We start from the raw sequence: 54,962 nt of genomic DNA, 5'->3' as shown, positions 1-54,962 counted from the left end.
GATAAACGAGCAGCCGCCTGTTCTCGGCGCAAAATCGTGTCAGCCAATCCAGCGCTTTCTTCTTCGGTTGCTCACCAACAGGTACGACGACGTCAACCGGCAGGCCTTGCCAAAAGAAATTGGCGGCCAGCATGATCATGCTGGATTGATCCGGTCGCATCCAATCCGGCAGCGGGCTCGAAGTGACCAGCCAGCCGCAGATGAATTCGCGGCACGGGTGTTGCGGACGTTCGGCATAGATCGAGCATCTTTGCGCGACGCTGAACGGGCACGGTTGCCCTTTGCGCACCTTGTGTCCGCGCACTTCGATTTGCAGCCAGCCATCACAGCAGGCCGTGCAGCTTCCGCAGGTTCTGGTGACGTCGCGGCTCACGGGCAAAACCGGTGCTCCAGGCGCATCTCGATCGCCCATGAACTAGCAGCACCATTCGCGGACGAGCAAGACCCGCAGCTGCGTTCCCGCTCGCGCCTACGCGTACAGATATCCGACCGGCTTGCCTTCGGTGCGCAAGGGACGGATGTCCCTCTGCGTGATGATCTGGCCGGCGAGACCGTCGATCTCGTCGCGCTGCGTCGGTGTCCAGCTGCGAAGGTTCTCGATCCCCTTGAGAAGGCCGAGGCGGAGCACCTGCGTGTTCTCGTCGACCGCGATCAGGCTGATCGCATTCTTGCCTGCGGTCACGACGTCGCCGGCGGCGAGCTCGAAGATCTCGCCCGCCTTGTTCTTGAACTCCGCCGTGCCGCGAATGACGCGATAGATCACGACCTCGCCCTTGGCGAAGGAGGCAGCGTCTGCTGCGGCCGATGTGCTCTTCGGCAGCAGCGAATGGCCGCGCGGATCAGTCGCGATGATGTGGCCGGTCACGAGCTGGCCGCTCGGCGCTTCGATCCCGATATCGCGCACGTAAACCGGCTGCGCTGATTTGACCGAACCGTCACTGAGCGGCTTGAACAGCGCATCCAGCGCCAGGGGATCCTGAAGCCAGAAGCCGGCATTGGCCGGGCGATCATGCAGCTCGTGGCTCCAGGCCACGCGGGGCGTCTCGGCTTCGTCGATCTTATCAGGTCCGACGATGGTCGGATTCGGAAAGGTGGTGGGATCGGTGATAAAGGCCTCGAGGAATTTGCCGGAGTAACCCATCGAGATCGGGTCGGGAACGACCGTCTGCGGCGTCTTCAGGTTTTCTTCGGTCGAAAGACCTGACCACGTGTAGAACAGCTGGCGATGCACGATCGCGCTTTGAAGCATCACTGCGCCGGGGCCGACATTGTAGAAGCGCCCGTCATAGTCGAACGTGAACGCTCCCGACGTGACCAGCACCAGCTGAAAGCCGCCCGGCGGCAGATGCAGATGGAAGTCGGTGGGCCCCGTGTCCGGGCGATAGATCGGCAGGTTGGTCGCGACCTCGTGCAGCAGGAAGCTCTCGTTATTGGCGTGAAAGCCTTCGTTTGCTCGGTTGTAGAGCGCTTGCGGGCGATAGGTCGCTTCGAACTTCGCATTCCTGTCACGGTCGATCGCGACGAAGTCCTTGATGTTGAGGCGGAGCGGCGCGCCGTTCGGGTGGGTGAGACCGGTCGTCCTGAGATCGCCCGCAGCATGCACGTTCATGACGTTTCTCCGCTCTGCGCCGTTGCTTCGCTTGGCGAACGTCGTTGCGAATTTTGGGCCAGTTCGTTCGCGACGGGGCAAGCGAGCCTGGCGCGAGGCGGGCGAGGTCCGTTCAGGAAAAAATCCAGTGGTTGTACGGGACGTTAGATCGTGCGCCGGTTTGGATCGTCCGGGGTTGCGCCCGGGAGCGGGGCTTCTGGGACAACGAGGCGACTTGTCCAATTTGTCAGCAAGCATCGCCAGTGCGCGTGCAAGGACGCCGGCCGCCAGCTGGCTGTTCTTTGGCGATTGCGTCGCGAACGGCGCAGCGACGATTGACAATGTGTTCACGTTTTGTTCTTATACTGCGACAGAGATGGAGGCAGCCATGGACAACCGCATCAACGAAATTCGCAGAACCATCAGAGCGCTACGTGTGAGCATGCGCGAGGCCGAGGCGATCATGCATGAGCAGATCAATCGCGATGAGGATTGCAGCTTCGTGGCGCAGGAGGTCATCAAGATGCGCTCGGTCATGAGTCTGCTTGTGAAGGAGCGCACCGCACTCGGCGATTTCGAGCCGATCGTCGTGAGCAGCTTCTTCATCCCGCGGCGTCGGTCGGCGCGTAAGCTCGCTGCTGCGCCGGCTCCGACCGTCGAGTCGGTGTTCCGTCCACGCCTGGTGGCACGGGCTTGAGGCGGAGGCGCCTCAGTCGAAGGCGCGAGGCACCGCCGGATACGGCTTGCCGGCCGGGCTGTCCGCCCACTTCGCCATCTCCATGGTTCGCGCGTCGACGCCCTCGCACCAGAAGCAGTTCGGTCGCGCGCGGCCATTCTCGGACAGGATCGGGACCAGGCTGTGGCCGCAACCGGCGCACCAGTTAACATCAGTCATGCATTCCTCGACGGCCTACCAATTTTAGAGATGACGTTGTCGTTCGTGAAGCTTGCGCGAGCGCTATGACGACACTTGAGCACCACGCCCGATGGGCGCGCTCGTTCCTGACATCGTCGATGTCGCGATCCAGCGGCACATGCGGCTTCTGTCGCGCGGTGAGTGCATCGTGAGCTGCACCAACGGTCCGTTCGCTCTGGAGTTCCCCAAGTTCGAAACGGGTTGCGTTAATCTCCTCGCGGTGTAGAAGACGCCTCGGGTGCTCGCTGCACGTGGCAGCGACAGGTCGAGCGATGGTCGGGCCGCCACGCAGGATGCGTGTGCCCATGAACGATCAGCTGCCCGGCAGGCAATTGCCGAAATCCCTTCCTCTCGTCGAACGCGCGCTCGTCGCGCTTCAGCAGTTCCTGCACATCGAGGCTGTCAGCGGTGGCGTGCTGCTTGTTGCTGCAGCCGCGGCATTGCTGTGGGCCAACTCACCCCTTTCCCATTCCTATCACGATGTCTGGAACCTGCCGATCCCGCTTCGATTCGGGGAGTTCGCCTTTACGCGATCGCTGCACTTCTGGATCAACGATGGATTGATGACGATCTTCTTTCTGGTCGTCGGCATGGAAGTCCGCCGCGAAATCCACGAGGGCGCACTGAGCCGGTTCGATCAGGCGATCCTGCCGGTGCTGGCAGCGGTCGGCGGCGTGATCGTGCCCGCACTGATCTATCTGAGCTTCAACAACGTCGCAGGACGCAGCCAGGGCTGGGCAATACCGACGGCGACCGATATCGCTTTTGCCGTCGGCGTGCTTGCTCTGCTGGGACGATCGATCCCGGCCAATATCCGCGTCTTCCTGCTGGCCCTTGCGATCATCGACGACATCATCGCCGTTCTCATCATCGCGCTCTTCTACAGCAGCGGGCTCGATCTCAATGGATTCCTCGTCGGATCGCTCGGCGTGCTGCTGGCGCTCGGGCTGCAGCGGCTCGGCCTGAACTCCGCGTTCGCCTATATCCTGCCGGCTCTCATTGTCTGGGCGGGATTCCTCATGGCCGGCATCCATCCGACGCTCGCGGGCGTCGTGCTCGGCTTGATCACGCCGGTGCGCTCGGCACGTGAGGAGATCGTGCCGCCGGTCATTCGCGTCGAGGCGGCGCTGCATCCCTGGGTCGCTTACACCATCATGCCGCTGTTCGCGCTGGCCAATGCCGGGGTCGATCTCCGGAGTGCCGAACTCAGCGGCGGTGCTGAATTCGTGACGCTCGGCGTCGGGCTCGCGCTTTGCGCGGGAAAGCCGATCGGCGTGATCGCTGCGACCTGGCTTGCCGTGCGTGTAGGCCGATGCCGATTGGCGCCGGATGTGACGTGGGCCGGCGTCTGCCTGATCGGACTGTTGGCCGGCATCGGCTTCACCATGTCGATCTTCATCGCCATGCTTGCATTCAACGACGAGAGATTGCTGGACGCCGCGAAGTTCGGCGTGCTGCTCGGCTCGCTCATCTCGGTGACGCTTGGCCTTGGATGGGGCGCAGAATACGCCCACCGGCAGCGCGCGCAGGCCGACCATTGATGCGGCCGCTGGTCGCAGTCATGTCGCCTTGAATCCGACTGAGCCGGCTTTACCTGTGAGCGGAACAAGAATCCGGGCCCCTCTGGCGAGGACGTCGACGAAGTCGGCCAACCTCGTGATGTCGGATGAACCTGTCCCGCGCGAATGCGACGGCCGATTGTCGGGCCTTCTCAAGTTCCCTCCGACCAATCGTCTCGATCGCAGCTCCGCGCGGCCATTTCGCAAGCTAAGGGAGCATCGATGTCTGACGTGAACACTTCCACTCCGATTGAACTCGAGATCACCGAGCCGCGCAGCTTCAACGAGCAGGCTGCCGTGGCGCTGGTGATATCAGGCGCGCTGGTCGCCGTGGCTGACCGGCGCGTGTCGCCGGTCGAGCGCGACGAGGTGATCCGCTTCATCCGGGAGCGCGACCTGGCGCCGCATATCGGCGATGACCGCCTGTTCGCGATGTTCGACGAACTGGCCGAACGGCTCGAGGAGCCTGATTTCGCCAATGTGGTGATCAATACGCTGCGGCCGGTCTCGGACCTGCCGCTCTCGTCCCATCTCATCGAACTGTCAGAGCGCGTTGCGGCCGCCGATGAGGACGTGCATCCGCATGAGGTGCAGGCGATCAAGCTGTTGCGCCTGCTGACGCTGGTGCTGCCGCGCGCGAAACCGGTTGGCCCCGCCGCGGTTAACGTGGTGAGCGAGGAGTGAGCATGAGCGTGACTTCGGACGAGCAAGCAACGAGATCCGATCACAGCCAACCGGCTGGCGGCGACGCGCGGCTTGACGCGCTCGTCCACCGGCTGCCGCCGCGTCTTGCCGGTACCGTCGACTATCTCATGCAACCGTCCAGCCGCTGGGTCCGGATTCCCACAGGTATGCTGCTCGTCGTCGGTGGCGTACTGTCCTTCCTGCCGGTGCTCGGCATCTGGATGCTGCCGCTCGGCCTTGCGCTGCTCGCCGAGGACGTACCGGCGTTGCGGACCTCGCGTTCAAAAGTGTTCGACTGGATCCAGCGCCGCAAGCCGCACTGGCTGGATCCGTCCGTTTCAAAAAAATGATGAGACATGACTGACATCATCACGGCCGAGGCGCTGAGCGCGCTGCTCCAGGTCGTCCTGATCGATCTTGTGCTCGCCGGCGACAATGCCGTCGTCATTGGCCTTGCCGCGGCCGGACTTCCGGCCGGGCAGCGCCGCCGCGCCATCGTCGTCGGCATCATTGCGGCCACCGGCTTGCGGATCGTCTTTGCCGGCGTCGCGACCCAGCTTCTCCAGGTGATCGGACTACTGCTTGCGGGCGGCGTACTGCTGCTGTGGGTGTGCTGGAAGATGTGGCGCGAGCTGCGGGAGCAGTCGGCCCATTCCAGCGCGCTCGCGTTCAGCCATAGCGGCATTGGAAGCGCACCACCGGCGTCGCGCAAGACGTTCAGGCAGGCGGCATTGCAGATCGTCGCCGCCGATATCTCGATGTCGCTCGACAACGTCCTCGCCGTCGCGGGTGCGGCGCGCGAGCATCCCTACATCCTGGCCTTCGGCCTCCTGCTGTCGGTCGGACTGATGGGCGTTGCCGCCGATCTGCTCGGCCGCGTGCTGCAGAAGCAGCGCTGGATTGCCTATGTCGGCCTCGCCATCATCGTCTACGTCGCCTTCGAGATGATCTATCGCGGCTCGCTCGAGCTGGCGCCGGTCATCGCAAGTCTCTAAGCCCCGCCTTCGTCTTCCTGGAGTAATCGATGTCGTCTGAATCCAAAGCAGCTTTGGCAAATCCGCCGGTCGGCCTGTTTCCGCGGCTGATCTTCGGCTCGCGCTGGCTGCAATTGCCGCTCTATGTCGGCCTCATCGTCGCGCAATCGGTCTACGTGCTGCTGTTCCTGAAGGAGCTGTGGCACCTGGTCGCGCACTCGTTCGACGCCAGCGAGCAGCAGATCATGCTGGTCGTGCTCGGCCTGATCGACGTCGTCATGATCTCGAACCTGCTCGTGATGGTGATCGTCGGCGGCTACGAGACCTTCGTTTCGCGCCTGAACCTGCGCGGCCATCCCGACGAGCCGGAATGGCTCAGTCACGTCAATGCCAGCGTGCTCAAGATCAAGCTTGCGATGGCCATCGTCGGTATCTCCTCGATCTCGCTGCTCAGGACCTTCATCGAGGCCGGCAATCTCGGCACGACGCGCAGCAATTTCACCGAGACTGGCGTGATGTGGCAGGTGCTGATCCATCTGACGTTCATCATCTCGGCGATCGGCATCGCCTGGGTCGACCGCCTCGGCGACAACGCGCACCGCAAGGAGAACGGCCACGCCTGAGCGCGCGATCCGCTCCTCAGCTGCGATAAAGCGGACCCCGTCCGCGCGCCAATGTCTCGGACGGCATTTCGCCGAAGGCGCGCTTGTAGCCCATCGAGAAGTCGCCGAGATGCCAAAAGCCGTTGGCGAGTGCTGCGGTCTTTACGGTCAAGCCGGCACCGCCGGTCATGAGGAGAACGCGAACGGCCCAGAGGCGCTTGAGACGGAGATAGTGGTGCAGGCTGACGCCATGCACCGCTTGCGTCGCAGTCTGGAGCGTACGCACGGATACGCCGAGCGCCATGGCGAGGTCGTCACTGTAGAGCGGCTGGCTGCCGAACAGCTCGACGACCTCGTCGAGCCGGACAGTCAGCTTGCGGTGCCTGTCGAACGACCCGGGGCGGGCAGTGAGAGCCTCCGCCGGCACCAGCGCAGCATCGAGGCAAGCGAGCAGCGTTTCCTGGACCGGGCGGTGGAGCGCCTCGAACTGCCTGGGATCATCGCATGCCGAAGCGAGCGAGAACATCTCGAGAAAAGCGGCGCGTAGACGTGCCATCGGATCGTGCTGCGGACGGACATTGGCGAGCCCGGTATTGAAATCCGCCCATCCGCGATGCCGCATGTCCGAGTTGAAGCGCAACATGAAATAGGTGTTGGGCTGGTGCTCGATCGACACGACGGGCGCCTTGCCGCGCACGACGCCGATTGTCGAGCTATCGATTTCGTGCCCATTGGTGATGGAATGAAAGTTGAGCGGGACGACGAGGCCGATGCCAGTATCCGTCCCCATCTCGGCTTCAAAGCGCCGGGCGAAGGCGCGCTGGAGCACGAACAGCCCGCTCTGGAGCGGCAGGATGGCGCGTGACAGCGAGAATTCGCGCGGCCGAAGCGGCGTGCTGCGGCCGAGCCCGAGCACCTCGTTCGCGCGAAACTCGCTGAAATCCGAGAAGCGCTCGATGTTGAGGACACGCGATGGCTTCAGCCGATCGACCGGCATGTTTGGATCCTACAGGGCGAAAGGCAGCTGGCGGAACCGCAAGGGATATCAACGCCTGACCATCAGCCATATTCCGGGAAACTACTGCCAGATCAGCAGGTCAGGCGATGTGCGGATATGCCGCATTCTCTCGCCGCTCGCGCTCGCCCAGTTCGCGGACCAGCTCCTGCAGAAATGATTCCGTGAAGGCAGGCAGGGTACGCTCGGCGCGGACATAGATGCCGAGATCCGACCACACCGGGCTGCCGGCATTATCGAGCGGCAGGAAGACGAGCTGTGCGTCACGCGTCAGCCTGACAATGCCGAGCTGGGTCTGGAAGGCGACGCCGACTCCGCGCGCGGCGAGCTCACGCATCAGGTCGATCGAGTTGGCCTGAATCGCTGGCTCCGGCGTCTCGGAGAGCTGCGCGATCAGCGGCTGCAGCAAATGATAGATCGACAGCTCCGGCAGCGCGTGAATGACCGGGAAGGCGAGGCATTGCTCCAGCGTCACCGTCTTGCGGCGCGCCAGCGGATGCTCGCGCGCCACCAGCGCGCCGAGACGAAATCGCTTCAATGCAACCTGCCGCAGATCAGGTGGATGCCTGAGCGCCATGGCGATGCCGATGTCGGCTTCGCCCCGCCGCAACGCTTCGAGCACGTCGGACGATCCCATCACCATGGTGGTGAAGCTGACGCGCCGGGCCCGGCTGCGGTGCGCGGCGATCAAATCCGGCAACACCGATTCCGCGAGGGATTCGATGCAGGCGATGCTGATCGTGCCGTGCCAGGCGCCGGAGAGGGACGCGACGTCCGAGCGGAAACGGTCGAGATCCTGGAGCACGTTCATGACGTGGCGCGCCAGCATCTCGCCCACCGTCGTCAATGTCAGGCCGCGAGCGGTTCGCTCGAATAAGGGCGATCCAACCTCTTGTTCGAGCTTGAGAATTTGGCGACTGACGGCGGACGAGGCGACGTTGAGGAGGCGCGCGGCGGCCCGGATCGAGCCGGTGCGGCGGACGGCGTGGAAGTACTGGATGCTAGGTGAGTGAAAGCGCATGGGACCCCCCGGCGGCACTATAGCCGTTGCCGAAACGGCAGCAACATGTGCGAATTTCTCTGGCTTTTGAGAGCGCTCGTTTCACCCTAGTGTCGCTTGCCGACGGGCCCCTCGGGCCCGCGCGGCGCGTCCGCGACGATGCGGCAGGGGATTTTGGGGTGAACGAGACTAATGCTTGCGAGCACGGGCGGGACACCCGTTTCGTCGACCGCCGCCGGGCGGCCGCCTATGTCGGTGTGACCGCCGGCCGTTTCGAGCAGCTGGTGCGCGACAATGTCGTGCCGCCGCCGGTCATGGTCGATAACAGGCGGCGCTGGCCGATCGCGTTGCTCGACGACGCCAGGGATGCGGTCGGCATCAGCATGCAGTTGCCCTCGGCGGCGAGAGCCGAAGGCGAGATGCGCATGCGTGATCGGGATGCCGTGCCGTCTTCGCGCGAACTGCCCGACGCGGCCTGGTTCGAGCAGCGCGCGAGCTTCGTGCAACGCGTCCGTCGCTCGCTGCTCTCGGGCAACGAGATCCGCCTGTTGCGCGAGTTCAAAGTGCTCAGGCAGAACCAGATCAGCATGTACGGTTACTATGGCAGCTTCGAAGCGCTGATGGTGCGCGGCTATATCGTCGAGATCGATCGCAAGCCGCCGTCGAGCCGTCCGCTGGTGACCTATCGTCTTACCGCGCCCGGCGAGCAGGTGATCGCCGCGTTGAAGGATGAGCCGGTGGTCTGACCGGACGTGTAAGATCGGAGACGATCACGACTTGCGGATCCTCGCCATCGAGGTCGATGCGGAGCGCTCGACAATTTCACCGAGCCTGAGGCTGTCTGGATGAATCTCGCCGTCTGATACCTCCCGAGCGGCCAATCCTGGGGCCCGCCTGACCCGGTCAGGCGGGCTCTTTTTTGCGATCGATAAAATTGTCTGCAATTCGCTTAAGCCCGGCAAACCCTGCACACAAGAAGCACGGCGCCTTAAACCAGGGCTTTGGAACCGACCTGCATCCTGCGCGCAAAAGGGCAGGGCATCATCATGTCGGTTCTCAAGGAGGTTATCGCAGCGGTCGCGGGAGTCTACGCGCTGCTGTTCGTTTGCGACGCATTGTTCGGGGTCGGCGAGGCGCGCTTCGACGATTCCTATTACAGCGCCAGCTTCTACGCGCCGCGGCCGCAAGAATTCCGCTTCGCTGGCGATACGCCGCCCGCGAAGCGCGTCAGTGACGCCTTCGCGCAGTTCTCGGCGGCTGAGGCCAAGCCGAACAAGCGCTACTCGTCGCTGACGACGATCATTCGCTAGGCGCGCTCGGCCGCGTGTTCGCCCGGATGCTGTCCGGCGCGCTGCGGGATCAGCAGCAGACAGACCACCATGAACGCGGCAATCACGGCGGAAGCCAGCGGCCGGCTCAAGGCCAGCCCGCCATGGTCGAGCGGCTTGTCGAGGAAATCGCCAACGGTAGCGCCCAGCGGACGCGTCAGGATGAACGCGGCCCAGAACAGCGTCACGCGCGAGACGCGGGTCCAGAAGTAGAGCACTGCGACGACGGCGAGCCCCGCCGCGAAGATCAGCGCGCCACCACGATAGCCGAGGTCGCCGGTGTCAGCGATCCAGTCGCCGAGCGCGGTGCCGAGCGTCTGTGAAAAGGTGATCGCGCCCCAATAGAAGGCCTCGACCCGCGGGCTGCTGACGCTGTTGACCGAGATCGTTCCTTCCGTGCGATACCAGAGGCCGAGCACCAGCACGAGGCAAGTGAGGAGCAGCGTCGATCCGCCGGTGTAGCCGATGCCGAGCGAGCGGTCGGCGAAATCGGCCATCGTGGTGCCGAAGGTGGTCGAGGCCACGATGGTCGCCCAGTACAGCGCCGGGTGGAACTTGCTCGCGCGGATTTGCGCGGCGATCAGCACGATCATGGCCGCAAGGAACAGGCATGTGCCCGCGAGGTAGCCCCAGTTCAGCGTCATCGTGACAGTGTCGCCGCCGGTCTCGCCCAGCGTCGTGGCCGCGATTTTGATGATCCAGAAGCCGAGGGTGACTTCCGGGACCTTGCTTTCGCTGCTGGGGCTGGCGTGATGCTGCATGATGTCCTCGTCGTGTCCGACGCACGGAACGCGATAACTCGCGTCGCCGGCGATTGGCAAACCACGACGATGGACATCAGTTTCGCGGTGATCGATGACAATAAAGTGGCGAGCAGCCTTCAACACGGCGTGACGCTCACTCCCCCTGGATCCATTCCGCCACGCCGCGCCACAGCGTGTCGCGGTGGTCGGGGCGGAAGAAGCCGAAATGGCCGATTGCCTTGGCGCCGACGTCTGACGGTTTGACGTCGAGCACCTCCGGCTTGATTGACGTGAAGCCTGACGTTAGCAACTCGACAGCCGGCCGCGTCGCCCAGGGATCGTCGGAGAAGCAGAGCGCGCGCAGCTCGCCCCTGAACTTTGCAAAATTCTCCAGCGCCGGCAGTTTTGAATCGAACAGATAGCGCGGGCTCGAGACCCAATCAGCCCATTGCAGGAACACGCCCTTGGGCAGGTCCTCGCCGATGCCGGCCCACCCCGGTGCGTAACCGAGCGCGGCCAGCGCGTACCCGTCGATCGCCGGGAAGCTGATCTCGTCGATGGAGACGTCGTCCAGTGGCGCATCCATGGATGGTCTTGCCGGTTTCCTCAACCACCCCTAGCAAATTCGAATTCAGCTTTTCCTGCAAGGGTTTGCAATGCGAAATGGATTTACAACTGGCGGTGTCGCGCCAGCCTGTGTATAAGGCGGCCCTCGCAACCCACAGATCAGGTTGCATTTTTTTGCTTCACGGAGAGATTGTGATGTCCGAGCGGTGGACGCCCGAGTCCTGGCGCAGCAAGCCGGTGCTACAGGTGCCCGACTATCCCGACGCCAAGGCTTTGGCCGACGTCGAGGCGCAGCTGGCAACCTTTCCGCCGCTGGTATTTGCCGGCGAGGCGCGCAATCTGAAGAAAGCGCTGGCCCGCGTTGCGGCCGGCGAGGCCTTCCTGCTCCAGGGTGGCGATTGCGCCGAGAGCTTTGCCGAGCACGGCGCCAACAACATCCGCGACTTCTTCCGCGTGCTGCTGCAGATGGCGGTGGTGCTCACCTATGCCGGCGCGGTGCCGGTGGTGAAGGTCGGCCGCATCGCCGGCCAGTTTGCCAAGCCGCGGTCCTCGCCGACGGAGAAGGTGGGTGGCGTCGAACTGCCGAGCTATCGCGGCGACATCGTCAACGACATCGCGTTCACCAAGGAAGCGCGCGTGCCGGATCCGCAGCGCCAGCTGATGGCCTATCGCCAGTCGGCCGCGACGCTGAACCTTCTGCGCGCCTTCGCGACCGGCGGCTTCGCCAATCTCGGCAGCGTGCATCAGTGGATGCTCGGCTTCCTGAAGGATAGTCCGCAGTCCCGCCGCTACAAGGAATTGGCCGACCGCATCTCCGACGCGCTCAATTTCATGCGCGCCTGCGGCCTCGATCTCGAGAGCCATCCCGAGCTGCGCGCCACCGATTTCTACACCAGCCACGAGGCGCTGCTGCTCGGCTACGAGCAGGCCCTGACCCGCGTCGATTCCACTACCGGCGACTGGTATGCGACTTCGGGCCACATGATCTGGATCGGCGACCGCACCCGCCAGCTCGATCACGGCCATGTCGAATATTTCCGCGGCATCAAGAACCCGATCGGCCTGAAGTGCGGGCCGTCGCTCAAACCCGACGAGCTGCTGAAGCTGATCGACGTGCTCAATCCCGACAACGAGCCGGGGCGGCTGACGCTGATCAACCGCTTCGGCTCCGACAAGGTCGCCGATCATCTGCCGGGCCTGATCCGCGCGGTGAAGCGCGAGGGCAGGGTGGTGGTCTGGTCGTGCGATCCCATGCACGGCAACACCATCACCTCGACCACGGGCTACAAGACGCGGCCGTTCGACCGCGTGCTCTCCGAGGTGAAGTCGTTCTTCACGATCCACGCGGCGGAAGGCACTCATGCCGGCGGCGTTCATCTCGAGATGACCGGCCAGGACGTCACCGAATGCATCGGCGGCGCCCGCGCCATCACGGACGAGGATCTCAACGATCGGTACCACACCGTCTGCGATCCCCGCCTCAACGCCGAGCAATCCATTGATATGGCCTTCCTGATCGCCGAACTGCTGAAGCAGGAACGCGCCGGCAAGGTGCGGCCGATGCCGACCGCAGCGGGGCTCTGAGACCTTGCTGCGCATTTGGAAGGCCACCATCAATTCCCGCAACGGTCTGGCCTTTGCGTTCCGCTCGGAGCAGGCCGTCCGCGAGGAGATCTTTGCGCTGGTCCTGTCGCTGCCGGTGGCGTGGCTCGTCGCGGCGACCGCGATGCGCGCGGTCGAGCTCGTCTGCGCAGTCGCCTTCGTGCTGGTGGTCGAATTGCTCAACACCGCGATCGAGAAGCTCGCCGATCGCCTGACCATGGATCACGACAAGCAGATCGGCCGGGTCAAGGACATGGGCTCGGCCGCGGTCGGCGTTGCGCTGCTGATGGCCGGCGCATTCTGGATCATCGCCATCATCGAGCGATTGGGATTTCTTTAAGACGAGGACGGCGGCCATGACCGAACGTCTCAACGCATTTGCAGTCACACTCGCCCAGCTCAATCCGACTGTGGGCGACATCGAGGGCAATGCCGCCAAGGTGCGGGCCGCGCGTGCACAGGCGATCGCCGATGGCGGCGATCTCGTGCTGTTTCCGGAATTGTTCATCGCCGGCTATCCGCCGGAAGATCTGGTGCAGAAGCCGGCCTTCCAGGCCGCCTGCCGTTCGGCCATCGAAGCGCTGGCGCGCGAGACCGCCGACGGCGGCCCGGCGATGTTGGTTGGCACGCCCTGGATCGAGGACGGCAAACTCTACAATGCCTGCGCGCTGCTCGATGGCGGGCGTATCGCCGCGCTTCGCTTCAAATGCAATCTGCCGAACTACGGCGTGTTCGACGAGAAGCGCCTGTTTTCGCGCGGGCCCGCGGCGGGTCCCGTCACCGTGCGCGGCGTGCGGATCGGCGTGCCGATCTGCGAGGACATCTGGCTGGAAGAATCCGAGGATTACGAGAACGTGGTGGAAACGCTGGCCGAGACCGGCGCCGAGATCATTCTGGTGCCGAACGGCTCGCCCTATGGGCGCGACAAGAACGATGTGCGTCTGTCGGTCGCGGTTGCGCGGGTCACCGAAAGCGGCTTGCCGCTGGTCTATCTCAATCAGGTCTGCGGCCAGGACGAGCTCGTGTTCGACGGCGCCTCGTTCGCGCTCAACGGCGATCTTTCGCTTGCAGCGCAACTGCCGGCGTTCGCAGAAAGCATCACCACGCTGCGCTTCACCAGGACCGGCGGCGACTGGCGCTGCACCGGACCGATCGCGGAGCAACCCGAAGGCGACCGCGCCGACTACGCCGCCTGCGTGCTTGGCCTGCGCGACTATGTCGGCAAAAACGGTTTTCCCGGCGTGCTGCTCGGCATCTCCGGCGGCATCGATTCCGCGCTCTGCGCGGCGATCGCGGTCGACGCGCTGGGCGCCGATCAGGTGCACGGCGTGATGCTGCCATATCGCTACACGGCGGCACATTCGATTGCCGACGCCGGCGAGCTCGCCGGCCATCTCGGCATTCGCTACGAGGTGTTGCCGATCGCGGAGGCCGTGAACGGCTTCGAGACCATCCTATCGGGCCTCTTCGAGAACCTGCCGCCTGACATCACCGAGGAGAATCTCCAGGCCCGCACCCGCGGCACGCTGCTGATGGCGATCTCCAACAAGATCGGGCTGATGGTGGTCACGACAGGCAACAAGTCGGAAATGTCCGTCGGTTACGCCACGCTCTATGGCGACATGAACGGCGGCTTCAATCCGATCAAGGACATCTACAAGACGCAGGTGTTCCGCTTGGCGGCCCTGCGCAATGCGTGGAAGCCCGATGGCGCGCTCGGACCCGCGGGCGAGGTGATCCCGCCCGATATCATCACGCGTCCGCCGACAGCCGAATTGCGCGAGAACCAGACCGATCAGGATTCATTGCCGCCCTACGACGTGCTCGATGCGATTCTCGAGCGCCTCGTCGAGCGCGAGGAGCCGCTCGACGAGATCATCGCCGCCGGCTTCGACCGCGAGACGGTGACCCGCATCGACCATCTCCTCAACGTCGCCGAATACAAGCGCCGCCAGGCTGCGCCAGGCGTAAAGGTGACGCGGAAAAATTTCGGCCGCGATCGCCGCTATCCCATCACCAACCGCTTTCGCGATCGTGGCGAGGCGTTGCCCGCACCCGACGAGACGCTGGTCTCGCGCGGCAGCAAGCCCTCGATGGACGCGTTCGAGGGGTAGCCAGGCTTAAGAAGGGAAGTAAGAACCTTACTTCTGCTGCTGCGGCAAGAACTGCGGGCCGACCGAGCGGATCGGCTTGTTCTCGGATGGGGGCGCGGTGGTCGCGTCCGCAGGCGGCGGCGCTGCCGGTGCGGCGGCGGTGGCCGGCGCTGCACCCTTCTTTCCATTCGCCGATGCGCCCTTGGTGAGCTGCCGTTGCTGCATCTTCTTGGCGCTCTCCTCGGTGACGATGATGTCGCCCTGCTGCTCGACGGCGGCCTTGTCGTCGGCCGATTTCAGCGCGTCGGCCCAGGTCTGGCCCGCCGCCTTGCAGGAGCAGGACGGGTTGAACTCGCTGCGGAATTTGAACGCGGTCGGCAGCGCCGTATAGGGCTGGCCGCTGATGGAAACCGCGGAGTTCATGTCCTCGCCGGGATTGCGGTGGGCGTAGAGCACGGCTTCGGCTGCCGGGCACAAGGCCTTGCAGGTTCTCTCGTCATCGGGGAAGCGCGCCGGCACGGTCGCGAACGAGATCGGGAAATAGGCGCCGTCGCAGGTGCGCACGCACACGGTGCGATAAGTGCCGGATTGCGGTCCGCCGAAATCGGCAGGTGGCGCGCCCGGCGCTGGATTGTTGGGGTTGTTGCCGCCGCCGAACAGGTTGCTCAGGAAGTTGCCGCCCTGCGACTGCACGGCATTGGCGTATTGCGGGCCGCAATTGTTCTGCGCGAGCGCAATCAGCACCGAGCGGCGCTGGCTGTCGCGTTCGGGGCTGCCCCCGCCGGGACCGCCGCCACGCAAGCGCTCGAGATTGCTGGTGATCTGGTCCAGATTGGCGCGCATCTGCTGGATCTGGGTATTGACCGGACCACACTGCGCCGACTGGCCGTTGAACAGCGAGAAGAAGCCGGAGGAGTCGCAGCCCATGCGCTTGGCCTGCATGGTGACGCGGTCGAGCTCGGCCTGCTGGCGGCTCTGGGAATCCTGGTAGCGGCGGATCTGGTCCTCGCGCGCGGGATCGCCGCTCGCCCCGCGGTCGAGCCCGGCGAGCTGTGCTTCCAGCCGCACGCACATCGGATTCGGTCCGGGCCCGCCTTGGGCAGGAGGAGGCGGTCCGGGCGGACCGGCCTGAGCAAAGGCGTCGGTGGCGAGCACGACGCTGAGAAGCACGGTGCAGGCAAGCAGGGAGCGGGGACGAGATAGAGACAGAAATTCGGGCATATCCGCCATTCTAGCGAGGTCACGGCCATCAGTGATTTAGGGGGCCGAAGCGCGCCCTCCATTAGCCGCTTCCTGCGGCATCGTCACGTCGTTTCAGGGGCCGAAGATGGGGTCCTAAGGTCCGCCAGTTCCGAGCGAATTCAGCGCTGGCAGGTGATTGCGACATATTCGTCGCAATGGCCATGGGAGCAGTTTGCGCCGGATTTGGGGACAGAGCCGGTAATTTCGTCGGGATCAACCCGGCGGTAGCTTGATGCCTGCGCAAACTGTCGTGACTGGCAATAGGTGCGGGCGACCTGGGCGCCGCATTTCTCGCCCTTGGCCAAGCATTGGTCGACGCCATAGCCGTCGGCCTGGTTGGCGATGATGAAAACGCGGGTCTCTGCGAAAGCGCTGGAGGCCGCAACGATGGAGGCGCAGGAAATGAGCGCGAGCAAGGATCGCATGAAAACACCTGGGGCTAAAAACCGGGAACCGCCGGTTCCAGAATGGGCTCAAATGGTTAACGATGATGAACCATCGAGGCGAGGGGCCGCGCTTTGCGGAGATAAAGCGGCAATTTCGCGGCTCTCTTGACGGAAGGCGGCCTCATAGCCCATATGTGGCCGCATGAACGGTCTCCTCGCCATCTGCATTATTTGCCGCGAGATTACGAGCTAGCGATTCGCTGGCTGGAGCCGTCTTTTCTCAAAACACATTGAGAGTACTGGACGCCCGGCCAACAGCCGACGGGTGTCCAATGGAATTGCGTCTTTACGATACGTTGAGCCGGGAGAAGCGCACCTTCGTGCCGCTCGATGCGAAGAACGTCCGTATGTATGTCTGCGGACCAACCGTCTACGACTTCGCCCATATCGGCAATGCGCGGCCGGTGATCGTGTTCGACGTGCTGTTCCGGCTGCTGCGCCATCTCTATGGCGAGGCACACGTCAAATATGTCCGCAACATCACCGACGTCGACGACAAGATCAACGACCGTGCCGCGCGGGATTTTCCCGGCCTGCCGCTGAACGAGGCGATCCGAAAGGTCACCGAAGAGACCGGTAGGCAGTTTCACGCCGACGTCGACGCGCTGGGCGCGCTTCGGCCGAGCGTCGAGCCGCGGGCGACCGAGCATATCGGCGAGATGCGTGAGATCATCGAACGGCTGGTCAGGGGCGGCTTTGCCTATGTCGCCGAGGACCACGTGCTGTTCTCGCCGCAGGCGATGAACGCGGCCAATGCCGGTCTGCCGCGCTATGGCGCGCTATCGAAGCGGTCGCTGGACGAGATGATTGCCGGCGCCCGGGTCGACGTCGCGCCTTATAAGAAGGACTCGACCGATTTCGTGCTGTGGAAGCCGTCCAAACCGGGCGAGCCGTCCTGGGCGTCGCCGTCAGGCATCAAGGTCGAGGGCCGTCCGGGCTGGCACATCGAGTGCTCGGCCATGGCCTGGAAGCATCTCGGCGAGCAGTTCGACATCCATGGTGGCGGCATCGATCTCGTGTTTCCGCATCACGAGAACGAGGTGGCGCAGACGTGCTGCGCCTTCCACCAGCAGCGCATGGCGAACTATTGGATGCACAACGGCTTCCTGCAGGTCGAGAGCGAGAAGATGTCGAAGTCGCTCGGGAACTTCATCACCATCCACGAGCTACTTAGGGATTGGCCGGGTGAGGTGCTGCGTCTGAACATGCTGAAGACGCACTACACGTCGCCGATCGACTGGACGATGAAGTCGCTGGAAGAGAGCGCCAGGACACTCGACGACTGGTATCGGATCGCCGCTGATGTCGCGCCGTCCAAGCCGGCCGTGTCCGTGCTCGAAGCGCTGCTCGACGACCTCAACACGCCGCAGGCGATCGCGGCGCTGCATGGCCTGCGCGGCAGCGACGTACCCGCCCTTGCGGGCTCGTTGCGGCTGCTCGGCTTCCTCTCCGAGAGCGCTGCGCAATGGGAGGGGCGCAAGCAGCAGGCGAGCGGTATCGATGCCAAGCAAGTCGAGAGCCTGATCGCTGAGCGCACAGCCGCGCGTGCGCGGAAGGACTTCAAGGAATCCGATCGCATTCGCGATCAGCTCGCCGCGATGGGCATCGCGATCAAGGACTCCAAGGACGGAACGACGTGGGAGGTCGCGCGATGACCCGGCCCGACACGCCGTTTCCACGGCACTGGCTGTATTATATCGCGCTGAAGATCCTGCTGCTCGGCGCCGCCGTGGCGATCGTGCTGAAACTCTATGGGATGTGGTGAAGATGATGGCACAAGCGCACCCCAGGCCCGCACTTCGGCCCTTCCTGCCTGCCGACGTTCAGATGCTGGCCGCGATCTTCGCAGCCAGCATCCAGGAGTTGACCGGCGACGACTACAGCGAGGCACAGCAGGAGGCCTGGATGGCGGCGGCCGAGACCGAAGAGTTCGGCAAGCGGCTCGCGTCCGACCTGACGCTGATCGCGACGCTGGACGGCTCGCCGGTCGGCTTCGCGTCACTGCACGGCACCGATCACATCCGCATGCTCTATGTCCATCCGGCCGTCGGTAGGCAGGGCATCGCGACCATGCTGGTGGACGCGCTGGAGAAGCTTGCGGGCAGTCGCGGCGCTGCGGCGCTCACCGTCGATGCCAGCGATACCGCGCAAAATTTCTTTGCCAAGCGCGGCTATACGGCTCAGCAGCGCAACAGCGTCACCATGAACGACGAATGGCTCGCCAACACCACCATGAAGAAGACGCTCGGAGCTGCGCAATGAGCAAGGAGCGCCTCTATCTGTTCGACACCACGCTGCGCGACGGCGCGCAGACCAACGGCGTCGATTTCACGCTTGCAGACAAGCAGGTCATCGCCGGCATGCTCGACGATCTCGGCATCGATTATGTCGAGGGCGGCTATCCCGGCGCCAACCCGCTCGACACGGAATTTTTCGGCAGCAAGCCGAAGCTCAATCACGCGCGCTTCACCGCCTTCGGCATGACACGGCGGGCAGGGCGCTCGGTCTCCAACGATCCCGGTGTCGCCGGGCTCTTGGAGGCCAAGGCCGATGCGATCTGTTTCGTGGCGAAATCCTCGGCCTATCAGGTGCGCGTCGCGCTGGAGACGACGAAGGAAGAAAACCTGGCCTCGATCCGCGACAGCGTCGCGGCGGCAAAGGCCGCCGGCCGCGAGGTCATGCTCGATTGCGAGCATTTCTTCGACGGCTACAAGGAGGATGCGAGCTTTGCGCTCGCCTGCGCCAAGACCGCCTATGACGCCGGCGCGCGCTGGGTGGTGTTGTGCGACACCAACGGCGGCACCATGCCGCACGAGGTTGAGACCATCGTCACGGAAGTGACGAAGCACATCCCCGGCGATCACGTCGGCATCCACGCCCATAATGACACCGAGCAGGCGGTGGCGAATTCGCTGGCCGCGGTGCGCGCCGGTGCGCGGCAGATCCAGGGCACGCTGAACGGCCTCGGCGAACGCTGCGGCAACGCCAATCTCTGTTCCCTGATCCCGACGCTGAAATTGAAGAAGGAGTTTTCGGACGCCTTCGAGATCTCGGTCACGCCTTCGAGGCTGGCGACGCTGGTCAAAGTCTCGCGCACGCTGGACGACATGCTCAACCGCGTGCCGAACCGGCATGCGGCCTATGTCGGCGAGAGCGCGTTCGTCACCAAAACAGGCATTCACGCTTCGGCCGTGATGAAGGATCCGCAGACCTACGAGCACGTCCTGCCGGAGCTGGTCGGCAATCACCGCAAGGTGCTGGTGTCCGACCAGGCCGGCCGCTCCAATGTCATCGCGGAGCTCGATCGCGCCGGCATTGCCTACGACAAGAGCGATCCCAAGCTGACGCGGCTGGTCGAGGAGTTGAAGGCGCGCGAGGCGCAAGGCTATGCCTATGAATCCGCCAACGCCTCGTTCGATCTGCTGGCGCGCCGGACGCTCGGCAAGGTGCCACACTATTTCGAGGTCGAGCAGTTCGACGTCAATGTCGAGCAGCGCTACAACGCGCTCGGCGAGCGCGTCACCGTGGCGCTCGCGGTGGTCAAGGTCGACGTCGCCGGCGAGCACCTGATCTCGGCCGCCGAAGGCAACGGCCCCGTCAACGCGCTCGACGTCGCCTTGCGCAAGGATCTCGGCAAATACCAGAAGTACATCGAGGGCCTGACGCTGATCGACTACCGCGTCCGTATCCTCAACGGCGGCACCGGCGCGGTTACGCGCGTGCTGATCGAGAGCGAGGACGAGAACGGCGATCGCTGGACCACGGTCGGCGTGTCCCCGAACATCATCGACGCTTCGTTCCAGGCGCTGATGGATTCGGTGATCTACAAGCTGGTGAAGTCGGGCGCGCCAGCGTGAGCCCCACGACGACTGTCATACCCCGCGAAAGCGGGGTATCCAGTACGCCGCGGTTTCTCCGTAACGCCGCGGCGCCCCGGAGTACTGGATCGCCCGGTCCTAGTGCGCAATTGCGCACTGGCAGGGCGATGACAGTTGGGGTGACGAGGGAGCGCGACCAATGATCGACCATATCTCCGTCGGCGTCAGCGAGCTCGAACGCTCCGCAAAATTCTACGAGGCCACGCTCGCTGCCCTTGGGCTCACGCGGCTCGTCACGCGGCCGCGCACGATCGGCTTCGGCAAGGCCTACCCCGAGTTCTGGATCAATCTGCGTGAGGCAATGCCGCCCGTCCCGCCGGAGAGCGGCGTGCACATCTGCCTGCGGGCGAAGACGACAGGCGAGGTCGATGCGTTCCATACCGCAGCACTTGCGAGCGGCGGCGCATCCGACGGCGCGCCGGGCATCCGCCCGCACGATCGCGTGCGCTACTACGCGGCTTTCGTGACCGACCCCGACGGCAACCGCATCGAGGCGGTGACGTTTCCTGCGAGCTAAAGCTTGCGCGCCACATCCGGCGCGAGATCGCGCTGGCTGTCGGGAATCTGTGCAGCCGCGGCACGCAGCCGTGGCACGATTTCATCGACCTTGTCCGCCTTCAGGATGTCGACGGAAAGACCCGCGCGGATGAACTCGGTTTGGCGCATGTGAGCCACCAGGGAGAACAGCGGCTCCCAGAAATTATCGATGTTGGCGAGCAGCACGGGCTTGGCGTGACGGCCGAGCTGCTGCCAGGTCAGCTGTTCGACCAGCTCCTCGAGTGTGCCGAGCCCTCCGGGCAAGGCGACGAAAGCGTCGGAGCGCTCGAACATCAGCCGCTTGCGCTCGTGCATGTCGGGGGTGACGACCATCTCCTGCACGCGCGTCAACGCATTCTCGCGCATCCGCAGGAAGTCGGGGATGATGCCGGTGACGGTGCCGCCGTGATCCAGCACCGAGGTTGCGACTGCCCCCATCAGGCCGAGCGAGCCGCCGCCATAAACGAGGCGGATCTTATTGTCCGCCAGCGCCTTGCCGAGGGCTTTCGCCGCTTCGATGAAGTTGGGATTGGTTCCTGGGCCGGAGCCGCAATAGACACAGACGGTTTTAATGGTGCTCATTGGTGTCATGATGCATCGCAGCGAAGGGGCGTCAAGCCCCTGAGGTGATTCGGATCACCCGGAAATCTACCGGTAAATAGCGCCAAACCATTGAAGATTCGCCAACTGGCGGGGTGCGCTTCGGCCCGGAAGCTTCTATATGACGAACGAAAATCGCAAATCGCACCGCGCCCGCATCCGGCGGGCCTTTCAGGTTTCTTGATGAGCCCACCTCATTCGCCAGGCGTTCCCGACGTGCTCGAGCCTGCCGCTGGACCGCTGGAGCGGGCCACCCTGATGGGTACACTGGCGCATCTGTGGCCTTATATCTGGCCGACCGACCGCTTCGACCTGAAGATGCGGGTGGTCTGGTCGATGGTGCTGCTGCTCGCCGCCAAGCTGATCACGCTAACGGTGCCGTTCAGCTTCAAATGGGCGACGGATGCGCTGACCGGCGCCCACACCGCACCAGTAGCAGCTGACAACTGGCACCTCTGGGTGCTCGCTTCGCCGCTGCTTCTGACCGCCAGCTATGGCGTGACGCGCATCCTGATGGCGGTGCTGACGCAGTGGCGCGACGGTATCTTTGCTCGGGTCGCCATGCATGCGGTGCGCAAGCTCGCCACCATCACCTTCGTCCACATGCACGAGCTGTCGCTGCGCTTCCACCTGGAGCGCAAGACCGGCGGCCTGACGCGCGTTCTCGAGCGCGGCCGCGAGGGAATCGAGGTCATCGTCCGCATGGTGATCCTGCAGCTGATCCCGACCATCGTCGAGGTCTCGCTGCTAATGGCCGTGCTGCTTTGGCAGTTCGATTGGCGATACGTGGTCGCAACGCTGATCACGGTCACGCTCTACATGTATTACACCTACATCGCGACCGAGTGGCGGATCGGCATCCGCCGCAAGATGAACGATTCCGATACCGAGGCGAACACCAAGGCGATCGACTCGCTGCTCAACTACGAGACCGTCAAATATTTCAGTGCGGAGGCCCGCGAAGCGCAGCGCTACGACAAGTCGGTCGCGCGCTACGAGGAGGCGAGCATCCACACCTATACTTCGCTCGCCGTGCTGAACACCGGCCAGGCGGTGATCTTCACGCTCGGGCTGACTGCGACCATGCTGATGTGCGCCATCGGCGTGCGCAACGGCACCAACACGGTCGGCGATTTCGTGCTGGTCAACGCCATGATGATCCAGCTGTACCAGCCGCTGAATTTCATGGGCATGGTCTATCGCGAGATCAAGCAGGCGATCATCGATATCGAGAAGATGTTTGCCGTGATCGGCCGCGAGGCCGAGATCAAGGATGCCCCCAACGCGGCGCCGCTGGCCGTCTCCGCCGGCACGGTGCGGTTCGAGGACGTGCGCTTTGCCTATGAGCCGACGCGGCCAATCCTCAAGGGCATCAGCTTCGAGGTGCCGGCCGGCAAGACGGTCGCGATCGTCGGCCCCTCCGGCGCCGGCAAGTCGACCATCTCGCGGCTGCTGTTCCGCCTCTACGATGTATCGAGCGGCAAGATCCTGATCGACGGCCAGGACATCCGCGACGTCACGCAGGCGAGCTTGCGCGCCTCGATCGGCATGGTGCCGCAGGACACGGTGCTGTTCAATGATACGATCCGCTACAACATTCGCTATGGCCGCTGGGACGCCAGTGACGCCGAGGTCGAGGAAGCGGCGCGGCTGGCGCAGATCGACCAGTTCATTCGCATGGCGCCGGCCGGCTACGAGACTCAGGTCGGCGAGCGCGGCCTGAAACTGTCAGGCGGCGAGAAGCAGCGCGTCGCGATCGCGCGCACGGTGTTGAAGGCGCCGCCGATCCTCGTCCTGGACGAGGCGACCTCGGCGCTCGACACCCACACCGAGCACGAGATCCAGGGCGCGCTCGACCGTGTCGCGAAAAACCGCACCTCACTGGTGATCGCGCATCGGCTCTCGACCATCGTCGGCGCCGACGAGATCATCGTGCTTGACCAGGGCCGTATCGCCGAACGCGGCACGCACGCCGCCCTGCTCGCGCAGGGCGGTCTCTACGCCAGCATGTGGAGCAGACAGCGCGAGGCCGAGGCCGCACGCGAGAAGCTGGCGCGGATGGCCGATTCGAGCGAGGCGCCCAACCGGGAGCCGCCGCCGGTCCAGGACGCTCTCACGGCGCAGGCCGCCGCGGAGTGAGCTTGTCTCCGGTCCCAAGTCTGGCCTAAACAACTCGGTGCGCGAGACGACCCGCGCCATCAACCCCTTCAGCGGCAGATAGCGATGTCCATTCTCGATTCGATCCAGCGTCAGATCCCGCCGATCCACAAGGAGGGCTATCCCTTCATCGGCGGCTTTGCACTGGCAAGCCTGATCCTGTTCTGGCTGTGGTCGCCGCTCGGGTGGATCGGCACCATCCTGACCGTGTGGTGCGCGCTGTTCTTCCGCGATCCCGTGCGGGTGACGCCGGTGCGCGACGGGCTCGTGGTGTCGCCGGCCGACGGCCGCGTCTCGATGATCTCCATGGCGCTGCCGCCGGCCGAGCTTGGGCTCGGCGACCGGCCGCTGCCGCGCATCTCGGTGTTCATGAGCGTGTTCAATTGCCATGTGAACCGCGCTCCCGTGGCGGGCAGGGTGGATCGCATCGCCTACCGGCCGGGCCTGTTCATCAACGCCGAGCTGGACAAGGCGAGCGAGGACAATGAGCGCAATTCGCTTGTCATCTCGACGCCGCAGGGCCGCATCGGCGTGATCCAGATCGCGGGCCTCGTGGCCAAGCGCATCGTCTGCTTCGTCAAAGAAGGGCAGGCGGTCGGCGCCGGTGAGCGGTTTGGCCTGATCCGCTTCGGCTCGCGGCTCGATGTCTATCTGCCTATCGGCACCAAGGCGCTGGTCTCGGAAGGGCAGACCGCGATCGCCGGTGAGACGATCCTGGCCGACCTCACCGGGGACGACCCCGGCCGCGCCTATCGCGCCGGTTAACCATCAAGTCGACGTTCCGTCGCGATGGCGGAAGGGAAGGCGGCTTGCTATATCTCGCTGAGAGGTGAGGACGAGCCATGACGCCTTATGACTTCAAGAATCCCGACGTCCGTCGCCGGCGGTTCCGCCCGATTCCGGTGCGGATGCTGGTGCCGAACGTCATCACCTTGCTCGCGATCTGCGCCGGGCTGACGGCGATCCGGCTGTCGATCGAGGGACGGATGACGCTCGCCGTCTACGCGATCGTGTTCGCAGCCGCGCTCGACGGCATCGATGGCCGCGTTGCGCGGCTGATCAAGGGCCAGTCCAAATTCGGCGCCGAGCTCGACAGCCTCGCCGATTTCGTCAATTTCGGCGTCGCCCCCGGCCTGATGCTGTATTTCTGGCAGCTGCACGAGCTCGGCAACGCCGGCTGGATCGCGGCCATGGTGTTTGCGATTTCCATGTGCCTGCGGCTCGCGCGCTTCAACGCCACACTGGATGATCCGAACAAGCCGGCATTCGCCGCCAATTTCTTCACCGGCATGCCGGCGCCGGCCGGCGCCATCACCGTGATGTTGCCGATCTATGCGGCGTTCCTCGACCTCGGGCGCTGGCCCGCGGCTCTGACGGCCGGCTACACGCTGCTGATCGCCTTTCTGATGGTGTCGCGCCTGCCGGTGTTCTCCGGCAAGAGCATGCGGATGCGGGTGCCTCCGGAACTTGTGCTGCCGGCATTCGTCGCGGTGATCTTCTTCATCGCGCTTCTGATCAGTTATCCCTGGTACGTGCTCTCGATCGGAACCGTGCTCTATCTGCTCGGCCTGCCGCTCGGTTACAAATCCTACCGCGACCAGGCGCGCGCGAGCGAAGCCGCGGCGCCTGCGGGTAGCGAGATCTCGTCGCCACCATCGGCGCCAACCATGGCGAGCCTGTCTGAGCCGCCTCACGACGACGATCGCCCCGGACGGCTGCACTGAGCGATCGCATGCGGATATTTGCCAGATACCTGCCATGAGAGCGCCCGAGTTGGGCTGAGGCCCGATCTCGGCTATATCGCCCGGTGTCGGCGGCATCGCGCCAACAGCGGCCGCCAATCTGGGAGAGAACGCCGTGACCAATTCTGCGACCGGGCCGCTGCCCGCTGCCGTCCTCGAAGCGCTGGGCCGCTACGACACGCCGACGATTTGCAACGCGATGGAAGTCATCGCGCCCGAGCGTCGCCTGATCGGCTTCACCACCAAGCAACTGGTCTGCCCATTCCCCGAGCTGCCGCCGATGGTCGGCTATGCCCGCACTGTCACGATCCGCGCGGTGCAGAAGTCTCCGCTGTCCGCCGCGGAGCAGGCCAAGCGCCGCATCGAATATTACGAATATGTCGGCACCGGCCACGGCCCGCGCATTTCGGTGATCCAGGACGTCGACGGTCCCGACATCGGCTACGGGGCGTTCTGGGGCGAGGTACAGAGCAACGTGCACAAGGCGCTCGGCTGCCTCGGCGTCGTCACCGATGGCTCGATCCGCGACGTTCCGCAATGGGCGCCGGGCTTCCAGGCGCTGGCCGGCTCGATCGGCCCGTCGCATGCCTGGGTGCACGCGGAAAGCTTTGGCGGTCAGGTTCGTGTCGCCGGCATGACGGTGAACTCCGACGATCTCATCCACGCCGACCGGCACGGTGCCATCGTCATCCCGCTGGATCTCGCGGCAAAACTCCCCGAGGCCGCCGAGCTGTGCGGCCGCCGCGAGACGCCGATCCTCGAGATCGCCCGCAGCCCCGATTTCTCGCTGGAGAAGCTCAAGGCGGCGCTGAAGCGCTCGGCGGAGATTCATTGAACGTGGAGTAAGAGCCCATGGACATGGAAGGCAAGACGGTGCTGATCACGGGCTCGACCGATGGCGTCGGGCGCCATGTCGCGAGCCGCCTTGCCGCCGAAGGCGCTCACGTTCTGATCCATGGCCGTGACGCGGCGCGGGCGAAGGCACTAATCGACGAGATCGTGAAAGCCGGCCATGCGGCGCCGACCTTCTATCAGGCCGATCTGTCGTCGATGGCGGGTACGCGTGAGCTTGCAGCAGCCGTGACGCGGGATCATCAACGTCTAGATGTCTTCGTCAGCAATGCCGGCATCGGCTCACAGAATGACGGACCGCAGCGGCAGGAGAGCCGCGATGGTTACGAGCTGCGCTTTGCGGTGAACTATCTCTCGGGCTTCCTGCTCGCCCATCTGCTGTTGCCTCTGTTGAAGGCGGCCGCGCCCTCACGCATCGTCAACGTCGCTTCGCTCGGCCAGCATCCGATCGACTTCGACGATGTCATGATCACGAAGGGCTATAGCGGCTCGCGCGCCTATGGGCAGAGCAAGCTGTCGCAGATCATGTTCACCATCGATCTCGCGGAACAACTGAAGGGCGCCGGCGTCACCGTGAACGCGCTGCATCCGGCGACTTACATGAACACCACGATGGTCCGCGCCGGCGGCATCACACCGATGTCGACCGTCGAGCAGGGCGGCGCGGCGATCCTGCATCTCGTCGAAGGCGACGACGTCGCGGCTCGAAGCGGCCTGTTCTTCAACGGCATGAACGAGGCGCGCGCCAATCCGCAGGCCTATGACGCCGATGCGCGCAGGCGGCTGCGCGCGCTTAGCCTGGAGCTGACAGGACTTTCGCCCTGACGGCCCGTTTATGGTTAGCAAAGCGTTGAGATTCGTGTCGCAGAACGGCAAGGCCGTAGTCCTTTCGACGCACCACGCCGCTCCGTCGTACCGGCTGAACTTAACCTTTACGCGGCTTTAAGGGCGGGGCTCTAGGGTTTCCGATGCGGTTCGGGGTTGGGCCGCGCCAGCGGCCAGGACGGCCGTTGTTGCGTTCGCGTTGGAGTCTCCCATGGATATCATGACGGGCGTCGGTCTCACGGCAGGCATCATCGTCATCACGACGATGGTCCTCATGGGCGGCGACCTGCACATGTTTGTCTCCGAACATGCTGTGATCATCATCTTCGGCGGCTCGATCTCGGCCACCATGATCCGCTTTCCCCTGAGCGCGCTCCTGCATGGCCTGCCGCTCGGCGCCAAATTCGCCTTCACCATGAGCCGCCTGTCGGCCCACGACCTCGTCGACGAGCTCGCCCGGATCGCCGAGATCGCCCGCAAGCAGGGCCCGGTCGGTCTCGAAAAGGTCGAGACCGACGAGCCGTTCCTCGCCAAGGGCATCCGCTACGTGGCCGACGGCTACGACCTCGACTTCATCCGTGACAATCTCGAGCGCGACCGCGACAACTTCCTGATGCATCTGGACGAGGGCAGCAAGATCTACCGCGCCATCGGCGACTGCGCCCCGGCCTTCGGCATGATCGGCACCCTGATCGGCATGGTGCAGATGTTCGCCAACATGACCGACCCCTCCAAGCTCGGACCGTTCATGGCGACCGCGCTGCTTGCCACGCTCTACGGCGCCCTCGTCGCGAACCTGTTCTGTCTGCCGATCGCCGACAAGCTGCACGGCAAGTTGCTCGATGAAGAGACCAACCGCACCCTGATCATCGACGGCATCCTGATGATCCGCGACTCCAAGAGCCCGACGCTCGTGCGCGAGATGCTGCTGGCCTATCTGCCGGAGAAGCATCGTCACGCTGAAGGCGAGCCGGTGCCGGCTTGAGGCCGGACGCCTGGGTCTAGATCATGGCCAAGAAAAAGCGCGGCGATGCACATGGAGGCGGTCACGGCTGGTTCGTGACCTTCGCCGACCTGATGGGGCTGATGATGAGCTTCTTCGTGATGCTCGTCGCGTTCTCGACCCAGGATGCCAATAAGCTGAAGGTCGTCGCCGGCTCCATGCGCGACGCCTTCGGCGTGCAGAGCGAAGCGCGATATGCCGGCATCGTCGAGTCGGACGGCCTGCCGACCCGGCCGCGGCTGAAGAACGTCGATCACATCAATCCTGAGGACGCCTCCAATACTCCGACGCCGGACCAGGAAGATCGCGACCGCACCTCGGGCGCGAAGATGAAGATCGATCGCAATTTTGCGCTCGCTGCGGCCTCGCTTCGTCAGGCTCTGCAGGACATGCCTGAACTGACCGAAATGTCCAAGCACGTCATGTTCGAGGAGACCAAGCAGGGCCTCAACCTCGAGATCGTCGATCAGGACGGTCGCTCGATGTTCGCGGATGGCTCCAAGGTGCCTTACGACCGTACCCGCCGGCTGATCGAGAAGCTCGCGGTACCGCTCAAGGCGACCCCCTTGCGAGTCTCCATTACCGGCCACACCGCGGCCGGCTTCGTACCGACCCGCAGCGATTACGGCGCCTTCGATCTCTCGGCCGATCGTGCCAACGCAGTCCGCCAGATCCTCGAGCGCGAGGGCCTGCCGCCGTCTCACATCTTTGCCATTTCAGGTAAGGCGGACACCCAGCCACTGTTCCCGGACGATCCGTCGCTCGCCGCGAACCGCCGCGTCACGATCACGCTGATGCGCGAAGATCCGCCGCTGCCTCCGAACTTGAAGCCCTAGATATCTTGCGCTACCATTTTACCTGAGGCCATCAGTCGCGATGGCGACGAACGTGGCCGGGCCGTCACAGCATGCGCCGCTGCGCCTGCTATGGTGGGGAGCTAATTGACAGGCTCGGCAGAAGCGTCAAAAGGCGCCGGATCAATTCCAGGGACGAAGCGTTTTCCACCTTCATGACGGCGAGCATCACACAGGCCGAGACCCAGGAAGGGCCGGTCACCTCGGGATTTTGGTCCCTCACGCTTGGGAGCATCGGCGTCGTCTTCGGCGACATCGGCACCTCGCCACTTTACGCATTCCACGAGGCGGTCAGAGGCGCAGCACACGGCGAACCGGTGACGCGGATCATGGTGCTCGGCGTGCTATCGCTGATCCTGTGGGCGCTGCTGATCGTCGTCACCGCCAAATATGTCCTGCTGCTGCTGCGCGCCGACAATAACGGGGAGGGCGGCACGCTCTCTCTCATGGCGCTTGGCCAACGCGCGCTGGGACGGCGGAGCTGGTTCCTGCTCGCGCTCGGCGTGGTCGGCGCCTCCATGTTCATCGGCGATTCCATGATCACGCCGGCGATCTCGGTGCTATCGGCTGTCGACGGCCTCAAGCTCGCGACGCCCGCCTTCGAGCACTATGTCGTGCCGCTCACGGTGCTGATCCTGGTGTTGCTGTTTGCGGTTCAAAGCAAGGGGACCGCACTGGTCGCCTCGGCATTCGGGCCGGTGATGGTGATCTGGTTCGCCTGCCTCGCGGTGCTCGGCGTCATCCACATCGCCGACGATCCATCGGTGCTGGCTGCTATCAATCCCTATTATGCGCTGCAATTCCTGCTGTCGCACGGCACGATCGGCCTGGTGACGCTCGGCGCTGTCTTCCTCGCTGTCACCGGCGGCGAGGCGCTCTATGCCGATCTCGGCCATTTCGGCCGCAAGCCGATTCAGTCGGCATGGATGTTTTTCGTGCTGCCCGCGCTGCTGATCAACTACTTCGGGCAAGGCGCGCTGGTGCTGTCCGATCCGGGCGCGATTGAACACTCGTTCTATCGCATGGTGCCCGAGCATCTGGTGCTGCCGCTCGTCGGGCTTGCGACGGCCGCGACCGTGATCGCGAGCCAGGCGGTCATCACCGGTGCCTATTCGCTGGTCTATCAAGCGGTGCAGCTCGGCCTCTTGCCCCGCTTCGAGGTGCGCTACACCTCCGAGACCCACGCCGGCCAGATCTACCTGCCGCGCGTCAATCGGCTGCTGCTGATCGGTGTGATGCTGCTGGTGCTGTTGTTCCATACGCCCAGCAACCTGGCTTCGGCCTATGGCATCGCGGTCTCCACCACCATGGTCGCCGACGGCATCATGGGCTTCGTGGTGATCTGGAAATTGTGGAACTGGCGCGCGGCGACTGCGGCGGTCGTGATCCTGCCCTTCGTCATGGTCGACATGACCTTCTTCAGCGCCAACCTGCTCAAGCTGCTGGAAGGCGCCTGGGTGCCCCTGCTGTTCGGCGCGACAATGGCGGCGACGATCTGGACCTGGCGACGCGGCTCGGGAATTCTGGTCCAGAAGACGCGCCGGATCGAGGTGCCGCTGGACGATCTGATCCGCAGCCTGGAGAAGCGGCCGCCGCACATCGTCAAGGGTACGGCGGTGTTCCTGACCAGCGATCCGGCCTTCGTGCCGACCGCGCTGCTGCACAATCTCAAGCACAATAAGGTGCTGCATGAGCATAACGTGATCCTGACCATCGAGACCGCGCATACGCCGCGGGTCGATCTGTCCGAGCGCTTCCGCATGGAGAAGATCAGCGACAAGTTCTCCAAGGTCCGTCTGCGCTTTGGCTTCATGGAGCAGCCGAACGTGCCCAAGGCACTCGCGATCGCGCGCAAGCAGGGCTGGCAATTCGACATCATGTCGACGTCGTTCTTCGTGTCCCGGCGTGCGCTGAAGGCGTCGGCGCAGTCGGGGATGCCGCTTTGGCAGGACCATCTTTTTATCGCGCTTAGCCGGTCGGCCAACGATGCCACCGACTATTTCCAGATTCCGACCGGGCGGGTGGTTGAAGTCGGCACACAAGTCACCATTTGAACGCAACTGGCGCACCTATGCGAATTTTGCATGGTGCGGGCCCAGAATCGGGCTAGGCCATGTCGACAGCGCAGGACTATAAGCCCGCGCTCTTCCGCCGTTGTGCAGTGAAGCATTTTTTAGAGGCCACTGGGCTCTCCCATGACTAGCGACGTAGCAGTTCCCGCCCCGGAAACGGCGGCGGCCAATGGGCATGGCGACGCCCACACCACGGCCGGTTTCGGTGCGCTGACGCTCGGCAGCATCGGCGTGGTCTACGGCGATATCGGCACCAGTCCGCTCTACGCGTTCCGCGAGGCGGTGATGGCGGCATCGGGGGGCGAGGGCGTGGCGAGCCCGGCAGCAGTCCTCGGTGTGCTCTCCTTGATCCTTTGGGCCCTCATCGTCGTGGTGACGTTGAAATATGTCGTCATTCTGCTGCGCGCCGACAACAACGGGGAAGGCGGCACGCTCGCTCTGATGGCCCTGGCCCAGCGCGCCGTCGGGACAAGGGGAGCGGCGATCGTCCTTCTTGGCATCATTTCCGGGGCCCTGTTCTACGGTGATGCCGTCATTACCCCCGCGCTTTCCGTGCTGTCCGCCATCGAGGGCATGAAAGACGTCACCCTGACGTTCGAGCCCTACATCGTGCCACTGACGGTGGTGATCCTGGTCGGCCTCTTCGCGGTCCAGTCGCGCGGCACCGCCCGCGTTGCGGCGTTCTTCGGCCCGATCATGTGCGTCTGGTTCGCGGTCCTCGCAGCGGTGGCAGTCCACCCGATCATCCGGCAGCCGCAGGTGCTGTTCGCGCTGAACCCGCTCTACGCCGTGTCCTTCATGCTCCACCATGGCATCATCGGCTTCGTGACGCTGGGCGCGGTGTTTCTGGCGGTCACCGGCGCCGAGGCGCTCTATGCCGACCTCGGCCATTTCGGCAAGCGGCCGATCCAGACCGCCTGGCTGTTCATCGTGCTGCCGTCGCTGGCGCTGAACTACCTGGGGCAGGGCGCGCTCGTGCTCGCCGATCCCGGCGCGCTCGAGAGCCCATTCTTCCAGCTGTTTCCGCAAGGCTGGGTCCGCGGCGCCATGGTCGTGCTCGCGACCGCCGCCACCGTGATCGCCAGCCAGGCCGTCATCACCGGCGCCTATTCGCTGACGCGGCAGGCGATCCAGCTCGGACTGCTGCCGCGCTTTGAAATCCGCCATACGTCGGAAGCCCATTCCGGCCAGATCTTCATCCCGCGCATCAACCAGCTGCTTCTGGTCGCGGTGGTGTTGCTGGTGCTGTTGTTCCGCTCCTCCAGCGCCCTGGCCTCCGCCTACGGTATCTCCGTCACCGGCACCATGGTGGTCACGGCGATGATGGGCTTTGTCGTGATCTGGAAGGTCTGGCGGTGGTCGCCGCTTGCCGCCGCAGCCCTGATCGTGCCGTTCCTGTTCCTCGACTTGACCTTCCTGGCCGCCAACCTGCTCAAGGTGTTCGAGGGTGGCTGGGTGCCGCTGGCGCTCGGCGGCATGGTAATGTTGCTGATGTACACGTGGCGGCGCGGCAGCCGGCTTCTGTTCGAGAAGTCGCGCAAGCTCGAATTCCCGCTTGCTGACCTGGTGGCGATGCTGGAGAAGCGGCCGCCGCAGCGGGTGCCCGGCACGGCCGTGTTCCTGACCTCGGATCCGCTCAGCGCGCCGACCGCGCTGATGCACAGTCTGAAACACTACAAGGTGCTTCACGAGAAGAATGTCATTCTCACCATCGAGACCGCCCAGACCCCGCGGATCGACCCGGCCGAGCGTGTGAGGCTGGAGGCGATCAGCCCGACCTTCTCCAAGGTGACGCTGAAGTTCGGCTTCATGGAATCGCCCAACGTGCCGAAGGCGCTCGCCATCGCCCGCAAGCTCGGCTGGCAGTTCGACATCATGTCGACTTCGTTCTTCCTGTCGCGCAGAGCGCTGAAACCCGCCGCCCATTCCGGCATGCCGCGCTGGCAGGACCGGCTGTTCATCTCGCTCAGCCGCTCCGCCAACGACGCCACCGACTATTTCCAGATCCCTTCGGGGCGCGTGGTCGAGGTCGGCACGCAAGTCACGATCTAGGCTGGCAAACCGAAGCCGCACTTCAAGTCGCTGCGATTTAGCTTAAACTTGCGCAAGGCAGCTCAAGCCTTTGTAGCGCTTGATTTTCGCATGCCGAGAGGCGAGGTTGCCGGCCGCCGGGATCGCCCCGGAAGCGACCCCGCGACGTTGGAGGATGATGTGGCAAATCAAGTACAGGATCTGACCCCGGACGAGGTCTCAAAGGGTGTCACGGAGGGCCGCTATCTGCTCGTCGACGTCCGCGAGCCGAACGAGGTCGAAGCCGAGGCTTACCCTTACGGCGTCGTCGTTCCGCTCTCGACCTTCGATCCCAAGGCGATCCCCGATCCCCAGGGCAAAGAGGTCGTGTTCGCCTGCCGTTCCGGCAAGCGCTCGGTGACGGCCTCGCTCGCGGCGCAGGCAGCGGGCTTGCCCTACAACAAGCATCTGGCCGGCGGCATGCTCGGCTGGAAGGCCGCGGGGCTTCCCAGCAAGGTCGGCGGCTGACCACGCGATGACGACCAAGAGCTCCTCGCTGAACAAGGTCTTCGCCGACCTTCCCGTCACCATCTTCGAGGCGATGTCCCAAGCGGCGCGCGACAATGCCGCGATCAATCTCGGCCAGGGCTTTCCTGATGATCCCGGCCCGGAGGACATCCGCCGCGCCGCGGCCGAGGCCTCGCTCAACGGGTACAACCAGTACCCCTCGATGATGGGCCTGCCGGAACTGCGCCAGGCGATCGCGACCCATTACGGCCACTGGCATGGCCTCAAGCTCGATCCGATGAGCGAGGTGATGGTCACGTCCGGCGGTACCGAGGCGCTGACCTCGGCGATCCTCGCGGTGGTGCAGCCCGGCGACGAGGTGGTCTGCTTCCAGCCGGTTTACGATTCCTACCTGCCCATCATCCGCCAGGCCGGCGGCATCCCGCGCCTCGTCCGGCTCGAGCCGCCGCACTGGCGGCTGAATGAGGACATGCTGAAAAGCGTGTTCAATTCAAAGACCAAGGCGGTGCTGTTCAACAATCCCCTGAATCCTAGCGCCGTGGTCTATCCGCGCGAGGACCTCGAGCTGCTCGCCCGCTACTGCCAGGAGTTCGACGTCATCGCGATCTGCGACGAGGTCTGGGAGCACGTCACCTTCGACGAGCACAAGCACATCCCGCTGATCACCATTCCGGGCATGCGCGAGCGCACCATCAAGGTCGGCTCGGCCGGCAAGATCTTTTCGCTCACGGGATGGAAGATCGGCTTTGTCTGCGCCGCGCCGCCGCTGCTCCGCGTCGCCGCCAAGGTGCACCAGTTCCTGACCTTCACCACCGCGCCGAACCTGCAGGCCGCCGTCGCCTACGGCCTCGGCAAGTCCGACGACTACTTCCTGTCGATGCGCAAGGATCTGACACGGAGCCGGGACCGCCTGACCAGGGGGCTGGAGAGCCTCGGCTTCCCCGTGCTGAAGTCGCAGGGCACCTACTTCCTCACCGTCGACCTGTCGCCGCTGGGGCTCAACGAGAGCGACACCGAGTTCTGCTGGCGGATCGTGAAAGACTACAAGGTCGCGGCGATCCCGGTGTCGGCGTTCTACGAACAGGACCCGGTGACCTCGGTGGTGCGCTTCTGCTTTGCCAAGAAGGACGAGACGCTCGACACCGCGCTGGAGCGGCTGTCGGACGCGGTGCGTGGACGCAAGAGGTAGACAGATATGACGATAGTCGGCCGCTCGGGATTTCGCCTCTTTCTTGTTGCCGCCGCGCTGACGTTGCTCTCTGTCCCCGCGAGGGCCGAGGAGCGGGTCGTCAACTTCTACAACTGGTCGAACTACATGGCGCCCGACGTCCTCGAGGCCTTCACTAAGGAAACCGGCATCAAGGTGGTCTACGACACCTTCGATGCGAACGAGACGCTGGAGACGCGGCTGATGGCCGGCAAGTCCGGCTATGACGTCGTGGTGCCCACGGCCTATTTCCTGCAGCGCCAGATCAAGGCGAACATCTTCCAGAAGCTCGACAAGTCGAAGCTGCCGAACCTCGCCAATGCCTGGCCGATGGTGACCAAGAATCTGGCCACCTACGATCCCGGCAACCTCTATGCCGCGAACTACATGTGGGGCACGACGGGCATCGGCTACAACGTCGCCAAGGTGAAGCAGATCCTGGGCGCCGACGCCAAGATCGACAGCTGGGACATCGTCTTCAAGCCGGAGAATCTCGCCAAGTTCAAAGACTGCGGCGTCCACATGCTGGACTCCGCCGACGACATCTTCCCGGCGGCGCTGAACTATCTCGGGCTCGATCCGAACTCGACCAAGCAGGCCGATCTCGAGAAGGCCGCCGACGTTGTCGCCAAGGTCCGCCCCTTCGTGCGCAAGTTTCACTCATCCGAATACTTAAGCGCGCTCGCGACCGGCGAGATCTGCTTCGTGGTCGGCTGGTCCGGCGACATCATGCAGGCCCGGGCCCGTGCGGCGGAAGCCAAGAAAGACAACAGCAGCGGCATCGAGATCGGCTACGCCATTCCGAAGGAGGGCGCGCAGATGTTCTTCGACAATCTCGCGATCCCCGCGGACGCCAAGAACGTCAACGAAGCCTACGAGCTGATCAACTATCTCTACCGCCCGGACGTTGCCGCCAAGAACTCGGACTTCCTGTCCTACGCCAACGGCAACCTCGCCAGCCAGAAGCTGATCGATCCGAAAATCCTCAACGACAAGAACATCTATCCGGATGAGGCGACGCTCGCAAAGCTGTTCGTCATCACCGCCCGCGATCCCGCAACGCAGCGCATCATCAATCGGCTCTGGACCAAGGTGAAGACGGGGCGGTAGAGGGCGACGGAACTACCCCGTTAGCGCCACCTGCGGTGCAGCCACAGCCACTGCTCGGGATGCTCGCGCACCCAGCCTTCCACCACATTGGTGACCGCCTGCGTCGTGCCCTGGATGTCGATCTTGCCGTCGGCATCGCGCACCGGCGGGATCTCTTCGGTCAGCTCGGCGCGGAAGCGGAAGCCGGGCAGGCGGATGATGCGGACGCCGTGGATCGGGCATTCGACCTGGCGGAGCAGGCGCGCCAGCATCGGATTGGCGCGGGTCTTGCGGCCGAAGAAGGTGACCTCGACGCCGCCGGTCAGATATTGGTCGATCAGCATCGCGACGTGCTTGCCGTCCTTGAGCGCCTGCGCAAGCCGCAACGGCGCGTCGCGACCCGCGGGGATCAGCGTGCCCATATTGACCTGACGCATCTCCTGGATGATGCGGTCGGCGGAGGCGATGTTCGGGCGGCGATAGAGGATCGCCGTGTCCAGTCCATGTGCGACGGCTGCGAGGGCCGGCAACTCCCAATTGGCGAGATGAGCGGCAAAGATCAACGCTGGCTTGCCGTCGTCACGGATGCGATCGAACCGTTCGATGCTGTCCTTGAGCAGCTCGATCCGGCTGCGCTCCGGATGCGCGCGGTCGTAGTCCCAGACGTGATCCATGTGGGCGAACTCGGCGCCGACGCGGCCGAGATTGTCCCATACGCCCATCAGGATCTCTTCGATCTCTTCCGGCGATTTCTCGGGAAAGGCGGCCGCGAGATTGGCGCGGCCGATGCGATGCTCGCGCAGGCGCGGGCCGATGGTCTTGGTGACGCGCGCGAAAAAGTCCGAGGTCTTGACCGGATCGAAATAGCGCGTGGTGCGCAGCATGCCGACTGTGGCAGCGCCGATGAGGCCTCCGCTGATCGACTTTGCAGCCTCCTTGGCTGCATTGCGCGCGCGAATCTTCGTGCTGATGGGAATCAGCGCCATGCTGCGTTAGGTCAGGCCGGTTCGCGTGTCAGGATCAGCGAGGCATTCTGGCCGCCGAAGCCGAACGAGTTCGACATCACGGCGGTGACACGGGCATCGCGTGCCTTGTTGCCGACGACGTTGAACAGGATCGTCGGATCCGGCGTCTCGTAGTTGATCGTCGGAGGAATGCGCTGATGCTCGAGCGTCAGCAGCGAAAAGATCGCCTCGACCGCGCCGGCGGCCGAGATGGTGTGGCCGACCATCGACTTGTTGGAGGTGACCGGAATCTTCTGTGCGAGTTCGCCGAACACGGCCGAGGTCGTGTTGAACTCCATCTTGTCGTTCTCGGGCGTCGCAGTGCCGTGCGCGTTGATGTGGTCGATCTGGTCCGGGGTCATGCCGGCATCGGCCAGGGTCTTGTTCATGCAACCGATGATCGGCTTGCCATCAGGAGACGAACGCGTGCGATGGAAGGAATCGGTGAGTTCGCCGCAGCCGGCAATCACGCCGAGGATCTTGGCGCCGCGCGCGGTGGCGGCCTCATAGCTCTCCAGCACCAGCGCGCCGGCGCCTTCGGCCATGACAAAACCGTCGCGGTTCTTGGAGAAGGGGCGGGAGGCCGCCTGCGGCGGATCGTTCTGGGTCGACAGCGCCGAGAGCAGCGAGAAGCGCACCAGGGCTTCCGGGTTCACCGTGCCGTCGGTCGCGACGCACAGCGCGGCATCGGTCTCGCCGCGGCGGATCGCCTCGACGCCGAGCTGGATCGACGTCGCGCCGGACGCGCAGGCCGTCGACAGCGAGATCGGGGAGCCCTTGGTGCCGAAGGTCTCGGCGAGGTGCGCTGCGACCGAGCCGAACATGAAGCGGTGGTGATAGGCGGTGTACTTGCCGCCGCCGGAAATGCGCAACAGATCGTCGTAGGTGAAGTCGGGCTTGCCGACGGCGCGGCCGAGCTCGCGACGCTGCGGCCATTCGACTTCGACCGGCGCAACCGCAAGGAAGAGTGGCCCCGGAAAATCGCCCTTGGCGCCGATGCCAGCCTGCTCCAGGGCTTCCTGTGTGACCAGCTCGGCCATGCGTTCGGACAGGCCGGTCGAGGAGAACGGATCGACGCTGACGAAATCGACCGTGCCGGCCATCGTCGTCTTCAGGCCGTCGACCGGAAAGCGCGTGATGGTGCGGATGCCGGACTCACCTGCAACGAGCTTGGACCAATTGTCGGCCTTGCCGGCGCCGAGCGAGGTCACGATGCCCATGCCGGTGACGACGACGACCGGACGCCCGAGTTTGTCGCGTGGTGCAGTCATGTGTCCCCCGATAGAGCTAGAGCATCACTCGCCAGAGCGCGACGCGCTTCAGCTTACGGCCTCGACCAGCGCCATGCCTTCGCCGCGCCAGTGTCCCGCGCCCATCACCACAATCTGGGTGGGCGCCCCCTGCATTTCAATCTCGGTCCCCGTGGAATCGTTCGGCGGAAACAGCGCGCCGCGCGAGATTGCCAATGCGGCGAGCGCAATCCCGAGCGGGAATTGCGTTTCCATGGTGTGCCCGAACATCGTACCGGTCGCGCGCACCGGGTAGTCGGCGTGGCCTTTCAGGAAGCCGCGTTCTTCGCTCGTCGCGGGCTCGGCGCCGGTCGCGCCCGTGATGATCGCGCCCTTGCCTTCGCGCCTGGGCAGCTTGGCCCAGAGCTTCTCGAGTGTCGCGGCCATGTCGCCGGGCTGCTTGCGGCGGGCGAGGTCGGCGACCACGCTCGACAGCTTTGCAAACGGCTTTGCGCCGCGCGCCTGTGCATGCGCCTTCGATTCCAGCACCAGGAACGCGCCTGCCGAGCCGAGCGCGAAGCCGGAATGGTCCTTGCGCGCCCAGACGGGCGCGAACTTGTCCTTGAGGTTGAAGTCGCCGAATTCGTAGAGAACCATGAGGTCCTTGCGCTCGCCATTATGCGAGCCGCCGACCAGCGCAATGTCGCTCTCGCCCGAAGCGATGCGTGCAAGCGCAATGCGGGCCGCGTCCGCACCCGCGACCTCTTCGCCCATGAAGGTGCGCGAGGTGCCGCCGAGGCCGTGCACGATCGCGATGTTGCCGGCGAGAAGATTGGAGAGCTGGGCGAGGAACAGCGTGGGGCGCAGATCGCTCATCAGCCGTTCGTTGAGGAAGCCGGGCGCGTTCGCTCCCTTGGCTTCGGCAGTGAGCACGCCGGTGTCGACGTTGAGGTCGCGCTCGCCGCCGCCGGCGGCCACGACCATGTCGATCTTCGACAGGATGTCCTTGTTGCCCTTGATGCCGGCGGAGTCGAGCGCCAGGCCCGCGGCATAGGTGCCAATGCGCTGCCAGGCTTCCATTTGGCGCTGATCGCCCTTCTTCGGGATCTGGCTGTCGAAGGTCACAGGCATCAGCGGATGCACGATGAAGGGCGCAAAGCCCTTCTCGTCGACATTGACGCGCTTCTCCTGAAGTGCGGCCCAGTTGGCGTCGAGACCTTCGCCGAGCGAGGTGGCAAGACCAATGCCGGTGATCCAGACTTCCGTCTGGCCGGGCTTCGAAGCAGTGTCAGTCATGGCGAGACGGCCTGTTGCGGAAAGCCGACGCGCTGGGCGACAGCGTTCATGTATCCGCGCATGTCGGAATTCGGGAAGGGGATCAGCGTGAAGGTGAGCGTCGAATTCGCGCGTAGCTTGCCGCCGACGCGGATCTTCGCCTCGGTCATCGCATAGCCCGAGCCCTCATGGACGAGGCTCGCCTCGAGGGTCATGAGCTCGCCCGGAAACACCGAGCCGCGCACCTTGGCTTCCTTCACTGCGGCGAGGATAGGCATACGCTCGAACTTCAAGACCCCAAGCAGCAGAAAACCCGAGGCCTGCGCCATCGATTCGATCAGCAGCACGCCGGGCATCAGCGGATAGCCCGGGAAATGCCCCTCGAAGACGGTGCTCTCCTGGGGGACCTGGGCCTCGACGATGATCTTCTTCTCGTCGACGTTGAGGTCGACGATCCGATCGATCATGTGGAAATATTCGAGTTGCATGACCGCCCGATTAGGCGCTCGCGCCCTTGGCGGCAACCAGCTCGTCGATGCGCGCGCACAGGTTCTTCAGGACGAAATACTGCTCGGTGGTCGCCTTGCCGTCGTTGACTTCCTGGGTCCACTTTTCCAGCGGCAGCTTGATACCGAACTGCTTGTCGATCGCGAACGCGATGTCCAGAAAATCGAGGCTGTCGATGCCGAGGTCATCGATGGCATGGCTATCCGGCGTGATCGTGTCGCGCGGGATGTCGCAGGTTTCAGCGATGATCGTAGCGACCTGATCGAATGTGGAGGACATCACTAAGCCTTTGATATATTGCAGGTATTTTTCAGGTATCCAGGAGTAGCACGGTGGGTGGGCATCGCGCCCCTGATGACGCCCTCAACCCCCCTCTGGACGGGTCGGAAGCCCGTATATCGGAGCGCCGCCCTGAGTTCAATGGAGCCGGACAGGACCCGGGGACAGGGTTGGGGATGCTGCCCCAGGGGCTTCAGGCAGGGTAGCCCCCGCAGGGAGGCTTCCGCGGCGTGCTTGACCTAGATGTGCGGCGTCGTGATCTTGACGCAGTCCCGCCGGCCCATCAGCACGCAATCCTGGGTCCGGCGCAAATCGGCGATGCTGACCGCGAGCCAGATACCGATCGCGGTCAGCGCGATGGTAAAGGCGAGCGCGGCGATATTGGCGAGCATGCGATGGCGGAAGTCGTCCGGCTCATCGCGGGGCTGTTCATAGCGCGACAAATCGAGCGGTTCGGGCGCTGCTGCATGCAACTTCTGCACGATACCGCCGCCCTGGCGGATCACAGGGGAGGGCGTCGTTCGCGGCCTGAACTGGAGCACCCGGTGCTCGTCGTCCGAGGTTATGGGCCGCTGGGATTTCATGGACGGGGATTACTCCGAAGCAGCGATTTTTAGATAGCATAAGCGCCGCCTCGGTTGCAGAAAATCTTGTCCTTGTGCGTCCGCATCGTCGTCCCTGCATGCTGCTGGGAACGGGTAGTAATTCCGACGCCGTGGGCGCGCGGGTTGCGCCGCAACACCAGCCGGACCGGCGCTCCCAACCCGCATCCATGTTGCCGCCGCAACGTCCATGGCATAATCGGGAACCCGGACCCAAACTGCCACCAGACGAAAGGCCGTTCGATCATGACCACCAACGCGCGCGAGCCGAGAGTGCATCCGGTGTCGATCCTGTCGCTCCGGCCGACGCAAATGACGGTCGGCATGCGCGAGGTCAAGGAGAAGCGCAAGCGCTGGCGCGAGCATGGCAAGAAGAAGCAGTCCGACCTGCTCGGCACCCATATGATCCCTGTCGTGGCCGGACCCGACGATCGCTATTACGTCATCGACCACCACCATCTCGGCCGCGCGCTGCACGACGAGGGGATCAAGCAGGTGCTGGTCACCGTGGTCGGCGATCTCCGGATGGTCGAGCGCGACGCGTTCTGGGGCGTGATGGATAACAAGCGCTGGGTCTATCCTTACGATAGCAAGGGCGAGCGTCGTCCGTTCCGCGACCTGCCGAAATCGGTCGCCGAGCTCAAGGACGATCCCTTCCGCAGTCTCGCCGGAGAGCTTCGCCGCATGGGCGGTTTCGCCAAGGACACCACGCCGTTCTCCGAATTCTTGTGGGCCGACTTTCTGCGCCGCAAGCTGACGCGCAAGGCCGTGGACGCCAATTTCGACAAGGCGCTGGAAAAGGCCTTGGCGGCGGCCAAGAGCAAGGACGCGATCTATCTGCCCGGCTGGTGCGGCCCGGCGTCGGACGATTGAGGCGCCCGCGCGCGAGCTGATCACAGGCGCTTGAGCGAAATCATTTTCCGTGCCGACGAAACCGTCCTGAAACAGAGCCAGCCCACTTAATTGTGGTAGTCGAGCTCACACAGGAGGCTCACATGCGCCGTTTGGCTTTCGTCGTTGCCTTGCTCGCGGTCGCTTCGGTCGGAATCTCGGCCTCGTTTGCTGCGGTTCAACAGGCCAGGACTTTGACATTTGCCGAGCGCTTTGCTCCGGCGCTTCCGCTGATGGTCAACCACTAGCGACATCGCACGTCGCGCCAGGGCGCGGATCATTTTGGATCGTGCAGCTCCGGCGAGGATAACAGGCGCTCCATCTCCGCGGCGGCTTCGCCGTCGCGGACCTTCTGCAACAACGCGTGTCGCTCGGCGCCTGCCGGCAGGTTTTGAGCGGCGGCGCGCGCCTGTTGCGTGAACTTCGTCAGGCGTTCTTGGAGGGACAGGGCCGGTCGCGTGCGATTGCGCTTCTTCGTCATGATGTGGCCTTTCGCTCCCCGAGCCAAGCCAACCATGTGCGGACAAACTCCGTCCTTAACTTTTGTTGGAACCGGGCGGGACGATTGCGGGTTTCGTCATGACGGCGCTGTGGCGTCCGGAAATTGCATCAGGCTTCATTTCACGCCATCGGAGCTCACTGAGGTGCCCAGCGACACGATCCGCGCGGCGCTCATCCAACGCCTGCGCGTCTCGTCCGCGATCGCGGACGAGGACGTCAAGGAGATCGAAGCCCTTCCGATCTCGGTACGGCAGTACCCCTCCGAGAGGGCCGTTGTGCGCGACGGCGAGCGCGCGAGCGAGTGTTGCCTGATCGTGGATGGTTTTTGTGCGCGTTCCAAGACGATCGCGAGCGGCAGGCGGCAGATCCTTTCACTCCAGATCCCCGGCGAAATTCCAGATTTGATGAGCCTGTTCCTGCACGTGATGGACCATGACCTCACCACGCTGACCCCCGCAACTCTTGGCTTCATCAGCCACGACAATCTGCGGAAGCTGCATCGCCGCAGCCCCCGCGTCGCCGAGATGTTCTGGCGCGATACGCTGATCGACTCCGCGATGTTCCGCGAATGGATCGTCAATGTCGGCCAGCGCCCTGCGCCGGCGCGGCTCGCCCACGTCATGATCGAGCTGCGCGAACGCCTCAGGCTCATCGGCCGTGTGGACGGCGACAGCTTCGAGATGCCATTGACGCAGGAGCAGATCGGCGAAGCCCTGGGGATCACCGCGGTGCACGCCAATCGTGTGATCAAGCAAGTGCGGCAGGAAGGGGTCGTCGAGTTCAGTCGCGGTCGTGTCACCGTCCTCGACGAGCAGAAATTTCAGGAACTAGCGGATTTCGACGGTCGTTACCTGCATCAGTCGCCCACCCTTTGAGGCGCCCGATGCCACGATTCCATTTCGATATCCACGAGGATAGCCGCCTCATCAAGGACGAGGACGGACAGAACTTTGCGAATGTGGAGGGGGCCCGCAAGGAAGCCATGTTGACCGGTACGTCCATCGCCCGGGAGGCTTTCGTGGCCGGCCGCGCCGATCATGTCGTCGTAGACGTGCGCGAGGACGAACAGACGCCTTGCCTGAGGATCTCGATCAGGCTCGAGGTCCAAGAACTGGCCGGCGATCAGCCCCGAACGATCGCATGAGCGCGGCCGACGCGCGATCGTTCCAATGGATCGTTGCGGCCGAGCAAGCGGAGCCTCATCGGCGAATAGTCTCTATCCTGGCGCATGCGCCCCCAAGTGCCGGTCGTCAAACCGATGCCGATCAAAATAGGAACGCAGCTGCTGCGATGACGTCGTTTCCAGTGCGACTGGCCGTCTACCCGGCTGGCTGGTCGCTCCTTCAGCGGCGGTCCCGGCACGTAAGCGTGAGAGCCGGGACCGTCTGCTCCAGGGCATGAGCGATGCCACGATACCGAGTCGAGGTCGACGTCAGGGCCTGGCTGGAACGCTGTATCCGCAAGGCCGAGAGGAGATCACAATGAGCGGACGAGACGATATTCATGCCACGCGGCGGACCGAACCCAACGGGGTCGAGCCGTCGTTTTCCGAAGACGATCTCCAACGCGAGCAGCTCGGGCCGCGCGGTGTTCCAGGCCGGCTGGACGCCACCAGAATGACGCCGCAGCGCGCCAAGAAAACGCCCGTCGAGGGCGATTTCGACGGGCATACGTCCTGAGTGTTGGAAGGCTGGGCCAGCTGTCTACGACCGTCGCTGATTCCAATAGTCGTCCAGCGTCGGCGTCTCCATGTCGAAACGGTCGCGAATGGTCGAGCAGGTGCTGCCACCAAGCCTTGCGATGGCATCGAGCCTGGCAGGATCGATGTGCAAGCGTTCGGCGTCGACGACGTCGGCGTGGTAGTGCGCGAAAAGGATCTCGCCCATGATGATCTGGCGCGACTTGCCGAGCTCCAGCGTCAGGTGACGGCGGCATTCGAACGCAGCAGGCGCTTCCTTGATCCAGGGCGAGGCCACGGTCTTGCCCGCCATCGCGGTCAGGCCGGCAGCCTGCAACTCGTCATGCTCCGGTGAGAACGGCACGGCGCAGACATGCATGGCTTCGGCGATCGCATGCGAGACGATGTTGACGGTGAAGACTTCGGTCAGGCGGATGTTGAGACCGGTGTCCTTGAACCGCATGTCCGGATGATTCTCGACGCCGAGTGCCAGGATCGGCGGATCCGCCGACAGGCAATTGAAGAAGCTGAACGGCGCCGCGTTGATCCGCCCCTCGGGATCTATCGTCGTCACCAGCGCGATGGGCCGCGGCACGACCGTACCGATCAGCAGCTTGTATTTGTCGCGCGCCGACAATTCGCGGAAATCGAACGTCACGTCGCCGGCTTGGTGCGCACGGGTATCCATCGTTTTACTCTCTGGTCCGAGCGACTGCCGCGCCAGCGGCAATCGCGAACGTTTCGGACCCGATTATCAGCGGTTCAGGCGGACAATCGAGCGAAAACTTTAGTCCACATGCCAGGCGATTGGCGTCGTCAGGTCTAAGAGCAGGGATACCGTTTGGGATGACCGCCGTCAGCGCCGGCCGTTCCGCTCGCGAATTTCGGCCTCGTGCGCCTCATCCGTCCCACCGAGCATGCGATGCAGGCGGCGCTCGATCCGATGTCCGATCGTGAGCAACGCGAAAGCGAGCGCAATCGCGACAGCAACGATCTTCCAATGTCCGGCGCCGCAGACGACACCGAGGCAAGCGGCAAGAAAGGTGCAAGCCGCACTGGTCAGTCCCCGGACGCGAAACTGCTCGCTCTCGTGGACGATGACGCCGGCGCCGAGGAAACCGATGCCGGTCAGAATGCCCTGGATCACCCGGCTCGTCGCATCGGCGATCTTGCCGGGCTCCCCAAGTTGCAGCGCCAGCAGCACCACTGTTGCGGTGGAGAGGCCGACGATGCCAAGTGTCTTGAGCCCGATCGGCTTGCCGTGCAGGTCGCGATTGAGACCAATTGCGCCGCCGGCAAGCGTCGCAACGCCGAGGCGGATCAGGGTCTCGGGCCAGTCGAGATCCATCATGCTTTCGGCAGTCGCCCCATCAGGTAGAATTCATCATTCGGCCGCATGCCGGTGAAATTCGCCAGCCGGTTTGACAGCCCGAAAAAGGCCGAGATCGCGGCGATATCCCAGATGTCGTCGTCGCTGAAGCCGTGGGGGCTGAGGGCCGCGAAATCCTCCTCGGAACTGCGCTGCGCGTCGGCGGAGATCTTCATCGCGAAATCGAGCATCGCCTTCTGCCGGGGCGTGATGTCGGCCTTGCGGTAGTTGGTCGCGACCTGGTCGGCAATCAGCGGGTTCTTGGCGCGGATGCGCAGGATCGCGCCATGGGCGATTACGCAATACTGGCACTGGTTCGCCGCCGAGGTCGCCACCACAATCATCTCCCGCTCGGCCTTGGTGAGCCCGCTGTCCTTCTCCATCAGCGCGTCGTGATAGGCGAAGAAGGCGCGGAACTCGTCGGGCCGGTAGGCCAGCGTCAGGAATACGTTGGGCACGAAACCGCTCTTTTCCTGCACGGCGAGAAGGCGCGTGCGGATGTCCTCAGGGAGCGTGTCGATTGCGGGAGCTTGGAAGCGTGGCGTGGGCTTTGTCATGGGCATGGTTTCCGGCTGGGGCGGGAAACATAGTCCATGCGGACGATAGGCTCCAGAGGCGTCGCAAGCTCTGCGCAGCAGCGTTTCACGCTGCAGCGCGTCCGGGACACGGGAGCGCTTTACCGCAGCGGCTTCTTCAGTAAGGAGAAGCGATCCGGATCGAGCCCCATCGAAGGCTGCAGCATCGGCGTCTCGGCTGGCGCGAGCGTCTTGGTAGGCGGCGCGGAGAACACCGGGTCGTTCGGCACGTCCCGTTGCGAGGTGGCACCGCGCCAGCGCTCGAGTACGGCGCTGACGAAATGCATGTCGTGACCGGCGGTGACCGACGGCACGCTCGAAATGGTGGCTTCGCCGCGCGGCAGTTGGTGCGGCGGCACTTCCTTGAAGCGCAGTCGCGTCGGCAGCGCGACGCCTTCGCCGAAGGCCAAGACTTCGCGGGTGCCGAGTGATGGCACGAAGGACAACAGGTTCGCGGCCGCATCCGACACCGCGGCGCGCAGCAACGCCTGGTCGCGGTCGTTGGCAAGACGCATCGTGAACAGCGTGTTGCACTGGGAGATGATGGTGGCGTCGAGCTCGGCCGGGCGCTGGGTGATGAGGCCGAGATAGACGCCGTATTTGCGGCCTTCCTTGGCGATGCGCGAGACCGCCTTGCGGGTCGGGCCGAAGCCGATGTTGCGGTCGGCGGACGCGTAGCGGTGCGCCTCTTCGCAGACGAACAGCAGCGGCGAGACGCCGTCGCTCCACAAGCCGAAGTCGAAGGCCATGCGGCAGAGGACGGAGACGACGGAATCGATGACCTCAGCCGGGAAGCCGGCGAGCTGCATCACCGTCATCGGCTTGCCGTTGGCAGGCAGGCGAAACAGATGGCTGATCACCTCGGCCATGGTATCGCCGCCGACATTGGCGTTGTCGAACATGAAGGCGTAGCGCGGATCGTTGCGCACCGCTTCAATGCGCGAGATCAGCTTGTGATAGATGATGCGCGAGGAGCGGTTTTCCAGCTTCCCCATGCGCTCGTCGATCAGCGACATCAGATCGACCAGGCGATAAGGCACCGGCGTGTCGACGGTGTAGCCGATCTGCTTGGGATCGATGCGCTTCAGACCAATGCGGTCGGCGTTCTGGTACTGCGTATAGACGCCCTTGGCGAGCGGGATGACTTCCGCGAGGATGTCGAGCTCCTCGGGCACGCCGGCGCGGCCGCCGAACAGCACATCGACGATTTCCTCGAAATTGAACAGCCAGAACGGCAGCTTCAGGTTTCGCGGATTGAGCACCAGCGCGCGGTCGCCGAAGCAGCGGCCGTATTCGTTGTGCACGTCGAGCAGGAAGATGCGCAGGTTCGGGCGTGCTTTGAGGATCTCGTTGAGCAGCAGCGACACGCCGGTGGATTTGCCGACGCCGGTCGATCCGAGCACCGCAAAGTGCTTCGACAGCATCTCCTCGACGTCGACATAGGCGACGACGGAGCGGTCCTGCTGGAGGAAGCCGACATTGATTTGATCCGACCCGGTCGGCGCGTAGATGGTGCGCAGCTCCTGGCTGGTGATCAGATCCACCGCGTCGCCGATGGTCGGATAATTGGTTACGCCGCGCTGGAATTTGGCCTTGTCGGCCGCATTGAGGATCTCGCCGAGCAGGTCAACCGAGGCGATCGCGATGTAATTGTCGCTGCTCGACAAATTCTCGCAGGACACCTCCGTGATCATGGCGACGATGACCGAGCTGGCGCAGCGGATGCTGACGAAGCGACCGACTGTCGCCCGTACCTCCGAGATCGGCATCTGGCTTTCCGCCAGAAGTCCGACCCGCGCGAGCGATCCGCGTACCGAAATCACGCGTCCAAAGGATGTCACGATGGATGAACCTGAAAAGTCAGACTGTTTCTCCGACTATGCGCAGCCGTGGCTGGACAAACGGTTAAACCGCAGAGGCGGCCGCTTTGTTAAATCCGCGACAATTCGGTCATGAGCTTTATTCCCAATGCATATTTGTGCGCGGAAATAGCCCGAAAATGCCGATTTTCGCAGCCTTCGGGCCTTCGTTCTGGTTAAGGAAGATTTTACCATCCGGGCAGTCCACGCTGCATTCGGTGCAAGATTTGTGTCGCGGGCCCGGACCTTCCTCGTGGACCGGCACGTGTTGATTTGTTGACGGGACCTAATCATTTGTACATTAGTACAAATAGATCGAATGCCGTCGGACGTGGTCGGGACCATACGCTCCGCGCCCGATCGCGCGTTCCCGATCGCCGCTCAGGAGAAGACCATGCAGCCCGAACCGATTTTCGATCTTGCCCATCTCGGCCACATGGAACTGCTGACGCCGAAGCCAGACGAGAGCCTGAAGTTCTTCGTCGACGTCATGGGCATGACGGTGAGCGGGCAGAAGGGCGAGTCGGTCTATTTGCGCGGCTGGGACGATTACGAGCGCTATTCGCTCAAGCTGACGGCCTCGAAGACCTCAGGCATGGAGCATATGGCGCTGCGCGCGCGCAGCCAGCAGGCGCTGGAGCGCCGCGTTGCCGCGCTGAAGGGCTCGGGCTTCGACATCGGCTGGATCGACGGCGACATGGGGCAGGGACCGACATTCCGCTGCCGCGATCCCGACGGACACATCGTCGAGCTCTATTACGAGACCGAATGGTATCAGGCGCCGCCGGAGCTGAAGCCGGCGCTGAAGAACCAGGCGCAGCGCTTTCCCGCGCGCGGCGTCAACGTGCGCCGGCTCGACCACCTCAACTGCCTCGCGGTCGACATCAAGGCCAACCGTGAGTTCTTCGAGAATTACCTCGGCTGCCGCCTCACCGAGCAGATCGTGCTCAACGACGGCCGGGAAGCGGCGATGTGGCTGACCATGTCGAACAAGAGCTACGACTTCGCCTATTCGCTCGATCATTCCGGCGTGGCGGGCCGCTTCCACCACGTTACCTACGCGCTCGACAGCCGCGAGGAGATTTTGCGCGCCGCCGATATCTTCCTGGAGAACGGGGTGCACATCGAGACCGGACCGCACAAGCACGCGATCCAGCAGACGTTCTTTCTTTATGTCTATGAGCCCGGCGGCAACCGCGTCGAAGTCGCCAATGCCGGCGCGCGTCTCATCCTCGCGCCGGACTGGAAGCCGATCGTTTGGACGGAAGAGGAGCGCAAGAAGGGTCAGGCCTGGGGCTTGAAGACGATCGAGTCCTTCCACACCCACGGCACCCCGCCGGTGGAGATGAAGAAGCACGGTTGATCCAGAACTGGACTCATTGGTCAGGGGGTGACTTGATTCCTAAGCTCCCCTGACCGGCAGCCCTCTGCGGGGACGCAAGCTCCCGTGAGAAATCAGTCCTCGCTTGCGGCCAATCTTCGATAGATGATGAGCTCCTCGGGAGCAGGCATGTCTCCACGTCTCACATCCGAACCGGGTCCAATTGAAATAGATGTGCCGAGTCCGGCGTATATATATCTATCGCCAAAGGCTTTCTTCAGAGCTGCGAAAGTCGGCTCACCCGTGCAGTGTCCCGGCGCAATGTTTTCGACCTTGAAGCGGTCCTTCAGCGCGGCCACAGCCTTGGTGATCACGTCGTCGGGCGCCGCGACGAGGTGAAAGCCGCCGGCAATCAGATGGATCTTGGGATTGATCGCAGTTGCCGCCTCAACGATCCTCTCGATCCCAGGATGTGAACAGCCAACCACAAGAACCGTTCCGTTTGCGGTGTTGATTGCGAGCGACAGCTCTTTGAGTTCTTTTGTCCCGGGCGCATCCGAGATCAACGAGATCAGCGTGATCCCGGGAGCAATTTCGGTTGTCTGATCGATCAATTCGAAGTGCGCATTGGCCCATGCCGCTCCGAACTTCATCACCTCAGGTGGCTTGCCGCCAAAGTATCGCATTTCAGGCGGGAGCGAGTCATCCTTGCGATAGAAGCTGGACGGAAGGGACGAGCCGTAGATGCCAAAGCCTTCCTTTGGCGCGTAGATTTTTACTGTCGGATTGATGCTCAAGACGTAGCTCAATCCAGCCATGTGATCCGAATGCCGGTGCGAAAGCACAACAAAGTCGAGCTTGGTCAGATCAATGCCCTTCGCTTTTACGTTGGCGGCGAAAATATCGGCGTTATCCCCGGTATCGAACAGGATTCGCTTTCCGGCGACTTCAACAAAGGCCGAGAAGCCCCAGTCCTTTGTCATCGTGGCGTCTGTACCGAAGGCGTCGTAAAGGATGGTAATCTGATCTCCGGCAGCTTTCGCACTGGTGTAGGTCGTCGCCAGCGCAATTGCACCTGTGAGAACTGCTGCAATAAGCCCTCTGATCGTCATGGCAGCGTCTCCTGTCGTGAGCGCGCTTGAAACAGGCAGGCTGGTTGAGTCGCTGAGCGTTTTGCAGAGCCGGGCCCCCCGGTGACGGGGATCGGTCGTGTTGCTCGTCAAGCCTCTTCGCGCGTTCGGAAAGCGTCAATTCTGATCCTTCCCAATGCGCCCGGCAACTCGGATAATTTGCCCAGCCTGATGAACCGATTCCGCGTCTTCCAGACTAAAGCAGCCGCATCCAAGATCTGGGTCAATGCTGCTTGCCGATCGTGGCAACGACGCGATCGGCGACCTAGTGAGTGGACGTCCGCACGCGCGCGATCGTCTCGCGAACACCTGACCATGCGGGCTTCTCGGGCGCGAACTGCTTACGCAGGAAGGTGACGAGCTCTTCGACCTGCGCGTCGCTTATGCTATTCCCAAACGCGGGCATGTAGCCCAGGTCGCTCGATGCGGGCTCGGTGATGCCGTGAAGGATCACCTGCACGAGATTGTCCGCGGTCGCGCTGTGCAAATTGCTGTTGAGCGCCAGCGAGGGCCGGCTGCCGAACAGCGGCAGGCCGCCGACCTCATGACAGACGGCGCAGGCGCCCTGGTAAAGTCGCGCACCGGTGGAGGAGGCGACGGTGACTTGCGTTGCGCTCTCGAGTTTCGCGGCCAAAGCGGGCGCGTTTGCTACACCGTCATTGAACGAGCCGAGATAGACCGCCATCGCGCGGATGTCCTGATCGGGGAGGGCCTTGAGGTCCCGGACAACAGGCGCCATCGGGCCGGCCGCGACGCCGTGATAGCGCGAATGGCCGGTGCGCAAATAGGCGAACAGCTCGTCCTCGCTCCAGGGGATCGGCGCGTGCGAGAGTGACGTCAGCGGTGGCGCTTCCCAGCCCTCGGCGAATCCGCCGGCGAGATAGGCCTGGCGCTGCTCGGCGCCGAGCGCGTTGCGCGGCGAGTGGCAGCCGCTGCAATGGCCGAGACCTTCGACGAGATACGCGCCGCGATTCCATTGCTCGGATTTGGCAGGATCGGGCTTGAATTCGTTGGTCCGGTGGAAGAGCGCGTTCCACCCGGCAAGGAGCGGGCGGAGATTGAAGGGGAAGATGAGCTTGTTCGCTTGCGCCGTCGCGCGCACCGCGGGCTGCGCCATCAGGTAGGCATAGAGCGCCTGCATGTCGGCATCGTTGGTCTTGGCAAAATGCGGGTAGGGAAAGGCGGGATAGAGCTGCCGCCCGTCGCGATGCAGGCCGTCGCGCATCGCGCGCTCGAAGGCGAGATACGACCAGGCGCCAATCCCGGTTTCGACATCAGGTGTGATGTTGGTTGAATAGATCGTGCCGAACGGCGTTTCCAGCGCACGGCCGCCGGCGTTGAGCACGCCGTTGATCGTGGTGTGGCACTCCGCGCAATTGCCGAGCGCTGCGAGCTGCTGGCCGCGCGCGATGGTCGCGGCCGAATAGACCGACGCGTCGGGCCGGGCGATCGGCGCAATCGCTCGGCCCGGCAGAAGCGTAGCGCCGATGCCGATCGCTGCAGTGCAGACGGCCGCGATCGCAGCGAAAATGCCGGCGCCCTTGGCGAATGGATTTTCCCAGATGCGGGACGGCCGCGCAGCGGGCGCGGGCAGGACTTGTGGCACGGGCGATGTTTCTCCGTGCAATCCCCTGAGAATGCGCTCCGGCGTGAACGGCGGCTCGCGGAAGCGCACGCCGGTGGCGTCGAAGATTGCATTCGCAATCGCTGCCGCGCTCGGGACGGAGGCAGACTCGCCGACGCCGAGCGGCGGCTGGTCCTGGCGCGGCAGCATCAAGACGTCGATCTTGGGCACCTCGGGGAAGGGGATGATCGGATAGGCGCCCCATTCGCGCGCTGCCACCGCGCCGCGCTCGAACGAGACTTCCTCCATCAGCGCCCGGCTGGTGGACTGGATGACGTTGCCCTGGATCTGGTGGCGCACGCCGTCGGGATTGATCATCAGGCCGGAGTCTTGCCCGGCGACCACCCGCGTAACGCTGACATCGCCGGTGGTCTTGTTGACGGAGACGTCGGCGACCCAGGCCGACCACGCCGCGCCATAGCCCGGAAACTTGCTGTGGACATAGAGCGCATAGGCAAAGCCGCGGCCGTGCACGATGTCGCCGTCCTTTTCTTCACGAACCGGCCGCGGTGTCCAGCCCGCGCGCTCGGCCACCGCATTGACGAGATCGACGGCGCGCTGGTCCTTCAGATAGCGCAGGCGATATTCGATGGGATCGACGCCGGCCTCGGTTGCCGCCTCGTCGATATAGGATTCGTGCGCAAAGGTGTTCGGCAGCGCCGAGACGCCGCGAAACCAGGATGCGCGCACGATCGGTGGCATGTCGTGTGCGACCACGCGCATGTGGTCGTAATCGTAGGGTGGGATCGCGGTGCGGTCGCCCATTTGGAGTACCACGGGTTCGGGCGAGATGCGCCCCGTGAGGAGCAGCGCCAGCGTTGGTGCTGCGTTCGAAGGATAGCGCGTGGCGAGATCGTAACCGGCGATGCCGCCGTCGGCATTCAGGCCGCCGTTGACGTCAATGAGCTGCGCGGTGCCTTTGGGTTCCCAGGCGTGCTCCTGCTCGCGCGTCAGCTGGACCCGCACTGGCCGGCCGACCGCTCGTGACAGCAGAAGCGCATCCGCGCTGACGTCATCGGCGCAATTGCGGCCGTAGCAGCCGGCGGCTTCGAGACGGATGATCTCGACCTCGCTCTCGGGGCGCTCGATCAGCAGGGCGAGATCACTGCGCAGCACGTGCGGGTTCTGCGTGCCGGACCAGACGCGGACATTGCCATCCTGGAAATCGGCGACGGCGCAGGACGGGCCGATCGAGGCGTGCATCTGATACGGCCAGATGTAAGTGCGCTGCATCGGCTTGGCCGCGACTGATATCGCGGCGTCGACGTCGCCCTTGTCGATCAGTGTGCGGGGCGTGGACGGATTGGCGCGTAGCGCCCTCTCGACATCGGCGAGATCGGTCAGCGCCGGAGTGGGATTCCAGCTCACCTTGAGCTGATCGGCCGCGCGGATCGCGTTCTCCTCGCGCTCGGCGACGACGCCGACGAAATCGCCGATGCGAACGACGGCGACGAGACCCGGGATGTCGCGCACGGAAGATTCGTCGACCGCGATGAGGCTGGTGCCGACGAACGGGCCGGCATCAACGCCGGCATAGGGCGGGCGGACCACGCGGCCGTGCAGCATGCCGGGGAGGCGAACGTCATGCACGAAGGTCAGCTCGCCCGTGGCCTTGGCAGGAAGATCGACCCGCGGCATCGATTGGCCGACGATGGCGTAGTCGCTGACGGCCTTGACGGCGACGTCATCGGCCAGCTCGAGGCGGATGATCTCGCCGCCGATCAACTCGCCATAGCTGATGCTGCGATTATGGCCTCGGACGAGACCGTCCTCGATCTTAAGGTCTTCGGCCGGCAGCTCCAGCCGCTCGGCCGCGCGCGCGATCAGGAAGTGTCGCGCCTGGGCTGCGGCCTTGCGCAGCGGCACGGCCGTGATCTGGATGGTTTCGCTCGCAATCGTCGCGCCCTGGTTCGGCGCCACGGTTGTGTCGCCGAGTACGACCACGACCCGCGCAAAAGACACGTCCAGCTCTTCGGCGACGATCTGGCCGAGGGCGGTGCGGATGCCGGTGCCGAGATCGACATGGCCGTTATAGGCCGTCACCGAACCGTCGGCGGTGATCCGCACGAAGGTCTCGGAGGTGACCTCGTCCACCGTGCGGACGACGACGAGCGAGCCCCGCTCCGCTACGTTCGAAAGAGGTGAGGACATCAGTCAGCCGCCTCGACGAGCTGGCCCGACGCACGCATCACCGCGCGCAGGATTTCGACGTGCGTGCCGCAGCGGCAGAGATTGTAGCGCAGCGCGGCCAGCGCCTCCTGCTCGGATGGCTGCGGGTTGATCGCCAGCAGCGCCTTGGTGGTCATGATCATGCCGTTGAGGCAATAGCCGCACTGCGCGGCCTGCTCGTCGATGAAGGCCTGCTGCACCACATCGGGTTTGTCGCGCGTGCCGAGCCCCTCGAGCGTCACGATGTCGCGCCCAACGCATCCACTCACCGGAATCACACAGGAGCGTGCGGCGACGCCATCGATCAGGACAGTGCAGGTGCCGCATTCACCCAAGCCGCAACCATACTTCGGGCCGTTGAGGCCGAGATCATTGCGCAACACGTAGAGCAGTGGCGTCTGGCGCTCTGCCGTGACGTCGTGGATCCTGCCGTTCACGGTGAGGCGGATCGGTGCTTGCGTCATCCTCGTTCCCAAACCCTGCGGTCGCGAAATGTCTATGTGGCGACGATACCGTTTGTACACAAACGTGCAAGCGGCCATGCCGCAGTGCAGCGCAATTGCCCGCTTTGTGGACAAGCCTGGGAGGCAAATGCAGTTTTATGCGGCAGGCGCATCTTTTCGCGCGCGGCGCCGCTTGACAGCTCTCAGGACCGCGCGCAACATCGTTCGTATACGAATGATAACCGCAGTGTCTGCTGGCTCTCCCATGGTGATGGAAACAACAAGCGCTGCCACCGACAAGATCCGCTGCGATGCCTGTCCGGTGATGTGCTACATCAAGCCGCGCGCGGCAGGCGCCTGCGACCGTTATGCCAACCATGATGGCAAGCTCGTTCGCGTCGATCCCCATGTGATCCTGGAGCGCACCGTCTCGCACGGCGGCAAGCTCGTGCCGTTCAGCCGCACCGAAGACTGGGACGGCAAGATCGTCCACGAACCTTCGACCTTCGTGACGGCGATCGGCGCGGGCACGACCTATCCCGATTACAAGCCGGCGCCCTTCATCGTCTCCGCGGAAGTCGACGGCGTCGACATGGTGACCGTGGTCACCGAGGGCATCTTCTCCTATTGCGGAATCAAGGTGAAGATCGACACGGACCGCTACCTCGGGCCGGAGACCGCGACCGTGCGCGCGCAGGGCGAGGCGGTCGGCCACGTCACCACCAGCGAATACGGCTCGCAGATGCTGTCGCTCGGCGGCGTGCATCATCTCACCGGCGGCTCCAAGAAGGAG

General features: G+C 64.0%; 58 protein-coding genes and 1 pseudogene (2 of these 59 cut by a window edge). 35 read left to right on the top strand and 24 right to left on the bottom strand.

Annotated features, from left to right (window positions below; all coding sequences use genetic code 11):
• Together BM374_RS39175 and BM374_RS10820 are read right to left on the bottom strand one after the other, a co-directional pair.
• Positions 1-139, bottom strand: the 5' portion of a protein-coding gene (locus BM374_RS39175) for a hypothetical protein (RefSeq protein ID WP_143270171.1). Its footprint begins 95 nt before the window's first position; only the first 139 of its 234 coding nucleotides appear in the window; its start codon is at positions 137-139; its stop codon lies beyond the left edge, outside the window.
• Positions 140-469: 330 nt separating this feature from the next.
• Complete coding sequence (locus BM374_RS10820; protein ID WP_092291677.1) at positions 470-1,609, bottom strand: hypothetical protein; 1,140 nt, start codon at positions 1,607-1,609, stop codon at positions 470-472.
• Positions 1,610-1,976: 367 nt separating this feature from the next.
• Here BM374_RS10820 and BM374_RS40105 point away from each other — a divergent pair, with 367 nt between their 5' ends.
• Positions 1,977-2,285: a hypothetical protein gene (locus BM374_RS40105; protein WP_349509987.1), complete on the top strand. Its 309-nt coding sequence runs from the start codon at positions 1,977-1,979 to the stop codon at positions 2,283-2,285.
• A 12-nt stretch (positions 2,286-2,297) separates the two neighbouring features.
• Here the strand turns inward: BM374_RS40105 and BM374_RS10810 are convergent, their stop codons facing one another.
• Positions 2,298-2,483 carry a hypothetical protein gene (locus tag BM374_RS10810; RefSeq protein ID WP_092291675.1) on the bottom strand — a complete coding sequence of 62 codons (186 nt, stop codon included), beginning with the start codon at positions 2,481-2,483 and terminating at the stop codon, positions 2,298-2,300.
• A gap of 91 nt (positions 2,484-2,574) precedes the next feature.
• Here BM374_RS10810 and BM374_RS38520 point away from each other — a divergent pair, with 91 nt between their 5' ends.
• The 6 genes from BM374_RS38520 (at position 2,575) to BM374_RS10785 (ending at position 6,344) form a co-directional block, all read left to right on the top strand.
• Positions 2,575-2,730 (top strand): hypothetical protein, encoded by a 156-nt coding sequence (locus tag BM374_RS38520; RefSeq protein ID WP_177248211.1) that lies wholly within the window; start codon positions 2,575-2,577, stop codon positions 2,728-2,730.
• A 79-nt stretch (positions 2,731-2,809) separates the two neighbouring features.
• The gene (gene nhaA, locus BM374_RS10805; protein ID WP_092291673.1) at positions 2,810-4,045 is read left to right on the top strand and encodes a Na+/H+ antiporter NhaA; all 1,236 of its coding nucleotides are present in this window, start codon (positions 2,810-2,812) and stop codon (positions 4,043-4,045) included.
• A 240-nt stretch (positions 4,046-4,285) separates the two neighbouring features.
• On the top strand, positions 4,286-4,747 hold the full coding sequence (locus BM374_RS10800; RefSeq protein ID WP_092291670.1) for a tellurite resistance TerB family protein: 462 nt from the start codon (positions 4,286-4,288) through the stop codon (positions 4,745-4,747).
• 2 nt (positions 4,748-4,749) lie between these two features.
• Positions 4,750-5,097: a hypothetical protein gene (locus BM374_RS10795; RefSeq protein WP_177248210.1), complete on the top strand. Its 348-nt coding sequence runs from the start codon at positions 4,750-4,752 to the stop codon at positions 5,095-5,097.
• Positions 5,098-5,103: 6 nt separating this feature from the next.
• On the top strand, positions 5,104-5,742 hold the full coding sequence (locus BM374_RS10790) for a TerC family protein (protein ID WP_092291666.1): 639 nt from the start codon (positions 5,104-5,106) through the stop codon (positions 5,740-5,742).
• 29 nt (positions 5,743-5,771) lie between these two features.
• Entirely contained in the window at positions 5,772-6,344 is a 573-nt protein-coding gene (locus BM374_RS10785) for a TIGR00645 family protein (RefSeq protein ID WP_092291664.1), read from the top strand.
• 16 nt (positions 6,345-6,360) lie between these two features.
• Here the strand turns inward: BM374_RS10785 and BM374_RS10780 are convergent, their stop codons facing one another.
• Entirely contained in the window at positions 6,361-7,320 is a 960-nt protein-coding gene (locus BM374_RS10780; protein ID WP_092291662.1) for a helix-turn-helix domain-containing protein, read from the bottom strand.
• Between the two features lie 100 nt (positions 7,321-7,420).
• Positions 7,421-8,359, bottom strand: a complete 939-nt coding sequence (locus tag BM374_RS10775; RefSeq protein ID WP_092291660.1) for a LysR family transcriptional regulator — start codon at positions 8,357-8,359, stop codon at positions 7,421-7,423.
• Between the two features lie 158 nt (positions 8,360-8,517).
• Here BM374_RS10775 and BM374_RS10770 point away from each other — a divergent pair, with 158 nt between their 5' ends.
• The gene (locus BM374_RS10770; protein WP_092291958.1) at positions 8,518-9,084 is read left to right on the top strand and encodes a hypothetical protein; all 567 of its coding nucleotides are present in this window, start codon (positions 8,518-8,520) and stop codon (positions 9,082-9,084) included.
• Between the two features lie 300 nt (positions 9,085-9,384).
• On the top strand, positions 9,385-9,648 hold the full coding sequence (locus BM374_RS10765; protein WP_092291956.1) for a hypothetical protein: 264 nt from the start codon (positions 9,385-9,387) through the stop codon (positions 9,646-9,648).
• On the opposite strand, the gene BM374_RS10760 is transcribed toward BM374_RS10765, so the two are convergent.
• The gene (locus BM374_RS10760) at positions 9,645-10,427 is read right to left on the bottom strand and encodes a COG4705 family protein (RefSeq protein WP_092291954.1); all 783 of its coding nucleotides are present in this window, start codon (positions 10,425-10,427) and stop codon (positions 9,645-9,647) included. The two genes, BM374_RS10765 and BM374_RS10760, sit on opposite strands and share 4 nt — an antisense overlap.
• Before the next feature lie 136 nt (positions 10,428-10,563).
• Positions 10,564-10,923 (bottom strand): annotated as a pseudogene (locus BM374_RS10755) (alpha/beta fold hydrolase); the annotation flags it as partial.
• A 248-nt stretch (positions 10,924-11,171) separates the two neighbouring features.
• Here BM374_RS10755 and BM374_RS10750 point away from each other — a divergent pair.
• From BM374_RS10750 to BM374_RS10740, 3 genes are read left to right on the top strand one after another with little or no spacing between them, the layout of a single operon-like run.
• Positions 11,172-12,560: a class II 3-deoxy-7-phosphoheptulonate synthase gene (locus BM374_RS10750; protein WP_092291659.1), complete on the top strand. Its 1,389-nt coding sequence runs from the start codon at positions 11,172-11,174 to the stop codon at positions 12,558-12,560.
• Between the two features lie 4 nt (positions 12,561-12,564).
• Positions 12,565-12,918 carry a diacylglycerol kinase gene (locus tag BM374_RS10745; RefSeq protein WP_092291657.1) on the top strand — a complete coding sequence of 118 codons (354 nt, stop codon included), beginning with the start codon at positions 12,565-12,567 and terminating at the stop codon, positions 12,916-12,918.
• Positions 12,919-12,934: 16 nt separating this feature from the next.
• Positions 12,935-14,692 carry an NAD+ synthase gene (locus tag BM374_RS10740; protein ID WP_092291655.1) on the top strand — a complete coding sequence of 586 codons (1,758 nt, stop codon included), beginning with the start codon at positions 12,935-12,937 and terminating at the stop codon, positions 14,690-14,692.
• Positions 14,693-14,719: 27 nt separating this feature from the next.
• On the opposite strand, the gene BM374_RS10735 is transcribed toward BM374_RS10740, so the two are convergent.
• Entirely contained in the window at positions 14,720-15,901 is a 1,182-nt protein-coding gene (locus BM374_RS10735) for a DUF2865 domain-containing protein (RefSeq protein ID WP_092291653.1), read from the bottom strand.
• Positions 15,902-16,032: 131 nt separating this feature from the next.
• A complete protein-coding gene (locus BM374_RS10730; RefSeq protein ID WP_092291651.1) occupies positions 16,033-16,338 on the bottom strand; it encodes a hypothetical protein in 306 nt (101 codons plus the stop codon).
• 293 nt (positions 16,339-16,631) lie between these two features.
• On the opposite strand from BM374_RS10730, the gene cysS reads away from it, so the two are divergent.
• The 4 genes from cysS (at position 16,632) to BM374_RS10710 (ending at position 20,754) form a co-directional block, all read left to right on the top strand.
• Positions 16,632-18,014, top strand: a complete 1,383-nt coding sequence (cysS, locus tag BM374_RS10725; protein WP_092291649.1) for a cysteine--tRNA ligase — start codon at positions 16,632-16,634, stop codon at positions 18,012-18,014.
• Between the two features lie 115 nt (positions 18,015-18,129).
• A complete protein-coding gene (locus tag BM374_RS10720; RefSeq protein ID WP_177248235.1) occupies positions 18,130-18,621 on the top strand; it encodes a GNAT family N-acetyltransferase in 492 nt (163 codons plus the stop codon).
• A complete protein-coding gene (gene cimA, locus BM374_RS10715; protein ID WP_092291645.1) occupies positions 18,618-20,216 on the top strand; it encodes a citramalate synthase in 1,599 nt (532 codons plus the stop codon). The genes BM374_RS10720 and cimA overlap by 4 nt, the downstream gene beginning before the upstream one ends.
• 160 nt (positions 20,217-20,376) lie before the next feature.
• Positions 20,377-20,754, top strand: a complete 378-nt coding sequence (locus tag BM374_RS10710) for a VOC family protein (RefSeq protein ID WP_092291643.1) — start codon at positions 20,377-20,379, stop codon at positions 20,752-20,754.
• Here BM374_RS10710 and BM374_RS10705 read toward each other — a convergent pair.
• Positions 20,751-21,356 (bottom strand): LOG family protein, encoded by a 606-nt coding sequence (locus BM374_RS10705; RefSeq protein ID WP_177248209.1) that lies wholly within the window; start codon positions 21,354-21,356, stop codon positions 20,751-20,753. The genes BM374_RS10710 and BM374_RS10705 overlap by 4 nt on opposite strands.
• Before the next feature lie 201 nt (positions 21,357-21,557).
• Here BM374_RS10705 and BM374_RS10700 point away from each other — a divergent pair, with 201 nt between their 5' ends.
• The 12 genes from BM374_RS10700 to BM374_RS10645 all read left to right on the top strand — a co-directional run bounded on the left by BM374_RS10700 (position 21,558) and on the right by BM374_RS10645 (position 35,734).
• Positions 21,558-23,513, top strand: a complete 1,956-nt coding sequence (locus tag BM374_RS10700) for an ABCB family ABC transporter ATP-binding protein/permease (RefSeq protein WP_092291639.1) — start codon at positions 21,558-21,560, stop codon at positions 23,511-23,513.
• Positions 23,514-23,591: 78 nt separating this feature from the next.
• Entirely contained in the window at positions 23,592-24,296 is a 705-nt protein-coding gene (locus tag BM374_RS10695) for a phosphatidylserine decarboxylase (protein ID WP_283807076.1), read from the top strand.
• Positions 24,297-24,373: 77 nt separating this feature from the next.
• On the top strand, positions 24,374-25,255 hold the full coding sequence (locus BM374_RS10690) for a CDP-alcohol phosphatidyltransferase family protein (RefSeq protein WP_092291635.1): 882 nt from the start codon (positions 24,374-24,376) through the stop codon (positions 25,253-25,255).
• A gap of 133 nt (positions 25,256-25,388) precedes the next feature.
• Complete coding sequence (locus tag BM374_RS10685) at positions 25,389-26,108, top strand: RraA family protein (RefSeq protein ID WP_092291633.1); 720 nt, start codon at positions 25,389-25,391, stop codon at positions 26,106-26,108.
• A 17-nt stretch (positions 26,109-26,125) separates the two neighbouring features.
• Positions 26,126-26,950, top strand: coding sequence for an SDR family NAD(P)-dependent oxidoreductase (locus tag BM374_RS10680; RefSeq protein WP_092291631.1), 825 nt, complete (start codon positions 26,126-26,128; stop codon positions 26,948-26,950).
• A gap of 211 nt (positions 26,951-27,161) precedes the next feature.
• Positions 27,162-27,935, top strand: coding sequence for a motility protein A (locus BM374_RS10675; RefSeq protein ID WP_092291629.1), 774 nt, complete (start codon positions 27,162-27,164; stop codon positions 27,933-27,935).
• Positions 27,936-27,958: 23 nt separating this feature from the next.
• Positions 27,959-28,789, top strand: coding sequence for an OmpA/MotB family protein (locus tag BM374_RS10670; protein WP_092291627.1), 831 nt, complete (start codon positions 27,959-27,961; stop codon positions 28,787-28,789).
• A 173-nt stretch (positions 28,790-28,962) separates the two neighbouring features.
• Positions 28,963-30,861, top strand: a complete 1,899-nt coding sequence (locus BM374_RS10665) for a potassium transporter Kup (protein ID WP_177248208.1) — start codon at positions 28,963-28,965, stop codon at positions 30,859-30,861.
• Between the two features lie 141 nt (positions 30,862-31,002).
• On the top strand, positions 31,003-32,931 hold the full coding sequence (locus tag BM374_RS10660) for a potassium transporter Kup (protein ID WP_092291623.1): 1,929 nt from the start codon (positions 31,003-31,005) through the stop codon (positions 32,929-32,931).
• 159 nt (positions 32,932-33,090) lie between these two features.
• Positions 33,091-33,417: a rhodanese-like domain-containing protein gene (locus BM374_RS10655; RefSeq protein WP_177248207.1), complete on the top strand. Its 327-nt coding sequence runs from the start codon at positions 33,091-33,093 to the stop codon at positions 33,415-33,417.
• A 7-nt stretch (positions 33,418-33,424) separates the two neighbouring features.
• Positions 33,425-34,606, top strand: coding sequence for an aminotransferase (locus tag BM374_RS10650; RefSeq protein WP_092291619.1), 1,182 nt, complete (start codon positions 33,425-33,427; stop codon positions 34,604-34,606).
• Between the two features lie 6 nt (positions 34,607-34,612).
• Positions 34,613-35,734: a polyamine ABC transporter substrate-binding protein gene (locus tag BM374_RS10645; protein WP_092291617.1), complete on the top strand. Its 1,122-nt coding sequence runs from the start codon at positions 34,613-34,615 to the stop codon at positions 35,732-35,734.
• Between the two features lie 20 nt (positions 35,735-35,754).
• Here BM374_RS10645 and BM374_RS10640 read toward each other — a convergent pair whose 3' ends face one another.
• The 6 genes from BM374_RS10640 to BM374_RS10615 form a co-directional block, all read right to left on the bottom strand.
• Positions 35,755-36,699, bottom strand: coding sequence for a lipid A biosynthesis lauroyl acyltransferase (locus BM374_RS10640; RefSeq protein WP_092291615.1), 945 nt, complete (start codon positions 36,697-36,699; stop codon positions 35,755-35,757).
• An 11-nt stretch (positions 36,700-36,710) separates the two neighbouring features.
• On the bottom strand, positions 36,711-37,988 hold the full coding sequence (locus BM374_RS10635) for a beta-ketoacyl-ACP synthase (protein ID WP_092291612.1): 1,278 nt from the start codon (positions 37,986-37,988) through the stop codon (positions 36,711-36,713).
• Positions 37,989-38,036: 48 nt separating this feature from the next.
• Entirely contained in the window at positions 38,037-39,242 is a 1,206-nt protein-coding gene (locus BM374_RS10630) for a beta-ketoacyl-ACP synthase (protein ID WP_092291610.1), read from the bottom strand.
• Positions 39,239-39,709, bottom strand: a complete 471-nt coding sequence (locus BM374_RS10625; RefSeq protein WP_092291608.1) for a 3-hydroxyacyl-ACP dehydratase FabZ family protein — start codon at positions 39,707-39,709, stop codon at positions 39,239-39,241. Before BM374_RS10625 ends, BM374_RS10630 begins: the two co-directional genes overlap by 4 nt.
• A gap of 10 nt (positions 39,710-39,719) precedes the next feature.
• Positions 39,720-40,007 (bottom strand): acyl carrier protein, encoded by a 288-nt coding sequence (locus BM374_RS10620; protein WP_007592476.1) that lies wholly within the window; start codon positions 40,005-40,007, stop codon positions 39,720-39,722.
• Between the two features lie 239 nt (positions 40,008-40,246).
• Positions 40,247-40,591: a hypothetical protein gene (locus tag BM374_RS10615; protein WP_092291606.1), complete on the bottom strand. Its 345-nt coding sequence runs from the start codon at positions 40,589-40,591 to the stop codon at positions 40,247-40,249.
• Positions 40,592-40,855: 264 nt separating this feature from the next.
• Here BM374_RS10615 and BM374_RS10610 point away from each other — a divergent pair, with 264 nt between their 5' ends.
• Both BM374_RS10610 and BM374_RS38515 read left to right on the top strand, forming a co-directional pair.
• Complete coding sequence (locus BM374_RS10610) at positions 40,856-41,482, top strand: ParB-like protein (protein ID WP_092291604.1); 627 nt, start codon at positions 40,856-40,858, stop codon at positions 41,480-41,482.
• A 122-nt stretch (positions 41,483-41,604) separates the two neighbouring features.
• Positions 41,605-41,748, top strand: a complete 144-nt coding sequence (locus BM374_RS38515; RefSeq protein ID WP_177248206.1) for a hypothetical protein — start codon at positions 41,605-41,607, stop codon at positions 41,746-41,748.
• A 29-nt stretch (positions 41,749-41,777) separates the two neighbouring features.
• On the opposite strand, the gene BM374_RS10605 is transcribed toward BM374_RS38515, so the two are convergent.
• Complete coding sequence (locus tag BM374_RS10605) at positions 41,778-41,981, bottom strand: hypothetical protein (protein WP_092291602.1); 204 nt, start codon at positions 41,979-41,981, stop codon at positions 41,778-41,780.
• A 163-nt stretch (positions 41,982-42,144) separates the two neighbouring features.
• On the opposite strand from BM374_RS10605, the gene BM374_RS10600 reads away from it, so the two are divergent.
• The 3 genes from BM374_RS10600 to BM374_RS10590 all read left to right on the top strand — a co-directional run bounded on the left by BM374_RS10600 (position 42,145) and on the right by BM374_RS10590 (position 43,680).
• Positions 42,145-42,876 (top strand): Crp/Fnr family transcriptional regulator, encoded by a 732-nt coding sequence (locus BM374_RS10600; protein WP_177248234.1) that lies wholly within the window; start codon positions 42,145-42,147, stop codon positions 42,874-42,876.
• A gap of 8 nt (positions 42,877-42,884) precedes the next feature.
• Positions 42,885-43,145: a DUF6894 family protein gene (locus BM374_RS10595; protein ID WP_092291950.1), complete on the top strand. Its 261-nt coding sequence runs from the start codon at positions 42,885-42,887 to the stop codon at positions 43,143-43,145.
• Between the two features lie 337 nt (positions 43,146-43,482).
• A complete protein-coding gene (locus BM374_RS10590) occupies positions 43,483-43,680 on the top strand; it encodes a hypothetical protein (RefSeq protein ID WP_092291600.1) in 198 nt (65 codons plus the stop codon).
• Between the two features lie 24 nt (positions 43,681-43,704).
• On the opposite strand, the gene BM374_RS10585 is transcribed toward BM374_RS10590, so the two are convergent.
• The 4 genes from BM374_RS10585 to BM374_RS10570 form a co-directional block, all read right to left on the bottom strand.
• Positions 43,705-44,367: a flavin reductase family protein gene (locus BM374_RS10585; RefSeq protein ID WP_092291598.1), complete on the bottom strand. Its 663-nt coding sequence runs from the start codon at positions 44,365-44,367 to the stop codon at positions 43,705-43,707.
• A gap of 168 nt (positions 44,368-44,535) precedes the next feature.
• A complete protein-coding gene (locus BM374_RS10580) occupies positions 44,536-45,030 on the bottom strand; it encodes an MgtC/SapB family protein (protein ID WP_092291596.1) in 495 nt (164 codons plus the stop codon).
• Positions 45,027-45,605: a peroxidase-related enzyme gene (locus tag BM374_RS10575; RefSeq protein ID WP_092291594.1), complete on the bottom strand. Its 579-nt coding sequence runs from the start codon at positions 45,603-45,605 to the stop codon at positions 45,027-45,029. The genes BM374_RS10580 and BM374_RS10575 overlap by 4 nt, the downstream gene beginning before the upstream one ends.
• 119 nt (positions 45,606-45,724) lie before the next feature.
• Positions 45,725-47,464 (bottom strand): ATP-binding protein, encoded by a 1,740-nt coding sequence (locus BM374_RS10570; RefSeq protein ID WP_092291592.1) that lies wholly within the window; start codon positions 47,462-47,464, stop codon positions 45,725-45,727.
• 412 nt (positions 47,465-47,876) lie between these two features.
• Here BM374_RS10570 and BM374_RS10565 point away from each other — a divergent pair, with 412 nt between their 5' ends.
• Positions 47,877-48,845 carry a catechol 2,3-dioxygenase gene (locus BM374_RS10565; protein ID WP_092291948.1) on the top strand — a complete coding sequence of 323 codons (969 nt, stop codon included), beginning with the start codon at positions 47,877-47,879 and terminating at the stop codon, positions 48,843-48,845.
• Positions 48,846-48,937: 92 nt separating this feature from the next.
• On the opposite strand, the gene BM374_RS10560 is transcribed toward BM374_RS10565, so the two are convergent.
• The 3 genes from BM374_RS10560 to BM374_RS10550 all read right to left on the bottom strand — a co-directional run bounded on the left by BM374_RS10560 (position 48,938) and on the right by BM374_RS10550 (position 54,190).
• Entirely contained in the window at positions 48,938-49,915 is a 978-nt protein-coding gene (locus BM374_RS10560) for an MBL fold metallo-hydrolase (RefSeq protein ID WP_092291591.1), read from the bottom strand.
• A 283-nt stretch (positions 49,916-50,198) separates the two neighbouring features.
• Positions 50,199-53,708 (bottom strand): molybdopterin cofactor-binding domain-containing protein, encoded by a 3,510-nt coding sequence (locus BM374_RS10555; RefSeq protein WP_092291589.1) that lies wholly within the window; start codon positions 53,706-53,708, stop codon positions 50,199-50,201.
• On the bottom strand, positions 53,708-54,190 hold the full coding sequence (locus BM374_RS10550; RefSeq protein ID WP_092291587.1) for a (2Fe-2S)-binding protein: 483 nt from the start codon (positions 54,188-54,190) through the stop codon (positions 53,708-53,710). Before BM374_RS10550 ends, BM374_RS10555 begins: the two co-directional genes overlap by 1 nt.
• Positions 54,191-54,434: 244 nt before the next feature.
• Between BM374_RS10550 and BM374_RS10545 the strand changes: the two genes are divergently transcribed.
• On the top strand, positions 54,435-54,962 hold the beginning of the coding sequence (locus BM374_RS10545) for a 6-hydroxynicotinate reductase (RefSeq protein WP_177248233.1). The gene runs 930 nt beyond the window's last position; only the first 528 of its 1,458 coding nucleotides appear in the window; it begins with the start codon at positions 54,435-54,437; the stop codon falls past the right edge of the window.

This window comes from Bradyrhizobium sp. Ghvi (assembly GCF_900115265.1).
Taxonomy (GTDB): domain Bacteria; phylum Pseudomonadota; class Alphaproteobacteria; order Rhizobiales; family Xanthobacteraceae; genus Bradyrhizobium.
The sequence above is the reverse complement of the archived record's forward strand: the minus strand, read 5'-3'. Positions and strand labels throughout refer to the sequence as shown.

What these genes read in the sequence shown, in the direction of transcription:
- BM374_RS10820 (WP_092291677.1), bottom strand. Translation starts at nt 1,609, where the DNA reads ATGAACGTGCATGCTGCGGGCGATCTCAGGACGACCGGTCTCACCCAC.
- BM374_RS40105 (WP_349509987.1), top strand. Translation starts at nt 1,977, where the DNA reads ATGGACAACCGCATCAACGAAATTCGCAGAACCATCAGAGCGCTACGT.
- BM374_RS10810 (WP_092291675.1), bottom strand. Translation starts at nt 2,483, where the DNA reads ATGACTGATGTTAACTGGTGCGCCGGTTGCGGCCACAGCCTGGTCCCG.
- BM374_RS38520 (WP_177248211.1), top strand. Translation starts at nt 2,575, where the DNA reads ATGGGCGCGCTCGTTCCTGACATCGTCGATGTCGCGATCCAGCGGCAC.
- nhaA (WP_092291673.1), top strand. Translation starts at nt 2,810, where the DNA reads ATGAACGATCAGCTGCCCGGCAGGCAATTGCCGAAATCCCTTCCTCTC.
- BM374_RS10800 (WP_092291670.1), top strand. Translation starts at nt 4,286, where the DNA reads ATGTCTGACGTGAACACTTCCACTCCGATTGAACTCGAGATCACCGAG.
- BM374_RS10795 (WP_177248210.1), top strand. Translation starts at nt 4,750, where the DNA reads ATGAGCGTGACTTCGGACGAGCAAGCAACGAGATCCGATCACAGCCAA.
- BM374_RS10790 (WP_092291666.1), top strand. Translation starts at nt 5,104, where the DNA reads ATGACTGACATCATCACGGCCGAGGCGCTGAGCGCGCTGCTCCAGGTC.
- BM374_RS10785 (WP_092291664.1), top strand. Translation starts at nt 5,772, where the DNA reads ATGTCGTCTGAATCCAAAGCAGCTTTGGCAAATCCGCCGGTCGGCCTG.
- BM374_RS10780 (WP_092291662.1), bottom strand. Translation starts at nt 7,320, where the DNA reads ATGCCGGTCGATCGGCTGAAGCCATCGCGTGTCCTCAACATCGAGCGC.
- BM374_RS10775 (WP_092291660.1), bottom strand. Translation starts at nt 8,359, where the DNA reads ATGCGCTTTCACTCACCTAGCATCCAGTACTTCCACGCCGTCCGCCGC.
- BM374_RS10765 (WP_092291956.1), top strand. Translation starts at nt 9,385, where the DNA reads ATGTCGGTTCTCAAGGAGGTTATCGCAGCGGTCGCGGGAGTCTACGCG.
- BM374_RS10760 (WP_092291954.1), bottom strand. Translation starts at nt 10,427, where the DNA reads ATGCAGCATCACGCCAGCCCCAGCAGCGAAAGCAAGGTCCCGGAAGTC.
- BM374_RS10750 (WP_092291659.1), top strand. Translation starts at nt 11,172, where the DNA reads ATGTCCGAGCGGTGGACGCCCGAGTCCTGGCGCAGCAAGCCGGTGCTA.
- BM374_RS10740 (WP_092291655.1), top strand. Translation starts at nt 12,935, where the DNA reads ATGACCGAACGTCTCAACGCATTTGCAGTCACACTCGCCCAGCTCAAT.
- BM374_RS10735 (WP_092291653.1), bottom strand. Translation starts at nt 15,901, where the DNA reads ATGGCGGATATGCCCGAATTTCTGTCTCTATCTCGTCCCCGCTCCCTG.
- BM374_RS10730 (WP_092291651.1), bottom strand. Translation starts at nt 16,338, where the DNA reads ATGCGATCCTTGCTCGCGCTCATTTCCTGCGCCTCCATCGTTGCGGCC.
- cysS (WP_092291649.1), top strand. Translation starts at nt 16,632, where the DNA reads ATGGAATTGCGTCTTTACGATACGTTGAGCCGGGAGAAGCGCACCTTC.
- BM374_RS10720 (WP_177248235.1), top strand. Translation starts at nt 18,130, where the DNA reads ATGGCACAAGCGCACCCCAGGCCCGCACTTCGGCCCTTCCTGCCTGCC.
- cimA (WP_092291645.1), top strand. Translation starts at nt 18,618, where the DNA reads ATGAGCAAGGAGCGCCTCTATCTGTTCGACACCACGCTGCGCGACGGC.
- BM374_RS10710 (WP_092291643.1), top strand. Translation starts at nt 20,377, where the DNA reads ATGATCGACCATATCTCCGTCGGCGTCAGCGAGCTCGAACGCTCCGCA.
- BM374_RS10705 (WP_177248209.1), bottom strand. Translation starts at nt 21,356, where the DNA reads ATGAGCACCATTAAAACCGTCTGTGTCTATTGCGGCTCCGGCCCAGGA.
- BM374_RS10700 (WP_092291639.1), top strand. Translation starts at nt 21,558, where the DNA reads ATGAGCCCACCTCATTCGCCAGGCGTTCCCGACGTGCTCGAGCCTGCC.
- BM374_RS10690 (WP_092291635.1), top strand. Translation starts at nt 24,374, where the DNA reads ATGACGCCTTATGACTTCAAGAATCCCGACGTCCGTCGCCGGCGGTTC.
- BM374_RS10680 (WP_092291631.1), top strand. Translation starts at nt 26,126, where the DNA reads ATGGACATGGAAGGCAAGACGGTGCTGATCACGGGCTCGACCGATGGC.
- BM374_RS10675 (WP_092291629.1), top strand. Translation starts at nt 27,162, where the DNA reads ATGGATATCATGACGGGCGTCGGTCTCACGGCAGGCATCATCGTCATC.
- BM374_RS10670 (WP_092291627.1), top strand. Translation starts at nt 27,959, where the DNA reads ATGGCCAAGAAAAAGCGCGGCGATGCACATGGAGGCGGTCACGGCTGG.
- BM374_RS10665 (WP_177248208.1), top strand. Translation starts at nt 28,963, where the DNA reads ATGACGGCGAGCATCACACAGGCCGAGACCCAGGAAGGGCCGGTCACC.
- BM374_RS10660 (WP_092291623.1), top strand. Translation starts at nt 31,003, where the DNA reads ATGACTAGCGACGTAGCAGTTCCCGCCCCGGAAACGGCGGCGGCCAAT.
- BM374_RS10650 (WP_092291619.1), top strand. Translation starts at nt 33,425, where the DNA reads ATGACGACCAAGAGCTCCTCGCTGAACAAGGTCTTCGCCGACCTTCCC.
- BM374_RS10645 (WP_092291617.1), top strand. Translation starts at nt 34,613, where the DNA reads ATGACGATAGTCGGCCGCTCGGGATTTCGCCTCTTTCTTGTTGCCGCC.
- BM374_RS10640 (WP_092291615.1), bottom strand. Translation starts at nt 36,699, where the DNA reads ATGGCGCTGATTCCCATCAGCACGAAGATTCGCGCGCGCAATGCAGCC.
- BM374_RS10635 (WP_092291612.1), bottom strand. Translation starts at nt 37,988, where the DNA reads ATGACTGCACCACGCGACAAACTCGGGCGTCCGGTCGTCGTCGTCACC.
- BM374_RS10630 (WP_092291610.1), bottom strand. Translation starts at nt 39,242, where the DNA reads ATGACTGACACTGCTTCGAAGCCCGGCCAGACGGAAGTCTGGATCACC.
- BM374_RS10625 (WP_092291608.1), bottom strand. Translation starts at nt 39,709, where the DNA reads ATGCAACTCGAATATTTCCACATGATCGATCGGATCGTCGACCTCAAC.
- BM374_RS10620 (WP_007592476.1), bottom strand. Translation starts at nt 40,007, where the DNA reads ATGTCCTCCACATTCGATCAGGTCGCTACGATCATCGCTGAAACCTGC.
- BM374_RS10615 (WP_092291606.1), bottom strand. Translation starts at nt 40,591, where the DNA reads ATGAAATCCCAGCGGCCCATAACCTCGGACGACGAGCACCGGGTGCTC.
- BM374_RS10610 (WP_092291604.1), top strand. Translation starts at nt 40,856, where the DNA reads ATGACCACCAACGCGCGCGAGCCGAGAGTGCATCCGGTGTCGATCCTG.
- BM374_RS38515 (WP_177248206.1), top strand. Translation starts at nt 41,605, where the DNA reads ATGCGCCGTTTGGCTTTCGTCGTTGCCTTGCTCGCGGTCGCTTCGGTC.
- BM374_RS10605 (WP_092291602.1), bottom strand. Translation starts at nt 41,981, where the DNA reads ATGACGAAGAAGCGCAATCGCACGCGACCGGCCCTGTCCCTCCAAGAA.
- BM374_RS10595 (WP_092291950.1), top strand. Translation starts at nt 42,885, where the DNA reads ATGCCACGATTCCATTTCGATATCCACGAGGATAGCCGCCTCATCAAG.
- BM374_RS10590 (WP_092291600.1), top strand. Translation starts at nt 43,483, where the DNA reads ATGAGCGGACGAGACGATATTCATGCCACGCGGCGGACCGAACCCAAC.
- BM374_RS10585 (WP_092291598.1), bottom strand. Translation starts at nt 44,367, where the DNA reads ATGGATACCCGTGCGCACCAAGCCGGCGACGTGACGTTCGATTTCCGC.
- BM374_RS10580 (WP_092291596.1), bottom strand. Translation starts at nt 45,030, where the DNA reads ATGATGGATCTCGACTGGCCCGAGACCCTGATCCGCCTCGGCGTTGCG.
- BM374_RS10575 (WP_092291594.1), bottom strand. Translation starts at nt 45,605, where the DNA reads ATGACAAAGCCCACGCCACGCTTCCAAGCTCCCGCAATCGACACGCTC.
- BM374_RS10565 (WP_092291948.1), top strand. Translation starts at nt 47,877, where the DNA reads ATGCAGCCCGAACCGATTTTCGATCTTGCCCATCTCGGCCACATGGAA.
- BM374_RS10560 (WP_092291591.1), bottom strand. Translation starts at nt 49,915, where the DNA reads ATGACGATCAGAGGGCTTATTGCAGCAGTTCTCACAGGTGCAATTGCG.
- BM374_RS10555 (WP_092291589.1), bottom strand. Translation starts at nt 53,708, where the DNA reads ATGTCCTCACCTCTTTCGAACGTAGCGGAGCGGGGCTCGCTCGTCGTC.
- BM374_RS10550 (WP_092291587.1), bottom strand. Translation starts at nt 54,190, where the DNA reads ATGACGCAAGCACCGATCCGCCTCACCGTGAACGGCAGGATCCACGAC.